At 58.3% G+C, this 57671-nt stretch carries 47 protein-coding genes, 1 other RNA gene and 2 pseudogenes (2 of these 50 cut by a window edge); 28 read left to right on the top strand and 22 right to left on the bottom strand.

Annotated features, from left to right (window positions below; all coding sequences use genetic code 11):
• Nucleotides 1–766, bottom strand: the start of a protein-coding gene (locus PSPTO_RS19090; protein WP_011104677.1) for a TonB-dependent siderophore receptor. The gene continues 1403 nt to the left of window position 1, outside the view; 766 of the gene's 2169 nt are visible here — the first part of the coding sequence; it begins with the start codon at nucleotides 764–766; the stop codon falls past the left edge of the window.
• Between the two features lie 462 nt (nucleotides 767–1228).
• Between PSPTO_RS19090 and PSPTO_RS19085 the strand changes: the two genes are divergently transcribed.
• From PSPTO_RS19085 to PSPTO_RS19055, 7 genes are all read left to right on the top strand, one after another.
• Nucleotides 1229–2770, top strand: coding sequence for an AAA family ATPase (locus tag PSPTO_RS19085; RefSeq protein ID WP_011104676.1), 1542 nt, complete (start codon nucleotides 1229–1231; stop codon nucleotides 2768–2770).
• Nucleotides 2767–3627 carry an HNH endonuclease gene (locus tag PSPTO_RS19080; RefSeq protein ID WP_005770800.1) on the top strand — a complete coding sequence of 287 codons (861 nt, stop codon included), beginning with the start codon at nucleotides 2767–2769 and terminating at the stop codon, nucleotides 3625–3627. Before PSPTO_RS19085 ends, PSPTO_RS19080 begins: the two co-directional genes overlap by 4 nt.
• 105 nt (nucleotides 3628–3732) lie before the next feature.
• Nucleotides 3733–5271: a cryptochrome/photolyase family protein gene (locus PSPTO_RS19075; RefSeq protein WP_011104675.1), complete on the top strand. Its 1539-nt coding sequence runs from the start codon at nucleotides 3733–3735 to the stop codon at nucleotides 5269–5271.
• The gene (locus tag PSPTO_RS19070; protein WP_003376191.1) at nucleotides 5268–5411 is read left to right on the top strand and encodes a DUF2256 domain-containing protein; all 144 of its coding nucleotides are present in this window, start codon (nucleotides 5268–5270) and stop codon (nucleotides 5409–5411) included. Before PSPTO_RS19075 ends, PSPTO_RS19070 begins: the two co-directional genes overlap by 4 nt.
• 146 nt (nucleotides 5412–5557) lie before the next feature.
• The gene (locus tag PSPTO_RS19065) at nucleotides 5558–5986 is read left to right on the top strand and encodes a DUF2231 domain-containing protein (protein WP_005765365.1); all 429 of its coding nucleotides are present in this window, start codon (nucleotides 5558–5560) and stop codon (nucleotides 5984–5986) included.
• On the top strand, nucleotides 5983–7275 hold the full coding sequence (locus PSPTO_RS19060; RefSeq protein ID WP_011104674.1) for a PQQ-dependent sugar dehydrogenase: 1293 nt from the start codon (nucleotides 5983–5985) through the stop codon (nucleotides 7273–7275). The genes PSPTO_RS19065 and PSPTO_RS19060 overlap by 4 nt, the downstream gene beginning before the upstream one ends.
• Before the next feature lie 264 nt (nucleotides 7276–7539).
• A complete protein-coding gene (locus PSPTO_RS19055; RefSeq protein WP_011104673.1) occupies nucleotides 7540–8739 on the top strand; it encodes an MFS transporter in 1200 nt (399 codons plus the stop codon).
• Nucleotides 8740–8752: 13 nt separating this feature from the next.
• Here PSPTO_RS19055 and PSPTO_RS19050 read toward each other — a convergent pair whose 3' ends face one another.
• Nucleotides 8753–10393, bottom strand: a complete 1641-nt coding sequence (locus PSPTO_RS19050) for a methyl-accepting chemotaxis protein (RefSeq protein ID WP_011104672.1) — start codon at nucleotides 10391–10393, stop codon at nucleotides 8753–8755.
• A gap of 169 nt (nucleotides 10394–10562) precedes the next feature.
• Between PSPTO_RS19050 and PSPTO_RS19045 the strand changes: the two are divergent.
• The 4 genes and pseudogenes from PSPTO_RS19045 to PSPTO_RS19030 all read left to right on the top strand — a co-directional run.
• Nucleotides 10563–11078 (top strand): annotated as a pseudogene (locus tag PSPTO_RS19045) (metallophosphoesterase); the annotation flags it as partial.
• Between the two features lie 388 nt (nucleotides 11079–11466).
• Nucleotides 11467–12594 carry a saccharopine dehydrogenase family protein gene (locus PSPTO_RS19040; protein WP_011104670.1) on the top strand — a complete coding sequence of 376 codons (1128 nt, stop codon included), beginning with the start codon at nucleotides 11467–11469 and terminating at the stop codon, nucleotides 12592–12594.
• 2 nt (nucleotides 12595–12596) lie between these two features.
• Nucleotides 12597–13082, top strand: a complete 486-nt coding sequence (locus PSPTO_RS19035) for a DUF2269 domain-containing protein (RefSeq protein WP_007245243.1) — start codon at nucleotides 12597–12599, stop codon at nucleotides 13080–13082.
• A gap of 251 nt (nucleotides 13083–13333) precedes the next feature.
• Nucleotides 13334–15262, top strand: coding sequence for a methyl-accepting chemotaxis protein (locus PSPTO_RS19030; RefSeq protein ID WP_044390209.1), 1929 nt, complete (start codon nucleotides 13334–13336; stop codon nucleotides 15260–15262).
• A 28-nt stretch (nucleotides 15263–15290) separates the two neighbouring features.
• Here PSPTO_RS19030 and PSPTO_RS19025 read toward each other — a convergent pair whose 3' ends face one another.
• Complete coding sequence (locus tag PSPTO_RS19025; protein WP_011104668.1) at nucleotides 15291–16223, bottom strand: DMT family transporter; 933 nt, start codon at nucleotides 16221–16223, stop codon at nucleotides 15291–15293.
• A 74-nt stretch (nucleotides 16224–16297) separates the two neighbouring features.
• Here PSPTO_RS19025 and PSPTO_RS19020 point away from each other — a divergent pair, with 74 nt between their 5' ends.
• Nucleotides 16298–17152: a LysR family transcriptional regulator gene (locus tag PSPTO_RS19020; RefSeq protein WP_011104667.1), complete on the top strand. Its 855-nt coding sequence runs from the start codon at nucleotides 16298–16300 to the stop codon at nucleotides 17150–17152.
• A gap of 35 nt (nucleotides 17153–17187) precedes the next feature.
• Here PSPTO_RS19020 and PSPTO_RS19015 read toward each other — a convergent pair whose 3' ends face one another.
• The 3 genes from PSPTO_RS19015 to PSPTO_RS19005 all read right to left on the bottom strand — a co-directional run bounded on the left by PSPTO_RS19015 (nucleotide 17188) and on the right by PSPTO_RS19005 (nucleotide 18886).
• A complete protein-coding gene (locus tag PSPTO_RS19015; RefSeq protein WP_011104666.1) occupies nucleotides 17188–17472 on the bottom strand; it encodes a type II toxin-antitoxin system RelE/ParE family toxin in 285 nt (94 codons plus the stop codon).
• Entirely contained in the window at nucleotides 17462–17701 is a 240-nt protein-coding gene (locus PSPTO_RS19010; RefSeq protein ID WP_005740683.1) for a type II toxin-antitoxin system RelB family antitoxin, read from the bottom strand. The genes PSPTO_RS19015 and PSPTO_RS19010 overlap by 11 nt, the downstream gene beginning before the upstream one ends.
• A 168-nt stretch (nucleotides 17702–17869) precedes the next feature.
• Nucleotides 17870–18886 carry a 1-aminocyclopropane-1-carboxylate deaminase gene (locus PSPTO_RS19005; protein WP_003376162.1) on the bottom strand — a complete coding sequence of 339 codons (1017 nt, stop codon included), beginning with the start codon at nucleotides 18884–18886 and terminating at the stop codon, nucleotides 17870–17872.
• 165 nt (nucleotides 18887–19051) lie between these two features.
• Here PSPTO_RS19005 and PSPTO_RS19000 point away from each other — a divergent pair, with 165 nt between their 5' ends.
• Together PSPTO_RS19000 and PSPTO_RS18995 are read left to right on the top strand one after the other, a co-directional pair.
• Nucleotides 19052–19558, top strand: coding sequence for an Lrp/AsnC family transcriptional regulator (locus PSPTO_RS19000; protein ID WP_046463288.1), 507 nt, complete (start codon nucleotides 19052–19054; stop codon nucleotides 19556–19558).
• 147 nt (nucleotides 19559–19705) lie between these two features.
• The gene (locus PSPTO_RS18995) at nucleotides 19706–20614 is read left to right on the top strand and encodes a DUF808 domain-containing protein (protein ID WP_011104663.1); all 909 of its coding nucleotides are present in this window, start codon (nucleotides 19706–19708) and stop codon (nucleotides 20612–20614) included.
• A 141-nt stretch (nucleotides 20615–20755) separates the two neighbouring features.
• On the opposite strand, the gene PSPTO_RS18990 is transcribed toward PSPTO_RS18995, so the two are convergent.
• From PSPTO_RS18990 to puuE, 6 genes are all read right to left on the bottom strand, one after another.
• Complete coding sequence (locus PSPTO_RS18990; RefSeq protein ID WP_005765329.1) at nucleotides 20756–21541, bottom strand: outer membrane protein OmpK; 786 nt, start codon at nucleotides 21539–21541, stop codon at nucleotides 20756–20758.
• A 366-nt stretch (nucleotides 21542–21907) separates the two neighbouring features.
• Entirely contained in the window at nucleotides 21908–23185 is a 1278-nt protein-coding gene (locus PSPTO_RS18985) for a urate hydroxylase PuuD (RefSeq protein ID WP_046463289.1), read from the bottom strand.
• A gap of 5 nt (nucleotides 23186–23190) precedes the next feature.
• Nucleotides 23191–23703 carry an ureidoglycolate lyase gene (locus PSPTO_RS18980; protein ID WP_005765323.1) on the bottom strand — a complete coding sequence of 171 codons (513 nt, stop codon included), beginning with the start codon at nucleotides 23701–23703 and terminating at the stop codon, nucleotides 23191–23193.
• 138 nt (nucleotides 23704–23841) lie between these two features.
• Complete coding sequence (gene alc / locus PSPTO_RS18975) at nucleotides 23842–24837, bottom strand: allantoicase (protein ID WP_011104661.1); 996 nt, start codon at nucleotides 24835–24837, stop codon at nucleotides 23842–23844.
• A 26-nt stretch (nucleotides 24838–24863) separates the two neighbouring features.
• Nucleotides 24864–25394 carry a 2-oxo-4-hydroxy-4-carboxy-5-ureidoimidazoline decarboxylase gene (uraD, locus tag PSPTO_RS18970; RefSeq protein ID WP_011104660.1) on the bottom strand — a complete coding sequence of 177 codons (531 nt, stop codon included), beginning with the start codon at nucleotides 25392–25394 and terminating at the stop codon, nucleotides 24864–24866.
• Nucleotides 25391–26320 carry an allantoinase PuuE gene (gene puuE, locus PSPTO_RS18965; protein ID WP_005765316.1) on the bottom strand — a complete coding sequence of 310 codons (930 nt, stop codon included), beginning with the start codon at nucleotides 26318–26320 and terminating at the stop codon, nucleotides 25391–25393. The genes uraD and puuE overlap by 4 nt, the downstream gene beginning before the upstream one ends.
• A gap of 369 nt (nucleotides 26321–26689) precedes the next feature.
• Between puuE and uraH the strand changes: the two genes are divergently transcribed.
• Together uraH and PSPTO_RS18955 are read left to right on the top strand one after the other, a co-directional pair.
• A complete protein-coding gene (uraH, locus tag PSPTO_RS18960) occupies nucleotides 26690–27043 on the top strand; it encodes a hydroxyisourate hydrolase (protein ID WP_005765312.1) in 354 nt (117 codons plus the stop codon).
• 121 nt (nucleotides 27044–27164) lie between these two features.
• Nucleotides 27165–27914: a GntR family transcriptional regulator gene (locus PSPTO_RS18955; protein ID WP_011104658.1), complete on the top strand. Its 750-nt coding sequence runs from the start codon at nucleotides 27165–27167 to the stop codon at nucleotides 27912–27914.
• Nucleotides 27915–28369: 455 nt separating this feature from the next.
• Here PSPTO_RS18955 and guaD read toward each other — a convergent pair whose 3' ends face one another.
• The 4 genes from guaD to xdhA are packed head-to-tail and all read right to left on the bottom strand — an operon-like array spanning nucleotide 28370 to nucleotide 34367.
• The gene (gene guaD / locus PSPTO_RS18940; protein ID WP_011104657.1) at nucleotides 28370–29683 is read right to left on the bottom strand and encodes a guanine deaminase; all 1314 of its coding nucleotides are present in this window, start codon (nucleotides 29681–29683) and stop codon (nucleotides 28370–28372) included.
• Entirely contained in the window at nucleotides 29680–30549 is an 870-nt protein-coding gene (gene xdhC, locus PSPTO_RS18935; protein WP_046463290.1) for a xanthine dehydrogenase accessory protein XdhC, read from the bottom strand. Before xdhC ends, guaD begins: the two co-directional genes overlap by 4 nt.
• Nucleotides 30542–32920, bottom strand: a complete 2379-nt coding sequence (gene xdhB / locus PSPTO_RS18930) for a xanthine dehydrogenase molybdopterin binding subunit (protein WP_011104655.1) — start codon at nucleotides 32918–32920, stop codon at nucleotides 30542–30544. Before xdhB ends, xdhC begins: the two co-directional genes overlap by 8 nt.
• On the bottom strand, nucleotides 32913–34367 hold the full coding sequence (gene xdhA, locus PSPTO_RS18925; protein ID WP_005765302.1) for a xanthine dehydrogenase small subunit: 1455 nt from the start codon (nucleotides 34365–34367) through the stop codon (nucleotides 32913–32915). The genes xdhB and xdhA overlap by 8 nt, the downstream gene beginning before the upstream one ends.
• A 274-nt stretch (nucleotides 34368–34641) precedes the next feature.
• On the opposite strand from xdhA, the gene PSPTO_RS18920 reads away from it, so the two are divergent.
• The 5 genes from PSPTO_RS18920 (at nucleotide 34642) to PSPTO_RS18900 (ending at nucleotide 44010) form a co-directional block, all read left to right on the top strand.
• A complete protein-coding gene (locus tag PSPTO_RS18920; RefSeq protein WP_005765300.1) occupies nucleotides 34642–35301 on the top strand; it encodes a GntR family transcriptional regulator in 660 nt (219 codons plus the stop codon).
• Between the two features lie 3 nt (nucleotides 35302–35304).
• A complete protein-coding gene (smc, locus tag PSPTO_RS18915) occupies nucleotides 35305–38793 on the top strand; it encodes a chromosome segregation protein SMC (RefSeq protein WP_011104654.1) in 3489 nt (1162 codons plus the stop codon).
• Between the two features lie 251 nt (nucleotides 38794–39044).
• Nucleotides 39045–39911, top strand: coding sequence for a cell division protein ZipA (gene zipA / locus PSPTO_RS18910; protein ID WP_003376124.1), 867 nt, complete (start codon nucleotides 39045–39047; stop codon nucleotides 39909–39911).
• A 127-nt stretch (nucleotides 39912–40038) separates the two neighbouring features.
• A complete protein-coding gene (gene ligA / locus PSPTO_RS18905) occupies nucleotides 40039–42402 on the top strand; it encodes an NAD-dependent DNA ligase LigA (protein ID WP_011104653.1) in 2364 nt (787 codons plus the stop codon).
• A 441-nt stretch (nucleotides 42403–42843) separates the two neighbouring features.
• Nucleotides 42844–44010: a zinc-binding metallopeptidase family protein gene (locus PSPTO_RS18900; protein WP_011104652.1), complete on the top strand. Its 1167-nt coding sequence runs from the start codon at nucleotides 42844–42846 to the stop codon at nucleotides 44008–44010.
• 52 nt (nucleotides 44011–44062) lie between these two features.
• On the opposite strand, the gene PSPTO_RS18895 is transcribed toward PSPTO_RS18900, so the two are convergent.
• Complete coding sequence (locus PSPTO_RS18895; protein ID WP_011104651.1) at nucleotides 44063–44551, bottom strand: GNAT family N-acetyltransferase; 489 nt, start codon at nucleotides 44549–44551, stop codon at nucleotides 44063–44065.
• Between the two features lie 225 nt (nucleotides 44552–44776).
• Here PSPTO_RS18895 and ffs point away from each other — a divergent pair.
• An RNA gene (gene ffs, locus PSPTO_RS18890) (signal recognition particle sRNA small type) lies at nucleotides 44777–44873 on the top strand.
• Nucleotides 44874–45317: 444 nt separating this feature from the next.
• The gene (locus PSPTO_RS18885) at nucleotides 45318–45956 is read left to right on the top strand and encodes a hypothetical protein (protein ID WP_149032137.1); all 639 of its coding nucleotides are present in this window, start codon (nucleotides 45318–45320) and stop codon (nucleotides 45954–45956) included.
• A gap of 134 nt (nucleotides 45957–46090) precedes the next feature.
• On the opposite strand, the pseudogene PSPTO_RS18880 reads toward PSPTO_RS18885, so the two are convergent.
• Nucleotides 46091–46276: pseudogene (locus PSPTO_RS18880) on the bottom strand (transposase); the annotation flags it as partial.
• An 83-nt stretch (nucleotides 46277–46359) separates the two neighbouring features.
• On the opposite strand from PSPTO_RS18880, the gene tnpB reads away from it, so the two are divergent.
• Nucleotides 46360–46719 (top strand): IS66 family insertion sequence element accessory protein TnpB, encoded by a 360-nt coding sequence (gene tnpB, locus PSPTO_RS18875; RefSeq protein ID WP_003409203.1) that lies wholly within the window; start codon nucleotides 46360–46362, stop codon nucleotides 46717–46719.
• A gap of 17 nt (nucleotides 46720–46736) precedes the next feature.
• Nucleotides 46737–48290, top strand: a complete 1554-nt coding sequence (locus tag PSPTO_RS18870; protein ID WP_003409202.1) for an IS66-like element ISPsy5 family transposase — start codon at nucleotides 46737–46739, stop codon at nucleotides 48288–48290.
• Here the strand turns inward: PSPTO_RS18870 and PSPTO_RS18865 are convergent.
• Nucleotides 48270–49550, bottom strand: a complete 1281-nt coding sequence (locus PSPTO_RS18865) for an ATP-dependent nuclease (protein WP_011104650.1) — start codon at nucleotides 49548–49550, stop codon at nucleotides 48270–48272. The two genes, PSPTO_RS18870 and PSPTO_RS18865, sit on opposite strands and share 21 nt — an antisense overlap.
• A gap of 313 nt (nucleotides 49551–49863) precedes the next feature.
• Here PSPTO_RS18865 and PSPTO_RS18860 point away from each other — a divergent pair, with 313 nt between their 5' ends.
• On the top strand, nucleotides 49864–50988 hold the full coding sequence (locus tag PSPTO_RS18860) for a mechanosensitive ion channel family protein (protein WP_011104649.1): 1125 nt from the start codon (nucleotides 49864–49866) through the stop codon (nucleotides 50986–50988).
• Nucleotides 50989–50997: 9 nt separating this feature from the next.
• Here the strand turns inward: PSPTO_RS18860 and PSPTO_RS18855 are convergent, their stop codons facing one another.
• Both PSPTO_RS18855 and PSPTO_RS18850 read right to left on the bottom strand, forming a co-directional pair.
• Nucleotides 50998–52680: an acid phosphatase gene (locus tag PSPTO_RS18855; RefSeq protein WP_011104648.1), complete on the bottom strand. Its 1683-nt coding sequence runs from the start codon at nucleotides 52678–52680 to the stop codon at nucleotides 50998–51000.
• 91 nt (nucleotides 52681–52771) lie between these two features.
• Complete coding sequence (locus tag PSPTO_RS18850; protein ID WP_005765281.1) at nucleotides 52772–53572, bottom strand: substrate-binding periplasmic protein; 801 nt, start codon at nucleotides 53570–53572, stop codon at nucleotides 52772–52774.
• Nucleotides 53573–53672: 100 nt separating this feature from the next.
• On the opposite strand from PSPTO_RS18850, the gene dnaX reads away from it, so the two are divergent.
• Nucleotides 53673–55904: a DNA polymerase III subunit gamma/tau gene (gene dnaX / locus PSPTO_RS18845; RefSeq protein ID WP_011104647.1), complete on the top strand. Its 2232-nt coding sequence runs from the start codon at nucleotides 53673–53675 to the stop codon at nucleotides 55902–55904.
• A 61-nt stretch (nucleotides 55905–55965) separates the two neighbouring features.
• Nucleotides 55966–56292 (top strand): YbaB/EbfC family nucleoid-associated protein, encoded by a 327-nt coding sequence (locus PSPTO_RS18840; protein ID WP_002552818.1) that lies wholly within the window; start codon nucleotides 55966–55968, stop codon nucleotides 56290–56292.
• Nucleotides 56293–56409: 117 nt separating this feature from the next.
• On the opposite strand, the gene PSPTO_RS18835 is transcribed toward PSPTO_RS18840, so the two are convergent.
• Nucleotides 56410–57671, bottom strand: the 3' portion of a protein-coding gene (locus PSPTO_RS18835; protein WP_011104646.1) for an aldehyde dehydrogenase family protein. The gene runs 214 nt beyond the window's last position; 1262 of the gene's 1476 nt are visible here — the last part of the coding sequence; its start codon lies off the right edge, out of view; it ends in the stop codon at nucleotides 56410–56412.

The following is a 57671-nucleotide window of genomic DNA, read 5'->3' as shown; positions in this document are numbered from 1 at the left end:
CTTCGATTACGCCATAGAACACGCCGTGATCGCTTTTTTCCTGGTCACGGAAGCTGTGTGCATCCTGGTAGGAGCCGACTATCCGGCCACGCACCGTGCGGCTGTCGTTCAGTGGGCCGGAGGCGTCGAATACGCCACGGTAATCGTCCCAACTGCCGGCAGCGCCGGTGAGGGAGACCTGCGGATCGGCGGTCGGGCGCTTGCGCACCATATTGATAGCTGCCGATGGATTGCCAGAGCCTGTCGTCAGGCCGGTAGCGCCTCTGATCACTTCAACATGGTCGAACATGGCCAGATTGGGCTGCACGCCTGCCGTATAGCCCGAGTAGGAGGCGGGCAGGCCGTCGTACATGATGTTGTCGATGTCGAAACCGCGGGACGTGTAGGTTTGACGGCCGGGCCCGCTGGACTGATCGAGGAACAGACCGGGCGTATACCTGACCACGTCGTTGATGCTGGTCATGGCCTGATCGTCCATGCGTTGCCGGGTGACGACGGTCACCGCCTGCGGCGTTTCACGCATGGTCAGCGGCAATTTGGTAGCCGTCTGCATGGCACCCGTGGTGTAGGAACCACTGCCCTCGGTGGTGGCGCCGAGTTGGTCACTGCTGATTTCGGTAGCACCCAGTTCCATGGTCGTCGCGGGCGGTGCTTCGGCGCCCTGCGTATCGGCAGCATAAGCCGCCTGAGTGGTTGCTATCCAGATGCCCATTGTCAGCAGGGCAGGAGTGAAACGAATACGGTGTTGCGATTGTTGCCCCGGCATGAACCTGACACTCCCTCAAGCCGTCCGTGGCTGGATGATAATGATGTTGATAACTGTTCTCATTATTGTGGCAGGTTGTTTCTGCCAGAAAAAGACGCTTCGGCCAAATAGATGACGAAATTTTCACATTTGGGCGCTGCGTCGGCGAGCGCCTGGATCGCTCAGGCAGGAAACCGAGGCCGGTCTCAGGCCCTGTACGAAAAGTGGCTGCATTTAATGAGACTGCATTAAAGCCGGGCTTCAACGTGACGACTCGGTAGACGCGTTCACTGAACCAATGTCTGATGCAGTCGCAGCGGTTTTGCATTTTAAATAACGGTATTTCATCAACTACCCGTTGCGACGGAGGCAGGTTAACGTCAGTGGCGCCGTAGACGCGTACAGTGTCATCGGCAGGGTTGCGGTGGGCATCGACTGGCGCTACAGTCCGTTATCAGGGAGCCAATAGTTCAAGGAATAGATTTGAAACTTTCAATGCAGATGCTAAAGAAATCGTCTTTAATACCGTCTGACTTAACAGATACCTTGCTGTTGGTTGGAAGTGGCTGGGACGACTACTCATTCAAAACCAGTTTCACAGTCATGCACTTCGGTCCGGACGCTAAAAAAACTGAGCTTGGCACCACCAAGATTGGATATAAGGACCAGCAGCACGGATGGACGTCCGAGAAGTTTTCAACAAAAAATATAAGCCTGAGTGATGATTTTTTTTCGCTGGGTCAGGATGTCGATTTTTATAGAAAACTTCAGGGTGGTTTGTCGGCCGACGCAGCGTTGGCTGTCTTGCAGGCGCTCAAAGATGTTATCGCCGACCCCCTGCGATTGGAGGACGTTAAGAATGAGCAGGTGTTTCGCGAGTCGCTGATGCGAAATGTCAGCTGGTCTGTCATCCGTGACCAGTTCAAGCGTGTGCTGGCCGGGAAGCCAGAGCTGACAAGTTTTCATTTTAGTTACCAGACAAATGGGGATGAGCAGCGCGCGGGCGTGGACGTGTCGTTTAAAGTAACGCCCCATTCCTTGCCCTCGACGAATGTTCATGTACTCATCGGGCGGAACGGTGTAGGCAAGACAACAATATTAAATGACATGGTCGAAACCATTCTCAGCGATACCACGGGCAGACCCCATTGCGGAAAATTTTTGATCTATGATTCGCTGGGCAGTGAACCCATGCCGACGGATTATTTTAGCAGTGTTGTTTCTGTGTCTTTTAGCGCGTTTGATCCATTCTTGTTTCCTGCCGATCAACCCGATAGAAGTAAAGGTGTCGCTTATTTTTACGTGGGCATGCAATCCCCGGGGGAAGGCCCTGGTAAGCGCCCCCCGAAGACGACTGAGGCATTGACGGAAGACTTTATAACAAGTCTGGAGTCTTGCTTTAGTCAGGAAAGCAAGCGGCAAAGATGGGTGGCTGCGATCAAGCGTCTCGAATCTGACAGCAATTTCGAAGACATGGACCTGGCTCATTTAAATGAGCTTCCCACGGACGAGGCTATTGTTAAAGCGCATCGTATTTTTAGCAGGATGAGTTCAGGGCACTCCATTGTATTGTTGACATTGACAAAGCTTGTAGAGGCCGTCGAGGAAAAAACGCTTGTGCTAATGGATGAGCCTGAAAGTCATTTGCACCCCCCTTTACTGTCCGCGTTCACCCGAGCTATTTCTGACCTGCTACAAGACCGGAACGGTGTTGCAATTATCGCAACTCACTCCCCCGTGGTTGTTCAAGAGGCGCCGGGTTCTTGTGTGTGGAAGCTCACCCGACTGCGAGCTGAAGGCAGAGCTGATCGACCTGAGAGGGAAACGTTCGGTGAGAATGCGGGTGTTCTTACCCGCGAAATATTTGGCTTGGAAGTCAATAAATCGGGTTACCACGAGGTGTTACAAGAGGCTGTCAATCGTGGAGGGACATTTGAAAGTATTTTAGCCGACTATCAAGAGCAGCTCGGGTTTGAGGCACAGGCAATCTTGCGAAAGATGGTCGCCAGCAGGAGGGAGTCTTGAAAAAGCTCACAGTCCCCGCTTTTGACGCAACCGACGTGTTCGATACGTGTGTCAGCGGTCTTGATAACCCTGATTTAGCAGAAAGGTTTAAAGCTGCGCGTGATTCGATTATCGAGCTTTTTCTCGGTTATACGGAAAAAGCCAGCACGAGCGAGTTGTACTGTCTGCCGTTGAGTGCGCATGCCAAGCCGGACCAAGAGGTGGTGGCGACACTGACCAAAAAAGAGTTTATGTCGCTGTACTCGAATCAACTGTTGAATAAAGGGAAGGCGGCGCGCACGTATTACGATAAGTTAATCATCTCTGCGCCCCTTGCAAAATGCCCACTCTGTGGATTTGGTCAGGCCACGACGCTTGATCATTTTTTATCCAAAGCCAGGTACCCGGCTTACTCTATATTGCCCATTAATCTGGTGCCGGCATGCACTGATTGTAATAAGGTCAAGGGCGCCTGCGCGGTGACTGAAGCCAATCAGCAGTCTCATCTTTATTTTGAATGTGTGAGGTTCGAAAAGGAGCCTTGGGTTTTTGCAGAGCTGGTCGAGACGACGCCTCCCACTATTCGATATTTTGCAGACCCCCCTGGAGAATGGCCTGACCCGCTGAAGTTACGCGCGAAAAATCACTTCAAGAATTTGGACCTCGCGCGCCGCTTTGGTATAGAGGCCGCTGCAGAACTTTCAGGAATGATTGAAGTGCTTGACGACCTGGAGACGTGTAAGGATAGAAAGGATCACCTTAAAAGATTTGCTTCTTCCGAAAGGAAGAATAGAGCCAACCATTGGAAGGCCCCGATGTATGAGGCCCTTTCAGAAAGTCAATGGTTTCAATCAGGCGGTTACAAAAGCTATATCTGATCTGCGGCGGGGTCTTCGGCCAGGAACCAGGCGCGTAAAAAAATCGCTAGGAAAAACTTGTACAAAAATTTACATTGGTACAACTTTATTGGCGCGGACGCCACCATGACCCAATCCCACCAACTCCATCTCGTTCTAGGCGATCAGCTCTCCTTCGAGCTGGCCTCCCTGCAGAACCTGAACCCCGAGCACGCAACGGTCCTGCTGGTCGAGGTGATGGAGGAGGCGAGTCATGTGCCGCATCATCCACAGAAAATCGCGTTGATCTTCAGCGCCATGCGTCATTTTGCCGAGGCGTTGCGCGAGCGTGGGGTTCGGGTGCAGTACGTGACGCTCGATGATGCGCAAAACACAGGCTCGGTGCCGGGCGAATTGCGTCGCTGGCAGGCCTTGTTGAACGCTGAGCAATTGCACATCACCGAGTGCGGCGACTGGCGGTTGGAGCAGTCGATCAAGGACGGTGGGCTGCCGATTCAGTGGTATGCCGATACGCGCTTTCTTTGTTCCCGTGATGAGTTCGCGGCAAGGGCGCACGGTAAAAAGCAGTTGCGCATGGAGTTTTTCTACCGGGAGATGCGGCGCAAAAGCAGGTTGCTATTGAACGGTGACGGTACGCCGGTCGGCGGTGCCTGGAACTTCGATGCCGAGAACCGCAAGGCGCTGCCCAAGGGCGTGGCCGCGCCGTACCCGATGCGCTTTTCGGCAGATGCGATCACTCGCGACGTGCTGACGCTGGTGGCGGAGCGTTTCGCCAGCCACTATGGCTCGCTGGATACCTTCGACTACCCCGTCACGCAGGCGGATGCTCAGGCGTTGTGGGAGTATTTTCTGGATTTTGGTCTGGCGGGTTTCGGCGATTATCAAGACGCGATGGCCACCGATGAGCCTTTTCTGTTTCATGCGCGCATCAGCGCGGCGCTGAACATCGGGCTGCTGGACTTGCGCCAGATTTGCAGCGATGTCGAGTCCGCGTATTGGTCGGGCAGGGTGGCGCTGAATGCCGCCGAAGGGTTTATCCGCCAATTGATTGGCTGGCGCGAATACGTGCGTGGCGTCTACTGGTTGAAGATGCCTGACTACGCCAGCGGCAACCTGTTTGGCAACAGCCGGCCGCTCCCGGAGTTTTACTGGACCGGTGAAACGAAGATGAACTGCATGAGCCAGGCGATCGGCCAGAGCCTGAAACATGCCTATGCCCATCATATTCAGCGCCTGATGGTGACCGGCAACTTTGCCTTGCTCGCCGGTATCGTGCCGGAGCAGATCTGCGAGTGGTACCTGGCAATCTACATGGACGCGTTCGACTGGGTCGAACTGCCCAACACGCTGGGCATGGTCATGCACGCCGATGGCGGCTATCTGGGCTCCAAGCCTTATTGTGCCAGTGGTCAGTACATCAAGCGCATGTCTGATTACTGCCGTGGCTGCGCCTATAAGGTAACTGAAAGCACGACCGACGATGCCTGTCCGTTCAACGCGCTCTACTGGCATTTCCTGATGCGTCACAGCGACCAGTTACGTCGTAACCAGCGCATGGGCATGATCTACAAGAACCTTGATCGCATGGCCGAGGCCAAGCAACAGGCGCTGTGGGAGCGCGGCGAGCACTTGCTGGCCAGGCTCGACGCAGGAGAGGCGCTTTGAAAAAGAGCGAGCTGCCGGTCAAAACGTGCGTGGTTTGCGGGTTGCCGTTCACCTGGCGCAAGAAGTGGGCGCGTTGCTGGGATGAGGTTCGTTACTGCTCGGAGCGCTGTCGTCGCAACAAGTCGTCAACGGGCGGATAAGGTTTTCAACATATTTCGAAATGAAACGCGCTGAACTATCGCTTCGCTAGCATGATCCTCTTCTATGCGCAGTCAGCGCGACCCCGACAGGCCAGTGCATGTGCACTGAGCACCGATCCAGGGGCGCCGAACGATAAGGAGCCGTTATGACCGTCACCACCCATCCCGTCTACCGCTGCACACCAGGGCCGCTGCACGCGACCCTGCTCGCAGGCACCGTCCCGCTGTTTCTCGGTGCATTGCTGAGTGATATCGCCTACTACCAGACTTTCCAGATCCAATGGAGCAATTTTGCCGCCTGGCTGATTGCCGCAGGCTTGCTGTTCTGCGGGCTGGCGCTGCTGTTTGCGCTGGTAAACCTGATCCGTGCCGATCACAAGGCGGGCCGTCCTGTAGCGTACTTCCTGCTGTTGCTGGTCACTTGGGTGCTGGGCCTGGTCAACGCATTCGAGCATGCAAAAGATGCCTGGGCGGTTATGCCTTCGGGTCTGGTGCTGTCGGTGGTGGTCACCGTATTGGCGTGTGTCGCAACATGGACAGGGCTGACCAGCCTGCGTTCGGGAGGTGCACAATGAGACAGGCCCACGCATTGACTGCATTGAGTATGGCGCTGTTGTTGAGCGCGTGTGGTGGCGAAGCGGACAGCACTCAGGCGCGGGGCCCGGCCCCGAAACTGCCCGAGCCGCAACGTGGCCTGTTGCCGAGCATGAAGATTGCCGAGCCTGTCGCATGGGGCGATCAAAAACCGACTGTGCCTGACGGGTTCAGCGTGACTGCGATTGCGACCGACCTGAGCATTCCTCGTCAATCGATCGTTCTGCCCAATGGCGATATTCTCATTGCAGAAGGTCGCGGCGGTAGTGCAGCCAAGCTCAAGCCGAAGGATGTCATCGCCAGCGTCATCAAGGCGCAGGGCAACACCAAGGTCAAAGGCGGCAACCGCCTGACGCTGCTGCGTGATGCGGATGGCGACGGCAAATACGAACTGAAGACAGTTTTTGCCGAGAACCTCAATGCGCCTTATGGTCTGGCGTTTGCAAATGGCAAGTTGTACGTAGCCAATCAGGATGCGCTGGTCAGCTTCGATTATCAGGACGGCCAGACCAAGGCCAGCGGCGAGCCGGCCAAGGTGACGGACCTGCCGTCGGCGATCAACCACCACTGGACCAAGGCGCTGACCGTCAGCCCGGACGGGCGTTTTCTGTACGTCGGCATCGGCTCGAACAGTAACGTGACCGAGCGCGGTATGGAGGTCGAGATCGATCGTGCCATGGTCTGGCAGATCGATGCTGTGACGGGTGCGCACAAGCCGTATGCGACCGGCTTGCGTAACCCGACCGCATTGGCCATTCAGCCGGGTACCGGGCAGTTGTGGACAGTGGTCAACGAGCGTGACGAACTGGGTCCTGACCTGGTCCCGGATTACCTGACGTCGGTGAAAGAGGGCGCCTTTTACGGCTGGCCTTACAGCTATTGGGGCCAGAACGTGGATTCACGTGCCCAGCCGCAAAATCCGGCCAAAGTCGCAGCCGCGATCAAGCCTGATTACAGCCTGGGCTCGCACGTTGCCGCGCTGGGCGTGTCGTTCTCCATGCCGGCCATGGGTGACAAGTTTGCCGACGGCGTCTTTGTCGGTGAGCACGGCAGCTGGAACCGCGACAACCCGGTCGGTTACAAGGTGATTTTCGTACCGTTCGCCAATGGACGCCCGGCCGGTGAGCCAGTGGACTTTGCCACGGGCTTCCGTGGTGCCGATGGCAAGACTCGCGGTCGGCCAGTGGGCGTCACGGTTGATCCGAAAGGCGCGCTCATCATCGCCGACGACCTGGCAAACACCGTCTGGAGGGTGACGCGTAACAAATAGCCGGGCCTACGCCTATCGTGCGACGCTCTGCGTCGCATGCCGTTCCGGACGCTCTGCGTCCTCTTTTGCGGACGCGGAGCGCCCTTTCGCGGACAAGTCCGCTCCCACGGCTCTGCGTCCTCTTTTTGCGACGCAAAGCGCCCCGAGCTGCATTCCATACGCCAGACAAGGTGGATTCAGCACACGCTTGCACGGTAGGGTTGTTCGCATCCATGCACTGGTCAAACCGGCCAGTTGCCGAAAAACCTGAATTCTGGAACCGCTGTGAGTCGCTTTGAAACCGCTGGAAACGTCGAAACAAAACCCGCTTCATGGTGGGCCGTCGGCAGCGTATCGCTCGGATCGTTCGCCACCGTCACCACTGAATTCCTGCCTGTAGGGCTGTTACCCGACATTGCCGCAGACCTCGGAACCCGTGTCAGCCACGCCGGCCTGATGATGGCTGTTCCCGGCATCCTTGCGGCCATTTCCGCGCCTTCCTGTATCGCCCTGTTTAGCCATGTCGACCGCAAGCGCCTGTTGCTGGGGTTGCTGTCGATACTGCTGGCGTCCAACCTGATCGTGGCATTGTCGAGTCAGTTCTGGCTGACCCTTACCGGCAGGGTATTGCTCGGCTTCGCGTTGGGAGGCTTCTGGACCATTGCCGGTTCGCTCGGGCCGCGTTTGAGGCCCGGCAAGGAGGGCGCGAAGGCAACCGCGTACATTCTCGCGGGGGTCTCGATTGGCACGGTCGCGGGTATTCCCGCTGGCACACTGATCGGCGAAGCTTTCGGCTGGCGAGCTGCGTTTGAAACGGCAGCGGTCGTTACCGTTGCCGTGGGCCTGTTGATCGCGGCGTTGCTGCCTGCGTTGCCGGGCGAGCGCTCTGCCGGTATCAGCCAGATGCTGTCGCTGGCCGGCGAGCAAAAGATCCGCCGCATGTTCGCCGCCGCGCTATTGATCTACGTCGGGCATTTTGCGGCCTACACCTACCTTGCCCCCTTCGTGCAGGACGCCGCAGACATCAGAGGCCAGACACTGGGATTGTTGCTGTTTGCCTTTGGCCTCGCAGCCGTCGCCGGCAACCTGGCTGGCGGGGCACTGGCTGCCCGAAACGCGCCGTCCTCGGTGCTGATCATGACCCTGCTGATGCTCGGGTCGCTGAGTGCGCTGCTGGTATTTGTCAGCAACCCGTGGCTGCTCTGGCCGGTCATTCTGGTCTGGGGATTTGCCTTCGGGATGATTCCGATCACCACGCAAATATGGTGTTTCGACGCCTCGAACGGACGTGTGGAGGGGGTTCAGGCGCTGCTGGTGTGTGTGGTGAATCTGTCGATTGGCGGCGGGGCGTTCATCGGCGGACTGGTGTCTGAAGGTGCAGGCTTTACCGCTGCCATTGTGACTGGCGCGGTGTGTGCCGCGCTGTCCATGTTAACGGTAGGGTTCTCGCTGCGCAGGTCAAGACAGGTCACCTGCACAGAGTGAGACAGGCCCACCGTCAGCCCGCTTTGAAGAACGCCACTTTTTGCGTCAGACGGTCTGCAAGCAACGCCAGGTCTTCGCTGGCCGTTGCTACCTGCTGAGAACCGCTGGCTGATTTGAGCGTCGAGTCATGAATACTGTTGATATTCATCGCGACCTCTTCGGCCACCGAGCTTTGCTGGATTGAAGCGCTGGCGATCTGCGCGTTCATGTGATTGATCGCGCCGACTTCCTTGCTGATTTTCGACAGCGCGTTCTGCGCATTGCGGGTCTGCGCCACAGCCTTGTTGACCAGCTCGCAGCTGTCACGCATGTTCTGCGCGGCGGTTCCGGTGCCGCCTTGCAGCGTGTTGATCATCGCCTGAATTTCCTGCGTCGACTGCTGGGTGCGGGTCGCCAGAGAGCGCACTTCATCGGCCACCACGGCAAAACCGCGACCGTGTTCACCCGCGCGCGCGGCTTCGATGGCGGCGTTGAGGGCCAGCAGGTTGGTCTGCGACGCGATCGAGTTGATCACCTCTATGACCGTCTCGATCTGCTCGCCGTGCCTGGACGCCTGTTCCACAGTGTTCGTTGTCTCGACCAGCGTGGCCGCCAGTTGCTCAATGGCAGCGGTCGTACCTTCCACCAGACTGTTGCCGGTTTCCACCTCGGTGTCGGCCAGGCGCGCTGCATCCGCTGCCTGTGCCGCGTAGCCGGACACTTCATTGACCGTGGCGGCCATCTGACTGATGGCGGTTGCAACCTGTTCGGCTTCGCGGGTCTGCACCATTACCTGAGCGTTATTGCTGGAAGAGGCCGCCAACAGAATCGTCGATGACTTGCTGACCTCCTGAGCGGCCATTCGCACTTGAGTGATCGTCTCCGAGAGGCGACCCAGCGCCGTTTTCAGCACGCCCATCACGCTGTCGGGATGCTCGGTGGAAATGTTCTGCTGCAAATCGCCATCGGCAAGTCGCTGAATGGCCTGCGCGACGTCGGCAGGCTCGGCCCCCAGGGTTCTTTTGACAAAACGGATGATGACCATTGACAGCACGATGCTCAGCAGAACGGCGAACGCAGTGGCCAGAAGCATCAAGCCACGGAACTGGCTGGCGGTTGCCTGCACGTCATCGAGTTGCGACCTGATTGAAGCCTCTTCGTGGTCAATGAGGGCGTTTACCCGTCTCAGCCACTCGCTGTAATCCCCTGAGACCTGACGCAGCAACAGCGCCTGAGCACCGGCAATGTCACCCGCCCGACGCAGCGCAATCACACGCTGAGTGGACGCAAGGGTCTGCTGTTCGATGTCTTTGATGCTGCGCAGCAACTGGCGTTCTTCGCTGGTCACGTTGGGCCGGGAATACAGCTGATCCATCGGCATGGCCGAGTCGACGTAGTCTTTTTCCAGACGGGTCATTTCTCCCAGGTGCAGCGCAAGGTCCTGATCGTTGTTGACCAGTACCGCATCGCGCAGAGCGATCGCCCGATTGTGCACTCTGCCGCGAAAGTTGATCGCGTAACGCTGAACCTTTGCCGCATTGGCTCCCACATCCTCAAGAGTCGAATCAATGAAGCCCACCCGCTGGATGCCGACGGCGGTGATCAATATCAACAGTGATACCACGGCGGCAAATCCCAGACCGATACGGGTTGCCAGAGAAACCGGTTTTTTCATCAAGGGTGCTCGCAAGGGAGGTACGGGGGTTGCCAGTGACATGACGTCAAACTACTGGCGAATAGCCGCACAGTATGCTTGAGTCGGGCAGCCACCAAATAGATATTTACAAGTGCCTGAATAGGCAGACGTTATTGCAGGATTTTGCGCTGCTTACAGTGGGGGATGGCATATCAGTCGCCTGTTTCAGAAAGAGTGGGTCGAAGGCGTTGTGTCGCGCACTAATACGCTCAACGCCGATGCAATTCTCATCTAAGGAGACCTTGTCGATGGCACCGTCGAAGCCCGGAAAAATGACGTGGCTCCGTTGAGCAGACTGACTGCTCCTTTGCGTGTCATCGCGATACCTGGAAACCACGAGTATTACTTCGACGCCGACCAGTGGATCCCCGAGTTCCAGCGCCTGGGCATGCGGGTGCTGGTCAATGAGCACGTTATTCTGCAGAAGGGGGCCGATCAGATCGTGGTAGCAGGTGTAACGAATGAGGCTGCTCCAGCGTTTGGTCATGAAGGCCCGAATCTGTCCCGAGCGCTCGTCGGTGCGCCGCTGAACACCCCCGTCATACTTCTCAAACACCGCCCGTCCGGTGCGCCTGACTCCGCTGCTGCAGGCGTGGGTTTGCAACTGTCCGGGCACACCCACGGCGGAATGATCAAAGGCCTGGACCTGGTGGTTCGCTCCGCCAAGGGCACGTACATGCGGAATCATGCGAAGGGCAACGCTTCACGCTCTTTCACGTCTGAAGTGAAGGCGTCCGGGTGAAGTGTGTAGGCTTCCAGCATCAGTAAGCGGTAGGCAATGGCGTCGGTTGGCGTCAGTCGTCGGTAGCTGATGGTCACCAAGTAGGATTCGTCTGGCTCAGGCTTGGGATATTGAACCCTGATTTGCAAGAAGTCGTAAGTGGATGCTGTTTTTTAAGCGGACGTTGCGTCTTTTCAATTGACTAGCATTGCCCTTTGAACGATCAGAAAAGCCACAGGGTTTTTTACCCGGCGTGCGTCCAATGATCAATAATGCGCGCCATTATTCGAGTATCAGATCCATCACTCTCTCAGTACATCAGGGACGATAAATGGCATTTCGTGTATTGGTCATCGGCGGCTACGGTAACTTCGGCAGCCTGATCTGCAACCATCTGGCGACGATGCCGGGCATCGAACTGGTTATTTCAGGCCGCGACAGTCGCAAGCTGACAGGCAAGCTCGCCGAGCTACAGGCCTTGGGCGGCAAGCCTTGCCAGAGCTGGTGTGTGGACATCATGCAGGACGGCAAAAGCGACGAGCTTCGCGCGTTGCGCATCGATCTGGTGATTCACACGGCCGGGCCTTTTCAGGGGCAGTCCTATGCAGTGGCGCGGCATTGCATCGACGCAGGGGTCAATTATTGCGACCTGTCGGACTGCCGCACTTTCGTCTCCGGCATTGCCACCCTTGATGCCGCCGCCCGTGATGCCGGTGTCAGCCTGCTGAGCGGATGCAGTTCGGTGCCGACGCTTTCGGCAGCCATCATCGACCAGCATCGTCAGCGTTTTTTGCGCATCGATTCGATAGAGCACGGCATCTCGTCTGCGGCGAAAATGCCGGGTGTGTCCACCGTGCTCGGCGTGCTGGCCTACGCAGGGCGGCCCATTCGCCAGCTCAAGGACGGCCAGGTGCACGAAGTGCCGGGCTGGATGGACCTGACCTTGCGTCGAATGCCCGGCATGGGCGTTCGCCTGCTGGCCAACGTCGATGCACCGGATATCGACGTCTTCGCCGAGCGCTACGCGGCGCAGAACCTCGGTTTCAAGGCCGGTTCCGGGCTCAAGGCGGGGGTTGTCGCTACCTGGTTGCTGGCATTGGCCGTACGCTGCGGGCTGGTGCGCGATCCTGCGCCGTGGGCCGTTCGTCTGCATCGCTGGGGCACGCGCTTCGAGCACCTGGGTGACCGCAAAAGCGCGATGTACATTGATGTCGATGGCGTGGATCCTGATGGCCGACCGTTGCGGATGCGCGCACAACTGACCGCGCTGAACGACAAGGGCCCGGAAATTCCCAGCTGCGCCGCGGTTGCCCTGAGCGCAAAAATGGCGGCGGGCTATCGTCCCCTTCCGGGGGCGCGGGCCTGCGTTGGCGAGATCACCGTGGATGAGTACCTGGCAGCGATCAACCAGCCGTCGAACATTCGTCTGGACGTGCATTTCCAAAGCGGGGAGGCCTGAAGGTGCTCTACCTGTACCTGAAGTACCTGCATGTCATCGCTGCGATCTTTCTGTTCGGCTTTGGCATGGGCTCTTACCTCTATCTGATTGCCGCCAGCCGCAGTGGCAATCCGGTGGTGATTGCCCACGTCGCCAGAATGGTGGTGCGTTTCGACACCTGGATCACCACGCCGGCCGGTTTTGTTCAGGTCATCACCGGTTACGCGATGGTCAGACTGTCGGGCATGGCGCTTCTGACTGACTGGATCATCAGCTCATTGATTATTTTTGCCTGCGTGGGCGCGCTGTGGTTGCCGGTGTTGATACTGCAAAAGCGTCTTGAACGGCTGGCCGATCATGCGGTGGCAACGGGCACGCTTATCGACGATCAGTTTCAGTCTGTCTATCGTCTCTGGTTCTGGCTGGGTGTCATCGGTTTTTCAGGCATGTTCCTCATTGTGCTGATGATGGTGACCAAGATGACGCCGATGCCATTTTTGCAGCCGTGATGTCATCGCTGTCTTGCGGTTTTTCTGTCCATTCTGATGCAGAAGCCTCTGTGCCTCAGGTCGCGAGTCATCGGAAACAGAGCCGCTGAGCAAAGCTAAATAAATCTTAATGAAGGCTCAAAGCCCTGAAAAGCCTTGGCTTCAAGGTTTTGGCTATTGTATTGCAAGCTAATTTTTATCACGCTAACTATCAAGTTAACCGAATCAGCGCCGATTTACGGACATTCCGGAAAATCAAAGGCACACACGTAATGAGCGCAAAATGGTTGGATAACTTGAACGTCAGCAAGAAGCTCGGGCTGGGCTTCGCCGCTATTTTGCTGGGCGTGCTGACCGTCACCGCTATCGGTTACTCCAGCACCAACCTGCTGATCGAGCGTCTGGGCAAGAGTGGCAAGGTCTCCGAGATCAAGGCTGACGTCCTGAACGCCCGCATCGCCGCTCAGGCATATGCCACGGGGCCGAGCGCTGCCGGCGTGCAAACCTACAGCGGCGCGCTGGACACCCTGGGCCGCAGTGTCGATCAGGGGCTTGAGGTGTTCGTCGTATCGAGCAACCTGGCCAGACTGCGCGACATCAAGGAGCGGGTGACCGGCCTCAAGCAGACGTTCGATCAACTGGTCGGTATCAACCAGAAGATCGATGACGCACTCAAGCCGATCATCAAGGTGTCCGACGAGGTCAGCGCGACCTTCGAGAACCTGCTGCAAAAGACCATCGACGATACGTTGCGTGCACCGGACGAAACCGGCATCAAGCAGGTGAAGATCGCGGGTGACCTGCGTAACGGCATGACCAACTTTCGTCTGGTGTTTCGCCGCTACCTGAGTGTGCCGTCCGCCGATAACCGTCAGGCGACCTACACCTCGGCCGATGCGCTGATTGCCCAGGTGGCAGCGGCTCGCAGCCAGTTGCCCGTCGAAGCCAACATCGCCGTAGATACCGCGCTCAATGCCTTGAAGCAGTATAAGATGCTGATGTCTTCGATCTCGGAAATGCTCCAGCAAGCCGATCAGGTTCGCGGCAACCTGCAACAGCAATCCATCGCAACAGCGGCCGTCGCCGATGACCTGGCGGCCCAGCAGATTGTCAGCGCCAAAAAGGAACAGAACACCGCTGTGGTGCAGTTGTTAAGTGTTGCGCTGGTGGTGCTACTGATTGGTATCTTTGCTGCGTTGCTGATCACTCGCCAGATCACCATTCCGTTGAACGATACAGTCATCGCCGCGCGCCGGATCGCCGACGGTGACCTGACTCAGGACTCCAGCACGACCCGTCAGGACGAGCTGGGCCTGTTGCAGAACACCATGCAGCACATGACCGTTTCCCTGCGCGGCCTGATCGGCGGCATCGGCAACGGTGTCACGCAGATCGCCACAGCCGCCGAGCAGTTGTCGGCTGTCAGCGAACAGACCAGCGCTGGCGTCACACTGCAGAAAAACGAAGTCGACCAGGTCGCCACGGCCATGAACGAAATGGCCTCTACCGTCCAGGAGGTGGCGCGCAACACCGAAGACGCTTCGCGGGCGGCCAAACAGGCCAGCGAACGTGCGGCGCACGGCAGCAGTGTGGTGCAGCACGCCACGCGGGAAATCGGCCAGTTGGCCGGTGAAGTGAAGCAACTGGGCGAAGCCATGCAGCGCCTGACCGAAGACAGCAGCAAGATCGGCAGCGTGATCGACGTGATCAAGGCAGTCGCCGAGCAGACAAACCTGCTGGCGCTCAACGCCGCCATCGAGGCCGCACGCGCCGGTGAGCAAGGTCGCGGTTTTGCCGTAGTGGCCGACGAAGTCCGCTCGCTGGCCCAGCGCACCCAGAACTCGACCACTGAAATCGAAGCACTGATCCTGACCTTGCAACAAGGCACCGGTGCCGCTTCGGGCCTGATGGACGCCAGCCTGCAACGCACCGAAGGCACCGTGGTACTGGCCCGCCAGGCCGAACAGGCGCTGGTGGATATCAATCAGTCCATCGGCACGATTGAACAGATGAGCCAGCAGATTTCCGCCGCGGCCGAGCAACAGAGCGCCGTGACCGACGAAATCAACCGCAGCGTGCTCAGCGTGCGCGACATTGCTGACCAGTCTGCATCGGCTACCGAGCAGAGCGCCGCCTCGACGGTAGAGCTGGCCCGCCTGGGCAGTGATCTGCAAAGCATGGTTGCGCGTTTCAAGATTTAAACGTCTGGCAAGGAGCCTCGTGAAACGTTCACGAGGCAACCTGCCGAGCTTCTGCCCTGATCACCATCCACACTCCCACCCCGGATACCACCATCCCCAACGCTATCTGCCATGACAGCGGTTCGTCGAACATCGCCCAGGCCCAGAGCATTGTCACGGGAGGGCTGAGGTACAAAACGCTGGCGACCCGGGTGGCCTTCGCGCGGCGCAGGCATACCCAGTAAAGCCCGTAGCCGCCCAGTGTCGCCAACCCCACCGTCCATGCCACGCTCAACGCAAATCCGCTGCTGGCGATTGGCGCCAGGCCGCCTTGTGTGCCTTGGATAATGGCGAACGCGAAGCTTGAGATAAAATATTGCAGCCACAGGTTGGGCAGCAGTTTCATGGGTTGCGACGTGGTGGAGTGTTTTTGCCACAGTGTCGCGATGGCCAGCGAAAACATGCCCAGCAGCGGCAGGCCGTACGCCCACAGCGGCGCGTTACCCCATTCCAGCGCGCTGTGCGTGACCAGCACCACGCCAATCAGCCCGACCACCAGCCCTGCCCAGATTTGCCAGACCAGCCTTTGCCCGAGCACTAAGGCGGCGAGTAGCGCCATGCCCATCGGTAGCAGATCGGCAAACAGTGCAGCCAGCCCCGCCGGCACGCCGAGCGCAATGCCTTGCGTCACCCCGGCCACGTAACCGGTCATTGCCAGCAGGCCAATACCGGTATTTTTCAGCAGCAGGGTAGGCGGGAGGGTCACCAGTTGCCTGGCAACGAAGGGCAGCAGGAGCAGCGTGACCACCACGCAACGCCAGAACACCACCAGCAGCGGCGGTGCGTAATCCAGCGAAAAGCGTGCGCCGATGAAGCCTGAACTCCAGGTCAGCACAAGTGCTGCTTCAAGCAAGAGAAGAGGAATGGCCTGATGCCAGACAGGCCGCGATACGCTCGGAGAAATCGATAGGTGCTGGTTCATCGACACAGGCTACGAAACCCGCGTAATCTAATAAATCAAAATTAAGTGCACGAGTTGTTCGGGATTAATGAACCATGACGGCAATTCTCGATATCGAGCTGGTACGTACTTTTCATGCAGTGGCGCGACTGGGCAAGTTTTCGGCGGCCGCCGAGCAGCTTCACAAGAGCCCGGCGGCCGTGAGCGTGCAAATCCAGCGACTTGAAGCGGTGGCAGGCGGGCGCTTGCTTAACCGGGACAACCAGGCGGTGTCCCTGACTGCGCTGGGCAAGCGCCTGTTGTCGTCGACTACAGAATTGCTTTGCACCCACGACCGGGTGCTGGCCGATTTGCATGGCACGCACCTGGCGGGACGCATTACGCTGGGCGTCCCGGACGAGTACGCTGTGCATGTTATCCGCGACATCCTGCCGGTGTTCGCGGCGGCCTGGCCCAACGTGGTGCTGGAGCTGAAAACCGCACCCAGCTTCACCCTGCGCGAGCAGGTACTGCGCGGCAAGCTGCAAGCAGCGGTCATCGCGCAGCCCAAAGGGCAGTTGAATGCTGAAGCGCAGTTTCTGGTATCCACCAAGCCGGTCTGGGTCGGGCCGGTAAACGCTACGCTGGCCTCGACAGACCCGTTGCCGCTGGCCGTTCACGCCGCGCAGTGCCCTTATCGCGAAGCTATGATGGCGTCACTCAGGCACAACGGCCGCAAAACCCGCGTGGTCCTGGAAAGCCCCTCCAATCAGGCGATCAAAGCCTGCGTAGAAGCGGGCCTGGCGGTCAGCCTCATTGATCGAAGCGGGGTTACAGAGGCCATGCAGATCCTCAATGATCTACCCGAGATAGCCGAGCACGAAATCGTCTTCCTGCGCTCGCCCGCGTCACAGACCGACGAGGCGGTGAGTCTGTTGGCGCAGGCGATGCAGAAGTATTTTCGGGTTTAATCAGCGAAGTCGGTTGTGCCAACGGTATTGGAGATTTACCACACCAACGGCGGCTGCCTTCTCGTGTGGAAAATCCGCAGAACCTGTAATCGGCCGTTACGGATGCGGTATGGAATCAGGTAAGGCCAGTCTGGCAAAGGCCATTCTCTGGTGCCAGCAATTCGTCCCTCTCGGCCTAGGGCCGGAAAGCTTGCGAGCTGCTTTACGCTTATTTGTAGTGCTTCTACGAAAGCAACCGCAGCAGCCGGATTTTCTAGCGAGATGTAGGCGGCTTCATCATCCAGGTTTTTTAATGCTGTTTTTAGCCATTCAACCTGCATTGTTCGCCCATTTATTCATCACTGCCTTTACATCTTCTTCACTTGCGAACTCGCCCGCGTCTGCTTCTTCAATTGCACGCTGAATTTCGGCAATCTGCCAGGCTTCGCGAGTCAAGTATTCACGTAATGCGTTCAAGGCCAAAAACGACTTGCTGCGGCCGGTCGCTTTGGCGAGGTGTGCAAGGGTATCTGCCATCTCGTCCGGCAGGCGTAGAGACATAACGGACATATGAACCTCATGTGTAGTGGTTTGTAGTGTTTCAAGCTGCAGTGTAGTGCAGATTGTGAGGTCTATGGCACTCGCTTTATTTCAGGTTCATTCGCTTTCTGAGCTTTCACAAAATGGCCCGCGAGTTTGCGGGCCATCGGGAGCTTTTCATTCAGTTCATTGGTCGCCTCAACCATCCTTGAACAAAAAGCTGTACGCGTTCAGCGCCGGTACGCCGCCCAGGTGCGCGTAGAGCACTTTCGAGCCTTCGGGGAATTCGCCGTTGCGGACCATGTCGATCATGCCGTGCATGGATTTGCCCTCGTAGACCGGGTCGGTCAGCACGCCTTCGAGGCGGGCGCAGAGGCGTATGGCTTCGAGGGTGCCGTCGTTGGGCAGGCCGTATTCGGGGTAGGCGTAGCGGGTGTCGAGCACCACGTCTTCGGCGGTGATTTCGCGGCCCAGGTCGACCAGTTTTGCGGTGTTCTGGGCGATACGCAGTACCTGCTCGCGGGTTTTGTCCGGTTTGGCCGAGGCGTCGATGCCGATTACCCGTTGCGCACGGCCATCGGCAGCGAAGCCGACCAGCATACCGGCGTGGGTGCTGCCGGTGACCGAGCAGACGACGATGTAGTCGAACTTGAAGCCCAGTTCTTCTTCTTGCTGGCGTACTTCATCGGCAAAGCGCACGAACCCAAGGCCGCCGTAGGGATGTTCCGAACATCCCGCAGGAATCGGGAACGGCTTGCCGCCGCTTTCGACTACATCGGCCATGGCCTTTTCCCAGCTCGGGCGAATGCCGATATCAAAACCGGCCGAGTCCAGGCGCACATCGGCGCCCATGATGCGCGACATTTCGATGTTGCCGACCCGGTCATACAGCGCATCGGAGTAGTTGACCCAGTTTTCCTGAACCAGCACGCACTTCATGCCCAGATGCGCCGCGACTGCCGCCACCTGGCGGGTCTGGTTGGACTGAATGCCGCCGATCGACACCAGCGTGTCGTAGCCGCCCTCGATGGCTTCCGGCACCAGGTATTCCAGCTTGCGGGTCTTGTTGCCGCCAAAGGCCAGGCCGCTATTGCAGTCTTCGCGCTTGGCGTACAGATCGACCTTGCCACCCAGGTGCTCGCTCAAGCGTTTCAGCGGGGTGATGGGCGAGGGGCCGAAGGTCAGAGGGTAGCGTTTGAACTTGCTGAGGTTCATATCGGGTCTCCGTTGATAGGCTGATCCAGGCATTGAACGGTGTGCCTGATGTGGCTCCTATCATAGAAAACAGGTCGATAATCGTGGTTGCAAAGAATTGTCTATTTGCAAAATCAGCGTTAGTGTCAGGGCATTACAGCAAACTTTTATTTTGTGAAATTACCCATGAAAGCAATAAATGAACGCGCTAAAAAGCCAGGCGCTGATACGCCGCCGCTGCTGGACAGGATCGACCGCGCGATCCTGAAGACGCTGCAGCGTGACGCCTCGATTTCCAATGTGGCCCTCGCCGAGAAGGTCAAACTGAGCCCGCCTGCCTGCCTGAGGCGTGTCGAGCGGCTGAAAGACTCGGGCGTCATCAAAGGAGTTGTTGCGCTGCTCAATGGCGATGTACTGGACGCAGGCATGGTGGTGTTGATCGGCGTGGTTCTGGACCGCTCGACACCCGACTCGTTTGCGCAATTTGAAGCGGCTGCGCAGAAGGTCTACGGGTGCATGGAGTTTCATGTGGTCACCGGCGAGTTTGATTACTTCATGCTGCTGCGCACCAAAGACAGTCAGAGTTTCAACCGCCTGCACGCCGAGCAACTGTTGTATTTACCCGGTGTCAGACAGATCCGCTCGTTCATGGGCTTGCGTCAGGTGTTGTCGACGACTCATTTGCCGATCTGACCGTTGCTCAACGTGCCTGACGTGTCCTGTGCGGCGTCAAACGTTCGCTGTGGATAACGGTCAGAGTTGTCTGGTGCAACACGAATGACTTTTGGCGTGAGATTCACTGAACGCCGTTTCTTTTTTACCTGCTCAAGGATTTTCATTTTGGCTGCTGGAAGCTTGCTTACCCTGCTCGACGATATCGCGACCCTGCTGGATGACGTGGCGCTGGCCACCAAGAAAACAGCGGGCGTGCTGGGTGATGACCTGGCGCTCAACGCCCAGCAGGTCACCGGTGTGTCAGCTGATCGTGAATTGCCTGTGGTCTGGGCGGTGGCCAAGGGTTCGCTGCTCAACAAGGCGATTCTGGTGCCTGCGGCGCTGCTGATCAGTGCGTTCGCGCCTTGGGCGATTCTGCCTCTGCTGATGATTGGCGGCGCGTTTCTGTGTTTTGAAGGCTTCGAGAAAATTGCCCATAAATGGCTGCACCCTGAAGCCGGCGAAGAGCACGACCAGCGCAAGCAGGCTGCTACGGATGCGTCAGTGGACATGGTTGCGTTCGAAAAAGAGCGCATCAAGGGCGCGATTCGCACCGACTTCATTCTTTCGGCGGAAATCATCGTGCTGGCATTGGGCGTAGTCTCGGCCCGTCCGTTCATGGATCAGGTCGGCGTTCTGGTCATTGTTGCCGTACTGATTACCGTGGGCGTTTATGGCCTTGTAGCCGGTATTGTCAAACTTGACGACCTGGGCCTGCACCTGAAAAGGACCGCAAGCTCGGTGGCACAAACTATCGGCAGCGCTTTGCTGTGGCTGGCGCCGGTACTGATGAAGGTATTGTCGATCGTCGGCACTGCGGCGATGTTCATGGTCGGCGGCGGGATTCTGGTCCACGGCCTGCCGTTCGCTCACCATTGGGCAGACGGCGTGACCGAGGCTGCATCTGCTGCTGTGGGTGGCCTTTCGATGATCGTTCCGACCCTGATCGATGCCATCGCCGGGATCATTGCGGGTGCTGTGCTGGTGCTGATCGTGACGCTGGTGGGCAAGGTCTGGAAAGCGGCGAGGGAGTAAGTAAGGCTGCTTTTTTATCGCGATGGTACTGACGACGCCGATTGCGACGTCACTATCGTGCGACGCTTTGCGTCGGCACGATAGTTATCCCAAGACCTGTGTATAGCGCGGAGTGCGGGAATGATCGTCATCATCAGGTGATCAGAAAAACACCTTCACCAACAAACTCGCGGTGTTCTGGTCGGTGTCAAACGAGCCGCTGTCCTTGATGCCGTATTTGTTGGTCCAGTAGTCGTATTCAATACCGACATAGAGCTGGCGTTCCGGGTAGTTCAGCGCTTTGCCCAGGTCGTATTTGATCTGCGGGTTGAAGTGCAGGTTAGAGTGGTAGGTACCACGTGAAGTCTTGTCGTTGTCTACAACCCAGTCCATGAAGCCGTCGATCAGCACGTCCGATTTGCCGACAGGAATGGTGTAGGACCAGACCGGCGTGATCTGCCAGACGCCGTCACCCGGGCGATTGCCTTCGGTCTGACGCTGATAGAAGTTCAGCTGGAAGTAATCGAACCCCGGAATCTTCAAATCGAATGCCGGACCGATCAGGTACGACTCGTTATCGCCTTCACCAAACTCGTAAGTGGCCGCGATCAACACATCGCTGATCGGACCGAACTCGAACTTCTGGCCAAATATCTTGCCCAGCGACAAGCGTGGGGAGAACTCACCGTAGTAGGTGTTATCGCCTGCGGTTGCGTCTTTCTTGCCGTTGTAGAAGATCTTGTCGACGAAGAAGAAGTTGTCACCGTATTTCCAGCTGTCCGCGTGCTCGAAGGTGAAGGTCTGCTGTATTTCCGGGTTGACAGCAAAGTCTCGTCCATTGAGGTAGGTCAGGCTATTACTCTGCCACTGGAAGATACCCTCTGCCATGGCGGGTGCAGCAGCCAGCAGACTGCTGGCCAGTAACACGCTGGAAAACGTACGGTTCATGCGGTGAGCCCCTTGGTATGGATCGTGATTTTTCAGACCGGCGTTCTATGGGTGACGCCTTGTCTGTGGTTGCAATAATTTTGTCTGTCTGGTCAGCTTTGTGTTGTTAGCAAGAGCTGCGCCAATCAGTAAAAAAAGTTTAAGTAATCCTCAAACCGGCACCAACGTGTCGGTTTCAAGTCATTTTCCGGGGCAATGGAGTCTTGACCGCGCAGTCAGCTAGTTAGCCGTGCGGTCAGATTCAACAATCAGGAAAGTTGCAGTACGGGTTGGCAGCGGCGGCGGAGGATACTGACCCGCAGCGCCGTACTCAAGTGCTCCAGAGCGGGGCGTCTGGAGCGAAAACAGGGCAGTTGCCCTTTTTGGCTAGTTGATGTGTGCGCCCTGGTCGATCCAGGCGCCCACCAGCTCGCGTTCCTGCGGGGTCATCTGGGTTATGTTGCCCAGTGGCATGATTGGCGACGTGATAGCTTGCGCCTTGATACGCGCTGCCTGTTGCTGGATCTGTTCAGGCGTATCGAACATCACGCCTGCCGGGGCAACGCTGAACAGCTGGCTGGTCGGTGTAGCCGAGTGGCAGACCGAGCAGCGCTGCGTGATCACCTCATGCACCTTGCTGAAATCCGCGCCTGCCGCTTTGGCGGGTTCGGCCTGTGCGGGCGGAGTCAGCGGCGCTGCAGGCTTCTCATCAGCCCGATGACCACCGACAGCGGTACCCGGCAGCGGCTGATAGACAATCTTCGGCGCAGGCTGGGCCGGGCCGGTGACGTACGCCAGGCACAGCATGCCCAGTGCGGCAACCGGCAGGGTCCAGGCGAAGCGATGGCTGTCATGCCGTGTATTGAAATAGTGGCGCACCAGCACCGCCAGCAGCGCGATACCCGCCAGGATCAGCCAGTTGTACTCGCTGCCGTAAGTGCTCGGAAAGTGGTTGCTGATCATGATGAACAGCACGGGCAGGGTGAAGTAGTTGTTGTGCCTGGAGCGCAGCAGGCCCTTGGCGGGCAGGCTTGGGTCTGGCGTGCGGTTTTCGGCGATGGCGGCGACCAGTGCGCGCTGGGCGGGCATGATGATGCGGAACACGTTGCCGACCATGATGGTGCCCATGATCGCGCCTACATGCAGGTACGCGCCGCGCCCGCTGAATACCTTGCTGAACCCGTAAGCCGCCGCAACCAGCAACAAAAACAGGACAACGCCCAGCAGCGCAGGGCGCTTGCCCAGCGGCGAGTCGCACAGAAAACTGTAGATGAACCAGCCGACGAACAACGAGCCCAAGCCTATGTGCACGCCCTCGGCACCGCTCAGGCTGCTGCCCGGTGCCAGCAGATACAGCGTCGGGTTGGCGTAAAACACCACGCACAGCAGCGCAACGCCCGACAACCAGGTCGAATAGGCTTCCCATTTGAACCAGTGCAGGTTCTCGGGCATGGTCGGTGGCGCGAGTTTGTATTTCTCCAGGTGATAAATGCCACCCCCGTGGATCGCCCACAAATCACCTGACAGCCCTTCTCGCGGGTTGCTGCGGTTGAGGTTGTTTTCCAGCCAGACAAAGTAGAACGATGCGCCGATCCAGGCGACGCCCACAATCATGTGAACCCAGCGTACGCCCAGATTCAGCCATTCCATCATGTGTGCCAGCACGGTTATTACCCTTCCTGTGGGTTGGGATCGAGAACCAGCCGCTGGTTCTCCTCGAAGTAATGCTCGTCGCAGTTGTTGCCGGAGCCACTGCGATCAACCACCAGGAAGTCATCCTGCTTTTCGATCGTCAGCACCGGGTGGTGCCAGACGCCGCGATGGTAATTGACGCCCTGCCTGCCGTTGGACACGAAGGCGCGGGTCAGCGCTGATTCAGGTGCATCGCCAACCGGCGCGACGACGATCAGAAAAGGGTTGCCGAGCAACGGTATGAACGCCTGACTGCCCTGCGGATGACGCTCCAGCATGCCGATGGTCAGGGGCATCGGTAGCGATTCGGCGCGAAAAATACTGATAATTGCCTTGTCATCCGGCTGCGCGGTGTCGACTTCGGCCAGACGATGAAAACGCATGGTCGAGCCGTTGTTGATCATGAAATGATCGCTGCCGTCGGTTTCGATGACATCACCGAACGGTGCGAAAGCGTCCTTGGTCAGTGGCTCGATAGTCAGTGTGCGCATGCGGATTCTTCTTTAAATGGTTTCAGGGTTTATCGCACTCGTCACTGCATGGAATGCGGTGCTCGCCTGCTTCTGCGGCCAGCATCAAAATCAGGCCTTTATATGATGCGGAGCGTGGTAACGAGAGTTCAGGTGTCGTTACCTGGACACCTTGCCCAACACCCGCAAGCGACTCACACCCCCGTCCGGGAACACGTTCAGGCGGATGTGGGTGATCGGGCCGATGGCTTTTACCTGCTCGGCGAACTCGTGTTCGGCGTGCATGGTGAGCTTCTGGCTGGGCAGCAGCTCGCGCCAGAACAGGCTCTGGGTTTCGATCTGGCTATCAGTGCCGCCTTTGACGAACGCGCCCTGAATCGAGCAGCTGTCCGGGTAGTTGCCCTTGAAGTGCAGCGTGTCGACGATGACTTTCTCGACTTCGCCCTTGTGCCCCAAGGCGACGATGACCCAGTCATTGCCCGGTGTGCGACGGCGCGCGGTTTCCCAGCCATCGCCCATGTTCACGCCGCGGCCGGGGTTAAGGATGTTGCTCATGCTGCCGTAATGCTCGTCCGAACAGGCAATCGAACGGCCGCCATTGAGTGCCGCGACCAGATCAATCTGCTCGCTTTCAGTGACTTTCGACCAGTCGCGATGTGGTACGCCGTACACCCGCAGGCGCGCCACACCGCCGTCCGGGTAGATATTGAAGCGCAAATGGCTGAACGCCTGGTCGTGGCTGATCTCGTGGTAGTGATGGCTGTTGCCTTTGAGTTCCACCGACGACAGCACTTCGGTCCACGCGGTGTTTTCGTCCGGCTCGCCAGAGGCCAGAAAGCAGGCTTCCAGAGAAGCGGAAGGCGGAAAGTTGCCGGTGAAGAACGACGTGTCGATGTCCACGCCCTTGAGGGTGCCTGCCACGCCGAGTTTAATCACTGCGCTGTCATAGCCTTCGAAACGCTTGCGCCGCGACTCCCAGCCGTCCATCCACTTGCCGTTGTCATCGAACACGCCTTCTTTCCAGACCGCAGGCGTTGGCTGGAACAGGCGGTTGGCATCGGCGAACCAGTCATCGGTGACCGAAAGGATTTTGGTCCCCAGGCGCGCGTCGGCCAGGTTGACGAACTTCTCGAACGGTGCGGCGTAAACTTTCATGCTTATTGTCTGCCTTCTGAATGCGGTTATGCCTGCGACGCGTGCAGCGCCTGCAAACGAAACAATGCGATTTTGTTGATCTCGGCCAGAGCGCAAGCGAACTCGGCCTCGGGCGAGTGATGGATGCGTTGCTCAAACGCTGCCAGAATTTTGTGCCTGTCGCTGCCCTTGACCGCCATGATGAACGGAAAGCCGAAGCGGGCCTTGTAAGCCCCGTTCAGCTCGGTAAAGCGCTGGAATTCGTCAGGCGTGCAGAGGTGGATACCGGCACCCGCCTGTTCATCGGTACTGGCCTGGGTCAGCTCACCTTTGACGGCAGCCTTGCCCGCCAGATCCGGGTGAGCATTGATCAGCGCCAGTTGCTGCGCGTGAGTGGCATTGAGCAGGATGTCGCTCAAGCGCGCATGCAGGGTGTCGAGCTGATCCAGCTCAGGGCCTGCGTCCTGGTTAAATGCCTGTTCTGCGACCCATGGCGAATGCTCGTAGATATCGGCATAGGTAGCGATAAACGCATCGCGGCTCAGGCTCGAGGGCTTTGGGTTCTGCAACTCGCTCATTGCGCGGCCTCGCCGGTAAAGGGATGTTCCGTGTGCCAGTGGCGGGCGATGTCCACACGGCGGGTGAACCACACCTGCTCATGGCTTTTGACGTATTCGATGAAGCGCTTGAGTGCGGCGAGCCGGGCAGGGCGGCCAATCAGACGGCAGTGCAAACCGATGGAGAGCATCTTCGGCGCGTCCTCGCCTTCGGCATACAGCACGTCGAACGCGTCCTTCAGGTACTGGAAAAACTGCTCGCCGTTGTTGAAACCCTGCACCTGTGTGAAGCGCATGTCGTTGGTGTCCAGCGTATACGGGATCACCAGATGCGGCTTGCCGGTCGGGTTGTTCGGCTCCCAGTAAGGCAGGTCATCGTCGTAGGTGTCGCAATCATAAAGAAAGCCGCCTTCCTCCATGACCAGCCGCCGTGTGTTGGCCCCGGTGCGGCCGGTGTACCAGCCCAATGGGCGTTCGCCGCTGATTTCGGTCAGAATCTGAATGGCCTGACGCATGTGCTCGCGCTCTTGGGCTTCGTCCATGTTCTGGTAGTCGATCCAGCGATAACCGTGGCTGCAGATTTCGTGACCGTCGGCGACCATTGCGCGAATAACGTCCGGGTGACGTTGCGCCGCCATGGCGACAGCGAAGATGGTCAGGGGAATGTCGAACTGTTTGAACAGCTTGAGAATGCGCCACACGCCGGCTCGACTGCCGTACTCGTACAGCGACTCCATGCTCATGTTGCGCTGGCCTTGCAGTGGCTGGGCCGCGACCATTTCGGACAGAAACGCTTCGGATTCCCTGTCGCCATGCAGAATATTGCGCTCGCCACCTTCCTCGTAATTCAGCACGAACGACAAGGCAATGCGCGCATCGCCCGGCCAGCGTGGATGAGGCGGGTTGCTGCCGTAACCGATCAGGTCGCGTGGGTAGTCAGCGCTCACTGCAAGCTTCCTTATGTGCGTGATATCAGGTGCAATGCGTAAGTCAGGCAAGCACCGCAAAGTGAAGATTGTATACAATTTGTTTTGCGGGTTGTAACCCTGAACTTTTCTTCATCGAAGGTCAGCATTGGCAAGATATGAAGCAAGAAACCTGCCTGACTGGTCAGTTAAAGCCAAAAAACCTGATATTTTTCCTTGGCTTCACTGAAATCAATCAGTTCTGGTGGTTTGAACAGGAGAACGAGCTGAAAACGCCATTTTATTGTGTACAGCTTTTTTCAAAACTGTCTTAATCGGTCGCAATCGTACGACGCAAGGCACCCCATTGGTGCACCGTTTCACACTCACTGGATGGCAAGGAGCGAAGTTTTGGGGAAATTGACCACACACGTACTGGACTCGGCCCACGGCTGCCCGGGCGCTGCCATTCGCGTTGATTTGTATCGGGTGCAAGATCAGCAATTGCTGCACATGGTCAGTGTCGTGACCAACAGCGATGGTCGCTGCGACGCGCCGTTGTTACAGGGCGACGATTATCAGTCCGGCGTGTACCAGTTGCACTTTCAGGCAGGCGATTACTACCGGTCGCGAGGCGTGGTGCTCAATGAGCCGGCGTTTCTGGATGAGGTGGTATTGCGCTTCGGCATTGATGCAGGTCAGGAACACTTTCATGTGCCGCTGTTAATCTCGCCTTACAGCTACTCGACCTACAGAGGCAGCTGATTCTCTTGCCCGCCCCACACTGCGGGCTTTTTTTCGTGCGGGTTTCTGAATCTGCCTTCTGCAGCACCCTGTGTACAATGCGCCAGCCCCGACGGCGTAAACCATTCGCGCAAGAGTATTCATGAACGATCAGTCCCTGCCCCTCAAGAAACAGCCGCGCAGCCCAGATAGCGGTCGCAGCGTGACTCAGGACGATATTGTTTATGAGCACATTTTCGACGCGATTCTGGAACAGCGTCTGGCACCGGGCACCAAATTGAGTGAAGAGGCGCTTGGCGAAATTTTCGGCGTCAGCCGCACCATCATTCGCCGTGCGCTGTCGCGGCTGGGTCATGAGGGGGTCGTGCTGTTGCGCCCCAACCGCGGTGCGGTGGTGGTCAGCCCCAGTGTTGAAGAGGCGCGTCAGGTGTTCTTTGCGCGGCGCATGGTCGAGCGGGCCATCACCGAATTGACCGTCGAGCATGCCAGTGCCGAGCAACTGGCCGAGCTGCGCCAGATGGTCAGCGACGAGCGCGACAGCTTTGCCCGCGGTGATCGGGGCGCTGGCATTCGTCTGTCCGGAGAGTTCCACCTGCAATTGGCCGTGGCCGCGAGAAATGCGCCACTGATCAGTTTCCAGCGCAGCCTGGTGTCGCAGACGTCACTGATCATCGCCCAATACGAAACCGGTAACCGCACGCACTGTTCATACGACGAGCACACCCAACTGATCGACGCCATCGCAGCTCGCGATGCGGCTCGGGCCGTCGAGCTGATGATGCATCACATGGACCACATCGACAGCAAGCTCAACCTCGACCAAGACAGCGCCTCCGACGACCTGCACGCTGTGTTCTCGCACGTGCTGGGCAGGAAAAAACCGGTGCGTTGAGACTGCTTACCCAGGCACTTCTCGTCACTATCGTGCGACGTTCTGCGTCGTCATGCCGATCTCAACTATCGTGCGACGCTCTGCGTCGTCATGCCGTTCCGGACGCTGCGCGTCCTCTTTGCGACGCAGAGCGTCGCGACCTGCATTTCCACGCTGGAGCGTAGGGAACGATAACCTGAACTACCTCAACTATCGTGCGACTCTCTGCGTCGCATGCCGTTCGGGACGCTCGGCGTCCTCTTTGCGACGCAGAGCGTCGCGACCTGCATTCCCACGCGGAGCGTAGGGAACGATAACCTGAACTACCTCAACTATCGTGCGACGCTCTGCGTCGCATGCCGTTCGGGACGCTCCGCGTCCTCTTTTACGACGCAGAGCGTCGCGACCTGCATTCCTACGCTGGAGCGTAGGGAACGATAAATCACTATCGTCCACTGCGTGTGAGAGACGAGAGTTCAACCCCGCTCATGCACCAACCGCCCACCCGACCACGTATGCTTCACTGTCCGGTCATCGCCAATCGTCATCAGCACGAACAGAATCTCTTCAATACTTTTCGCCTGTTTTAGCCGGTACGACAGCAGCGGTGTGGCGTTGTAATCGAGCACCAGAAAGTCGGCCTCGTTGCCCGGTTTGAGGCTGCCGACCTTGTCTTCCAGGCGCAGCGCCCGCGCGCCGCCCAGGGTCGCCAGGTAAAGTGATTTGAGCGGGCTGAGCCGTGCGCCCTGCATTTGCATGACTTTGTAGGCTTCGTTCAGCGTCTGCAGAATCGAGAAGCTGGTGCCGCCGCCCACATCGGTGCCCAGGCCGACATTGACTTTGTGCTTCTCGGCCATCGGCAGGTTGAACAGGCCGCTGCCCAGAAACAGGTTGGAGGTCGGGCAGAAGGCGATGGCCGAGCCGGTTTGCGCCAGCCGCGCGCATTGTTCGTCGCACAGGTGCACGCCGTGGGCAAACACCGAGCGTTCGCTCAACAGGTTGAAGTGGTCGTAGACGTCCAGGTAGTGCTTGCGCTCCGGAAACAGCGCCTTGACCCACTCGATTTCCTGAAGGTTTTCGCTGATGTGGGTCTGCAGGTACAAACCGGGGTATTCAGTCAACAACTGGCCTGCCAGGCTCAGCTGTTCCGGGCTGCTGGTCGGTGCGAAGCGCGGGGTCACGGCGTAGCTCAGGCGACCCTTGCCATGCCAGCGCTCGATCAGCGCCTTGCTGTCGGCGTAGCCGGATTCTGGCGTATCAACCAGATAATCCGGCGCGTTACGATCCATCATCACCTTGCCGGCGATCATGCGCAGATCAAGCGCCTGCGCCGCACTGAAAAATGCCTCCACCGACTCTTTGTGCACGCTGCCGAACACCAGCGCCGTGGTGGTGCCGTTGCGCAGCAATTCCTTGATGAAGATATCCGCCACCCCGGCAGAATGCTCGGGGTCGGCGAACTGGCTTTCGCAGGGGAAGGTGTAAGTGTTCAGCCAGTCCAGCAATTGCTCGCCATACGCGCCGATCATGCCGGTTTGCGGCAGGTGAATGTGCGTGTCGATGAAGCCCGGCGTGATCAGCGCGTCCTGATACTCGATCAGCTCCACGTCACTGCCCAGGCTGCCCAGCAGATCGGCGGCATGGCCCAGCGCAACTATCTTGCCATCCTCGACCAGCAGCAGGCCGTCGGCGAAATACGCATAAGACGCTTCAATTGCCACTTCAGCCGGGTCGGCAATGCTGTGAACGATGGCGGCGCGGTAGGCTTTACGGTTGGAAACTGAACTCATGGCACTCTCGTTGTGACTGGCTGCGGCCATTGCGACTGGCTGCGGCGTGACGCGGGCAGCAGCTTGGCGATAGGTTCGGCGTTGGCACTATGCTTGCCAAAGCTGACGTTATAGGTGGCGATGACTTCGGCGGCGATGGACACCGCAATCTCGATGGGCAGCTTGCCTTTGACCTCGGCCAGGCCCATCGGGCAGCGCATGCGTTGCAGCAGGCTGGCGTCGAAACCGCGTTCACGCAAGCGGTGCTCGAACTTGACCCGCTTGGTTTTCGAGCCGATCAGCCCGAAATAGCCGAAATCCCCGCGCTTGAGGATGGCAGCGGTCAGTTCCAGGTCGAGCTGATGGTTGTGGGTCATGACGATGCAGTAAGTGCCGACCGGCAACTGCGCGACCTCATCGACCGGCTCGTCATTGACGATTTTCAGCACGCTTTCTGGCATTGATTCGGGGAATTCGTGCTCACGGGCGTCGATCCAGCGTACCCGGCAGGGCAGGCTGGCCAGCAACGGCACCAATGCGCGGCCGACATGACCGGCGCCGAACACGGCAATCTGCGCAACGGGCTCACCCATCGGTTCAAACAGCAGCACATTGACGCCGCCGCAGCACTGACCAAGGCTCGCGCCAAGGTTGAAGCGTTCCAGCCGCGTCTGCCGGGTGCCGCTGGCGAGCATTTCGCGGGCGATTTTCATGGCCTTGTATTCCAGATGCCCGCCGCCGATGGTGTCGTAGATGCGCTCGGCACAGACCACCATTTTTGACCCGGCATTGCGCGGCGTCGAGCCCAGCTCTTCGATGATGGTCACCAGAATGCCCGGTTCGCTGCGGGCCTGAAGCTCGGCCAGGGCGCTGATCCAGTTATTCATACTCATGGGTCTCTGCTGTGTGCAACTGACGCATCTGCTCACACCCCCACAACACCTTTTCCGGCGTCGCCGGGGCGTCGATGTTCGGTTGATGGCGATAATCACCCAGGCTTGCCACGGCGTCCTTGATTGCGCACCACGCGGCTATGCCGAGCATGAACGGCGGTTCGCCCACGGCCTTGGAATGGAACACCGTGTCTTCCGGGTTCTTGCGGTTCTCCACCAGCTTGACCCGCAAATCCAGCGGCATGTCGGCCACCGCCGGGATCTTGTAAGACGCCGGGCCGCTGGTCATCAGTTTGCCTTTGTCGTTCCACACCAGCTCTTCGGTGGTCAGCCAGCCAGCGCCCTGAATGTAGCCGCCTTCGACCTGACCGATGTCGATGGCCGGGTTCAGCGACGCGCCGACGTCATGCAGGATGTCAGTGCGCAAAGTCTTGTATTCACCGGTCAGGGTGTCGACGATCACCTCGACGCAGGCCGCACCGAACGCGAAGTAATAGAACGGCCGGCCATGCGCCTGGCTGCGGTCGTAGAAGATCTTCGGCGTCTTGTAATAACCGGTACTGGACAGCGACACCTGACCCATCCATGCCTGTTGAGCCAACTCGGCAAAGGGCAGGACAATCTCACCGATCCGTATATGACCGTTACGAAACTCGACCTCGGTTTCTGCCACGTTGTAATGCCGCGCGGCAAATTCAACCAGACGTTGCTTGAGAATTTCAGCGGCGTTTTGCGCCGCCTTGCCATTCAGGTCAGTGCCGCTGGACGCCGCCGTCGGCGAGGTGTTCGGCACCTTGTCGGTGTTGGTCGCGGTGATCTGAATGCGGTCAATATCAACTTGAAACACTTCAGCCACGACTTGCGCGACCTTGGTGTTCAAACCCTGGCCCATCTCGGTGCCGCCGTGGTTCAGGTGGATGCTGCCGTCGGTGTAAATGTGGATCAGCGCCCCCGCCTGATTGAGAAAGCTGGCGGTGAACGAGATGCCGAATTTTACCGGCGTCAGCGCCAGGCCTTTTTTCAGGATCGGGCTGCTGGCGTTGAAACCCCGGATGGCCTCGCGGCGCTCGGCGTACTGGCTGCTCTGTTCCAGATCCGCCGTCATTTCTTCCAGCAGGTTGTGCTCGACGGTCTGGTAGTAATGGGTGACGTTACGTTCGGTCTTGCCGTAGTAGTTGGCCTTGCGGACCGCCAACGGGTCCTTGCCCAGAAAACGTGCGATACAGTCCATGACTTCTTCGATGGCCACCATGCCTTGCGGGCCGCCAAAGCCCCGGTACGCGGTGTTGGACGCCGTGTGGGTCTTGCAGCGATGGCCGTTGATGGTTGCTTCGCCCAGGTAATAGGCGTTGTCGGCATGGAACATTGCGCGGTCGACAATCGAGGCCGACAGGTCTGGCGAATAGCCGCAGTTGGCGGCCAGATCCAGTTGGATGCCTTGCAGGCGACCGTTATCGTCAAAGCCCACGTCGTATTCGATGTAGAACGGGTGGCGCTTGCCGGTCATCTGCATGTCTTCGAAGCGTTGCAGGCGCATCTTGGTCGGCTGACCGGTCAGCCGCGCAATCACTGCGCACAGGCACGCCGGGCTGGCGGCCTGAGTTTCCTTGCCGCCGAAGCCACCGCCCATGCGCCGCATATCGACCACAATGCGGTTCATCGGCACGTTCAGCACCTCAGCCACCAGCTTCTGGATTTCCGTGGGGTTCTGGGTCGAGCAATAGACAATCATGCCGCCGTCTTCAGTCGGCATGACCGAGGAGATCTGGGTTTCCAGGTAGAAATGTTCCTGGCCGCCAATGTGCAGGTTGCCCTGCAAACGGTGGGTTGCGCCTTGCAGAGCCGTCGCCGAATCGCCGCGCTTGTGGGTGTGGCTGTCGAGCACGAAATGCTTCTGACGCAAGGCCTGAACCACATCCAGCACCGGCTCCAGGTCTTCGTATTCGATGATTGCCGCCATAGCTGCCTGACGCGCGACGTCCAGATCCCGCGCGGCAACCGCAAGCACCGGCTGGCCGACGAATTCCACCTTGTCGATGGCCAGCAACGGGTCGCCGGGCAGCAGCGGGCCGATGTCTTTCAGGCCGGGAATGTCTTGGTGGGTAATCGCGATTCTTACGCCTTCAAACGCATGGCAGGGCGCGGTATCAATGCTGACGATGCGCGCATGGGCGCGGTCCGAGAGGCGCGCGTAAACGTGCAGTTGATTGGGAAACTCAAGGCGATCGTCGATGTACACCGCTTCGCCGGACACATGTTTGTCGGCGCTGTCGTGCTTCACGCTGCGGCCGACGCCAGTGCTCAGGTCCTGTTGAAACAGGGCCAGCATGTCGGCCTGGGTGAGGGGGGAGGAATGCTCAGACATAGTCGGTCACCCGCGTTGCGATGGCCGGGGTCTGCAATTCGATGAAATATTTGCGCAGCAGGTTCTGCGCGCTCAACAGGCGGTACTCCTTGCTGGCGCGAAAGTCCGACAGTGGGCTGAAATCTTCTTTCAGCGCAGCGCAGGCCTGTTCGACGGTTTCATTGTTCCATGGCTGGCCGACCAAGGCCTGCTCGCAGTTCGCTGCACGTTTCGGGATCGCCGCCATGCCGCCGTAGGCCACGCGGGCTTCGCGGATCACGCCGCCTTCTATATTCAGACGAAACGCCGCACACACCGCAGAAATATCGTCATCCAGGCGCTTGGAGACTTTATAGGCCCGGAAGACCTGCCGGGGGGTAGCGGTCGGCACGATGATCTTCTCGATGAACTCGCCTGGCTGGCGGGCGGTAACCTTGTAGTCGATGAAATAATCTTCCAGCGCCAGCGTGCGCCGGGTGTCGCCTTTACGCAGCACGATCTGTGCACCGAGGGCGATCAGCAGCGGCGGGGAGTCGCCGATGGGGGAGGCATTGCCGATGTTGCCGCCCAGCGTGCCTTGATTGCGGATCTGCAGCGAAGCAAAGCGCTGCAGCAGTTCGCCGAAGTCCGGGTATTGAGCCTTCAGCGCTGCGTAGCAATCGGTCAGTGGCGTGGCTGCACCGATCTCCAGACGGTCGTCGAAGCGTTCGACACGTTTCATTTCGGCGATATGTCCAACGTAGATCATCGCGGGCAGTGCTTTGTGGAATTGTGTGACTTCCAGCGCCAGATCGGTGCCGCCCGCCAATAGACGCGCTTGCGGGTTGGCCTGATACAGATCGGCGAGGTCGGCCACGGTCAGCGGAATCAGGCAGTGCTTTTCACCATCATTGAGTTCGCCGGTCTGACTTGGCGTGATCGCGCGCAGGCGCTCTATAGTCTGCGCCTGACGCTGATCGAACTGGTCTGGCACACGCTGACTGCAAGACTGCTCGGCAGCGGCCAGAATCGGTCGATAACCGGTACAGCGGCACAAGTTGCCGGCCAATGCTTCATGGGCCTGATGCGCGTTGGCGTCGCTGCTGTTTTTTTGCAGGGCAAACAGCGACATCACAAACCCAGGCGTGCAAAAGCCGCATTGCGAGCCGTGGCATTCGACCATCGCCTTTTGCACGCTGTGCAACTGGCCCTGGTGCCTGAGGTCTTCAACGCTGATCAACTGCTTGCCGTGCAGCGAGGCGACAAAGGTCAGGCATGAATTGACGCTGCGATAGCGCAGTTGCTGCTGGCCGTCTGCGTCGCTGTGCAGCTCGCCGACGACCACCGTACAGGCGCCACAGTCACCACTGGCGCAACCTTCCTTGGTACCGGGCTTGTGTGCCTGCTCTCGCAGGTAGGTCAGCACGGTCATGTTCGGATTCAGGCTGCGCTCGGTTTTTAGCTCTTGGTTCAAAAGGAACTGAATCACGGCGCAAAGCCCTCACATGTGTTGTCATCAGACATATCGATGAATCTATCAGCTCTGCCAATTGGGTCAATTTGTTTCTGACTCTTAAGTCAGGAAATCGGCTTTCCCTCGGCTTTCCGATTACGCTTGCACAGGCTCCCGTGTATCGAGCCAAGGATAATTCAAGGTTTTGCGTATTTCGTGCCAGTTTCCTCCTCTATGGCCCTGCGCCACCCGCATCGGTTGCGATACACTCCGCGACTTGCGTGCAGAACAGCTTTTTTGAAGGATAGTCATGACGTTCAAGGCCCCGGACAGCCTCGCTGAGCAAATTGCTCATCACCTTGCCGAGCGGATCATTCGCGGTGAGCTCAAGCCTGGAGAGCGCATTCAGGAGCAGAAAGTCACGCAGGCGTTGAACGTCAGTCGTGGCTCTGTGCGCGAAGCATTATTGATCCTCGAACGCCGCCATCTGGTGGTGATCCTGCCGCGTCGTGGCGCACAAGTGACCGTGCTCAATGCCCACAACGTCACCAGCCTGTGCAACCTGATGAGCGAGCTGTATATCCTGCTGGCCAATGCCGTCGCACAGCGCTGGCAGAGTGAAGACGAGCTCGCGCCGTTTCTGCAGAGCCAGCAGCGCCTGCAGGCCAGTTTCGAGCAGCAGGACGTCAGGATGTTCGTCGAAGAGAGCTTCAACGTGATGCGCGCGGCCTATCCGTTCGCCAACAACCTGTACCTTGAAGAAACCGTCGAGAACCTGCAGCCTTCGATGAGTCGCAGCTATTTTCTGGCGCTTGAGCAGCGCAAGGCTGAAATGAGCGAGTATCTGGCGCTGTTCGGTGACATGCTCGCCGCCGTCCTGGCGCGCGATCTGGCGCAGATTCGCGTGGTGCTGACCCGCTACTGTCAGCGCAGTTGCCAGCTCGTGCTGTCCGCTCTGGAAGCGAGCTGACGCATGCGCCTGAAGTGCATCAAACTGGCGGGGTTCAAATCTTTCGTCGACCCCACCACGGTGAACTTCCCCAGCAACATGGCGGCTGTCGTCGGCCCCAACGGGTGCGGCAAATCCAATATTATCGACGCCGTGCGCTGGGTCATGGGCGAAAGCTCGGCCAAGAACCTGCGCGGCGAGTCCATGACCGACGTCATTTTCAACGGCTCGACCAGCCGCAAGCCGGTCAGCCAGGCGAGCATCGAGCTGGTCTTCGACAACTCCGACGGCACGCTGGTCGGCGAGTACGCGGCCTACGCAGAAATCTCCATTCGCCGCAAAGTCACCCGCGACAGCCAGAACAGCTATTACCTGAACGGCACCAAGTGCCGTCGTCGCGACATCACCGACATCTTCCTCGGTACCGGCCTGGGACCGCGCAGCTACTCGATCATCGAGCAGGGCATGATCTCCAAGCTGATCGAAGCCAAGCCCGAGGACCTGCGCAACTTCATCGAAGAAGCCGCCGGCATCTCCAAGTACAAGGAGCGCCGTCGGGAAACCGAAAACCGTATCCGCCGTACCCACGAAAACCTCGCGCGCCTGACTGACCTTCGCGAAGAGCTCGAGCGCCAGCTGGAGCGCTTGCACCGCCAGGCTCAGGCTGCCGAGAAGTATCAGGAATACAAAGCCGAAGAGCGCCAGTTGAAGGCGCAACTGTCAGCCCTGCGCTGGCAGGCATTGAATGAGCAAGTAGGTCAGCGCGAGGCGGTGATCGGCAATCAGGAAGTCGGTTTCGAGGCACTGGTGGCCGATCAGCGCAGCGCCGATGCCAGCATCGAGCGCCTGCGCGACGGGCATCATGACCTGTCCGAGCGCTTCAATCTGGTGCAGGGACGCTTCTATTCGGTGGGTGGCGACATCGCCCGCGTCGAGCAGAGCATTCAGCACGGTCAGCAGCGCCTGCGCCAGTTGCAGGATGACCTGCGCGAAGCCGAGCGCGCCCGTCTGGAAACCGAATCGCACCTGGGACACGACAGCACCTTGCTCGCCACCCTGGGCGAAGAGCTGGAAATGCTTGAGCCCGAGCAGGAAATGACCAGCGCCGCCGCCGAGGAATCGGCCATTGCGCTGGAAGACGCCGAGTCGGCGATGCAGGGCTGGCAGGAGCAGTGGGACGTCTTCAACCAGCAGTCCGCCGAGCCACAGCGTCAGGCGCAGGTTCAGCAATCCCGTATTCAGCAACTGGAACAGAGCATCGAGCGTCTGGCCGAGCGCCAGCGACGTCTGGCCGAGGAACGTCAATTGCTGACGGCCGACCCGGAAGACGCGGCCATTCTCGAGTTGAGCGAAGACCTTGCGACCCGAGACATGACCCTCGAAGAACTGCACATGGGTGAAGAGCAAACGGTCGAGCGTCTGGAGCAATTGCGCGAGGCCCTGCAGAACGCCAGTCACGCACAGCAGCAGGCCCAGGGCGAGTTGCAACGCCTCAACGGCCGACTGGCATCACTGGAAGCCCTGCAACAGGCTGCGCTCGATCCGGATACCGGCACCGCCGAATGGCTGCGTGATCAGCAATTGGCCGAACGCCCGCGCCTGGCCGAGGGGCTGAGCGTCGAGGCGGGCTGGGAGTTGGCAGTCGAAACTGTATTGGGTGCCGATTTGCAGGCGGTGCTGGTCGATGACTTTGACGGGCTCGATCTGGCCAGCTTTCAGCAGGGCGATCTGCGCCTGCTCAGCGCCAGTGCCGACACGGTCCGGGTGCCGGGCAGCTTGCTGGAAAAGGTCGAAAGCACGGTCGATCTGTCGGCCTGGCTGGGTCAGGTGATGCCCGTCGAGAATCTGGACGAAGCACTGGCGCGCCGCACGCAACTGAGCGCCGGACAAAGCCTGATCAGCCGCGACGGTTACTGGGTCGGCCGGCACTTCTTGCGGGTACGACGTGCCAGCGAAGCGCAGAGTGGCGTGTTGGCGCGTGGTCAGGAATTGCAGCGGCTGGGGCTGGAACGCGACGAGCGCGAAGCGACCCTGGCATCCCTTGAAGAGCAATTACTGAGCCTGCGCGAGCAACAATCGCAGCAGGAAGACGCCCGCGAGCAACTGCGTCGTCGGGTGCAGGACGAAACCCGTCAGCAAAGCGAACTCAAGGCGCAGCTGTCGGCCGCCAGGGTCAAAGTCGAGCAGTTGACTCTGCGCCGCACGCGTCTGGACGAAGAGCTGGCCGAGCTGGGCGAGCAGCGCTCTGTGGAACATGAGCATCTGGGGGAATCGCGCCTGCAACTGCAGGATGCGCTGGATTCGATGGCGCTGGATACCGAACAGCGAGAAGTGCTCCAGGCCCAGCGTGATGCGCTGCGCGAGCGTCTGGACCGAATACGTCAGGACGCGCGACAACACAAGGATCACAGCCACCAGTTGGCCGTGCGTCTGGGCTCGATCAAGGCGCAATACGATTCGACGCGTCAGGCGCTGGAGCGCCTGCGCATGCAGTCCGAAAGGCTGACGGAAAAACGCGAACAACTGAGCCTGAACCTGGAGGAGGGCGAGGCGCCGCTTGAAGAGCTGCGTCTCAAGCTTGAAGAGCTGCTGGAGCGGCGCATGGTGGTCGATGACGAAATGCGCATCGCCAAAAACGCACTCGAAGACGCCGATCGTGAGTTGCGTGAAGCAGAGAAACGCCGTACTCAGGCCGAGCAGCAATCGCAACTGCTGCGTGGTCAGCTCGAGCAGCAACGCCTGGAGTGGCAGGCGCTGAGCGTGCGCCGCACCGCGTTGCAGGACCAGTTGCACGAAGACGGCTACGACCTGCACGGCGTGCTCGCCACCCTGACATCGGAAGCCAGCGAGCAGGCCGCCGAGCAGCAGCTGGAAAGCATCGCCGGGCGCATTCAGCGCCTGGGCGCGATCAACCTCGCCGCCATCGACGAGTATCAGCAGCAATCCGGGCGCAAGCGTTATCTGGATGCGCAGGACGCCGATCTGGTGGAGGCGCTCGACACGCTGGAAAACGTCATTCGCAAGATCGACAAGGAAACCCGAAACCGCTTCAAAGATACCTTCGATCAGATAAATAGCGGAATTCAGGCACTTTTCCCGAAAGTTTTCGGTGGTGGCTCCGCTTATTTGGAACTGACAGGCGAAGATTTACTCGATACAGGGGTGACAATCATGGCGCGTCCTCCTGGCAAGAAGAACAGCACCATCCATTTGCTGTCGGGTGGGGAAAAAGCACTGACGGCGCTTGCACTGGTTTTTGCCATCTTCAAGCTCAATCCTGCACCGTTCTGCATGCTTGACGAGGTCGATGCACCACTGGATGACGCCAACGTGGGACGGTATGCGCGTTTGGTGAAAGAAATGTCACAAACTGTGCAGTTCATCTACATCACCCACAACAAGATCGCCATGGAAATGGCCGATCAACTGATGGGGGTAACGATGCACGAGCCCGGCTGTTCAAGGCTTGTAGCGGTGGACGTCGAGCAGGCCATGGCGTTGGTGGATGCTTGAATCGGGCTCGTTACGGCGGCGAAAACGCAGAATTGCGGTATGAAAATGTGACGTTTGTACGATAGATGGCAATATGCACAGCGAAGAGAGGTAACAGACGGTGTAAAGTTACCTTTGGTCGTGCTAGTTTAGTGGCCACTTTTTTTATTTTCATGTGGGCAAAATGCCAGTCAGAACATAGACTTGGCACCACGTATTAAAGGGGTTTAGGCCCTTATTTTCAGATTTCTTCATTAGAGGCACTGGATTACATGGAAATCGGTCTGCGCGAGTGGCTGATCGTCATCGGCATAATAGTCATTGCCGGTATTCTCTTTGATGGCTGGCGCCGTATGCGCGGCGGCAAGGGCAAATTGAAATTCAGGCTGGATCGGAGCTTCTCCAACCTTCCGGATGAAGAAGAAACCACGTCTGCCGAAGTGCTGGGTCCGCCGCGTGTGCTGGACACGCACAAGGAGCCGCAGCTTGACGAGCATGATTTGCCGTCGATGAGCGCCAACCCGCGTGACAACAAACGCGGTGCCGGCAGCGAAAAACGTGGTGACAAGAAGCGTAAGGACGAGCCGCAGCAGGGCGATCTTAATCTAGATCTGGACGGCCCGAGCCTGTTCACGGCGCGCGACGACGATTTCCCGGATGATAAACCGGCCCAGCGCATCACCGAAGACAAGGACCTGCCACCAGTAGAAGAAGTACTGGTCATCAGCGTGATCTCGCGTAATGAAGGCGGCTTCAAGGGCCCGGCGTTGCTGCAGAACATTCTGGAAAGCGGTCTGCGTTTTGGCGAGATGGACATTTTCCATCGTCACGAAAGCATGGCCGGCAACGGCGAAGTGCTGTTCTCGATGGCCAATGCGGTCAAGCCCGGCGTATTCGATCTGGACGACATCGACCATTTCAGCACCCGCGCAGTGAGCTTCTTCCTTGGCTTGCCAGGCCCTCGTCGTCCCAAGCAGGCTTTTGATGTGATGGTTGCCGCTGCTCGCAAGCTGGCTCACGAGCTGGATGGCGAATTGAAAGATGACCAGCGCAGTGTCATGACCGCGCAGACCATCGAGCATTATCGCCAGCGTATCGTCGAGTTCGAGCGTCGTGCGCTAACCCAGCGTCGCGGGTAAGCGTCATTGCACCGGTCCCGTGCCAGGCGTGTGCTTGGGCATGCCTTGCGCGGAACCGGACTGAAAAAGAACAGAACCAACAGATGAGCAGCCTCGGCTGCTTTTTTGCTTTTTGAGAGAACACCGTATGAAGGCCGCCGAAACCCGAATCCTGGAACTGCGTGCAGAGCTGGATCAGCACAACTACCGCTATCACGTTCTGGACGAGCCGAGCATCCCGGATGCCGAATACGACCGCCTGTTCCACGAGCTCAAGGCCCTTGAGGCAGAAAACCCGCATCTGGTCACGCCCGATTCGCCGACCCAGCGGGTGGGCAGTGCCGCCTTGTCGGCTTTCACCCAGGTGCGTCACGAAATGGCCATGCTCAGCCTGGGCAACGCCTTTGAAGAAAACGACCTGCGCGAGTTCGACCGCCGTGTAACCGAAGGGCTGGACCTGCCTGCCGGGGATCTGTTTGGCGAAGGCGGCAAGGTGCAATACAGCTGCGAGCCCAAGCTGGACGGTCTGGCGGTCAGCCTGCTGTACCGCGACGGCGCACTGGTACGCGGTGCCACGCGCGGCGACGGGACCACGGGCGAAGACATCAGCGTCAATGTGCGCACCGTGCGCAATATCCCGCTCAAGCTGCAAGGCAAGGGCTGGCCAGAGCTGCTGGAAGTACGCGGCGAAGTGTTCATGTCCAAGGCCGGTTTCGAGCGGCTCAACGCCAGCCAGCTGGAAGTTGGCGGCAAGACCTTCGCCAACCCGCGCAACGCCGCTGCTGGCAGCCTGCGCCAGCTGGATTCGAAGATCACCGCCAACCGTCCGCTGGAATTCTGTTGTTATGGCCTGGGGCAGACCTCGGCAGAAATTGCCGACACGCACATCGGCGTGCTTGAAACGTTGAAAAAATGGGGTATGCCGGTCAGTCGCGAACTGAAACTGGCGGACGGCGTCGAGGAATGTCTGGCTTACTACCGCGACATCGGTGAGCGACGTCTTTCGCTGACCTACGAGATCGACGGTGTGGTGTTCAAGGTCAACAACCTGGCGGCGCAGCGCGAACTGGGCTTTCGTGCCCGCGAGCCACGCTGGGCGATTGCCCACAAGTTTCCGGCCATGGAAGAGCTGACCGAACTGCTGGACGTTGAATTTCAGGTCGGCCGCACCGGCGCGGTCACGCCGGTCGCGCGCCTCAAGCCGGTCAAGGTTGCCGGTGTCATGGTCGCCAACGCCACGTTGCACAACATGGATGAAGTGGCGCGGCTGGGGCTGATGATTGGCGACACGGTGATTATCCGTCGCGCCGGTGACGTGATTCCGCAGGTAGTGCAGGTCGTCGTCGAGCGCCGCCCCGAAACCGCCAAACCGGTCGAAGTCCCGCAAAGCTGCCCGGTGTGCGGCTCGCATGTCGAGCGCACGCAGTTGATCAAACGCAGCAAGGGCAAGGAAACCGTTACCGAAGGCGCGGTGTATCGCTGCGTCGGACGGCTGGCCTGTGGTGCGCAACTCAAGCAGGCGATCATTCACTATGTGTCGCGTCGGGCAATGGACATCGAAGGCCTGGGCGACAAGACCATCGAGCAACTGGTCGATGAAAAGCTCATTGGTTCGCCTGCCGACCTGTACAAACTGAAATACGAACAGATCATCGACCTGGAGGGTTTTGCTGAAATCTCCAGCAACAAGCTGCTCAAGGCGATTGCCGACAGCCGACAGCCGACCCTGGCGCGCTTCATCTATGCCCTGGGTATTCCCGATGTAGGGGAGGAGACGGCCAAGGTACTGGCGCGCTCACTGGCGTCGTTGGACCGCGTCAAACAGGCACTGCCGGAGGTGCTGACGTATCTGCCGGATGTCGGTCTGGAAGTCGCTTACGAAATTCACAGCTTCTTCGAGGATGAGCACAACCGCAACGTCATCGACGCGCTGCTGGGCGAGTGCGGTCTGCAATTGCAGGATCAGGGTGAGCTGGGTGCAGAGTTTGCCGCCAGCACCACGCTGGAAGGCCTGATCGACAAGCTGCACATTCCATCGGTAGGGCCGGGTGCTGCACAGAAACTGGCTGACCGGTTCGGCACGCTGGAGGCGGTCATCAGCGCTGACTGGCTGGACATGCGCCAGACGCTGCCGGAGAAACAGGCCAAATCGGTCCGCGACTTCTTCGACGACAACGCCAACGCCGAACGCGCCCGCGCCATCGAAGCCCAGCTCAAGGACTTCGGCATGCATTGGCGCAGCGAGAAAAAAACCGTCGAAGGCTTGCCGCTGGCAGGCCAGACCTGGGTGCTGACCGGTTCGCTGGAACGCATGAGTCGCGACGTGGCCAAGGAAAAACTCGAAAGCCTGGGGGCCAAGGTGTCCGGCTCGGTATCGGCCAAGACCCACACCGTGGTCGCCGGGCCAGGTGCGGGTTCCAAACTGACCAAAGCCAATGAGCTGGGCCTGACCGTGCTGGACGAAGAGGCACTGCTCAAGCGCCTGACCGAACTGGGCGTAGCGGTTGATTGAGCAAGGCCGGTGATGCATGCCTACGCACTTGTCCGCTGTGGAGGCGGACCGGGCGAAGCTCCGCTTGTCCGCGAACTGTCGTGAGCCGACAGTAAAACCGGTGCGCCCGGCACCTCAAAAGCCCTGTTTTGCGCGGTCATCAGGACTTGTGTGTAACGCTGAGCGCTGTAGCGTTGGAACGATAATCTCGACTATCGTGCGATGCACTGCGCGTAAGCATGCAGTTTCCGGCCTTTGATTATCGTGCCGACGCTCCGCGTCGGTGCGCCGTGCTGGACGCTCTGCGTCCGATCTTGCATGGGTAGTGCCAGACCCCACCGACGCACCGTTTTCGCCCACAAAAAACGCCGCCAACACTGTCCGTCTCCGCCGCTCGATAATATTTTGAACCCCTGCAGCGTCGGCATGATCTAGTCCATGCAAGGCCAACGGGAGATCGCCATGTATCGCTTTTTCGAGCAATTGAGTTCACGCATTACCGCCCCATTTGTCGGCGAATCCAAACGTAACAGCAAGGTCTGGCAGTGCACCTGCGGCCAGTCGGTGTTTTTCCCCAATTCTCAATGCCTGGCCTGTTCGGCGGCGCTGGGTTATCTGCCAGAACAGAGCCGGGTGGCTGTACTAGAAGCGGGTCCTGATGCCGCGACCTGGCGCTTGAGTGACGAACCGGGCGCAGGCCTGTATCGGCGTTGCGCCAACCTCGACACGCCAGCGGCGTGCAACTGGTTGTTTCCGGCGCACAACGCCGGTGAATTCTGCGTGGCATGCAGCCTCAATCGGACCATTCCCGACCTGTCCATCGTCGAAAACGGCGAGCGCTGGCGCAAGGTCGAGACCGCCAAGCGCCGCCTGGTCGCGCAATTGATTTCACTGGGGCTGCAAGTCATCCCCAAGACCGTCGATGAAGAAACCGGCCTGGCCTTTGACTTTGTCGGCGTCGATCTGGAAGGCAAGCTGCCGACCACCGGCCACGCCAATGGCCTGATCACGCTGAACATCGAAGAAGCCGACGATGCACACCGCGAAGCCATGCGCGTGCAGATGCACGAACCGTATCGCACCTTGCTCGGCCACTTCCGCCACGAAGTCGGTCACTACTATTGGGATCGGCTGATTGCCGATACCCGCTGGCAGGACGGTTGCCGCAACCTGTTCGGCGACGAGCGCGCCAGCTACGCCGATGCGCTCGATCACCACTATAAGAACGGCGCGCCCGACAACTGGCAGGAAAGCTTCGTCAGTGCCTACGCCACCATGCACCCGTGGGAAGACTGGGCCGAAACCTGGGCTCATTACCTGCACATGATGGATGCGGTCGATACCGCGTTGGGCTTTGGCATGAGCGCCCGCGACATGGAGCTCGACTACCAGCCATTTCCGCTGGAAGTTCTCTACGATCCACAGCACCCCGGCGGCCCGGCGTTCCTGTCGTTCGTCAACGCCTGGATCGAGCTGGCAAGCATGCTCAACGAGCTGTCACGCAGCATGGGGCAGCCGGATTTCTATCCGTTCGTGCTGCCGCCGGCGGTGATTGCCAAGCTGCACTTCATCCACTTGGTCATTCAGGATGCAGGCGGCAAGGCCGATGAGGTCTTGTTGGCTCAATAACCCAAGCAGCGCCTGACATCCCGGGATGTCAGGCGCGCGCTCAAACTCCGTATCAAAGCTTCAATACCAGCCTGCGCTCGAAACCGATCCTTCCGCGATACGCCTCTCCGGTGTCAATCCAGCCCTGACCCACATAAAGCCCGATGGCAGCGCTGTTGTCGGCGTCCACCGAGAGCATCAACTGTGTGATGTCCGGCCATTTCAGACTCAGTGCGGCAGGCAACGCCTGCAGGCATGCCTTGCCCAACCCTTTGCCCTGTTCACGGCGGTCGATCTGCAAGGCATGCAGCGTCGCAGCCAGTTCTTCCTGAGCCCAGTGCGGCAGGCAGTCACCACGCTTGAGCAGAAAAAAGCCCACAGGCCTCTCATCGGCCAGAAGCACGAAGCCGCAAACGTTCGGATTGGGATTGACCAGAAGCGTATTGAGCGCCGTGTAGATGTCGCCGGAGAACTGCGTCTGTTCCGGCGTGACTTCCAGTTGTTCCAGCTGCTGGCGCTGGTGTGGATCGAGATCGTGGTAGCCGACCAATCGAGTCTGCATGAGCAACCTGCTGGCTGATTATTATTGAGGCGGGCAGGGTACAGGATCGTGCGGGGCTATTTCGAGGATTTGCAGCACTGCCGGTGAAGGCGGATTTGCGTTTCGGCCCCGGTACACAAGTGCTTGAGCGCTATCGAAATTTTTATCCAGGGCAACGGTTGTAAACTCGCGCAAGACCGGTACAATGGCGCGGCTCGCCACTGGCGAGCGTCGTTATGGTGACCCCATCGGTCCCCCCGCAACGATTACCCGTGAACCTGGTCAGATCCGGAAGGAAGCAGCCACAGCGGGAACATTGTGTGCCGGGGTGTGGCTGGTGGGGGCACCACCTATCTCTAAATCCTTGGTTTTATAAGGATTTATCAGTCAAATATCTCGAAGTGTGACGGCGTTTAGGTACACCAAAGTGGTGCATCTGTATCGCAATTATAAAGAGTCAGTTCGATTTTCTCTACAGTTCGCAATTTCCGCCCCGATGATTTTTCGTGGTCGGTTCAGACAAAGCCAACAGCTATCCTGTCGTGATCCCCATTCACAACTTCTGCCTATTGTCATGAGCCTAAACAGACGATTTGTGCAAGCGATCAGCAATCGAACTCTCTCTCAGCGAGTCGAGTGCTCAGCGCCTTCTAGTAATGTATAGTGGCATCATGATGTCGGCGGCACGAGCTGCTGCGCAAATGATCAAGACTCCTGCGGAGATACCCACGGGAATTTGGCAGTCGGAAGCCACCAGTACTAGCGGTGCTAAGACAGGGAAGGTCGCGTGTATACATTCAAAAATACCGAACGAAATAATAATAAGGCGTCTCAATACGAGACTAAGTCTCTTCTATATATGATCGGGTTGCGTCCTGACAAAAAACAAATTTCTATACTAGCTATTGATTGTTTTAACGATGTGACCGGGCTCAGCGCTGGTGGGAAACTCTGGGATTTGCAGTCTAAGGGTGAAGCAAATCTGACACCTCATAAAATTGGCAAGTATTTGTATACGTTGTACTGTAATTGTCATTCAGTATTTAAGTTCCATACTTTCATTTTTTTTATGCCAGTACTAAAAGACTCTTATTTGCTAAGAGATGCTGGATATTTCTATGGTATGGAAAATTTCAAGGTTGCAGAACAGGACAAGATTATTCTTGGACTCTCTAAGGAACTGATTAGGGTGCACGGCGTAGCCCATCGTCCGGAAATTGAGAGTTTTCTTGAGCGCGTTCTATTTGTTGAAGATAGAGAGCTGTCTCACAATTACGTAAAAAACGTAATGGCTTTTAAGGGAAGAGATAAGAAGCCAGATATTTTTTACGATGAAATATTCAAGGAAATAAGGGATCGTCAAATAGTGAAAAAAGCGTCATGCATCGAAGGAATGACCATCGCGCGTCCCTTAGGGAGACGCTGAAAAATTAACCCGTTCGCACCGTCTTCATTTCCAAGCCGGTTTTTTTCAACCTGCCGGCCTTGCTTTGCGTTTCTCGGGCAGATTTCTGCCCTCCTTTTGCTGATTGGCGGGCCAGTCCCGCCTTTCAGACGGATTTATCCTGCCGCCTGTTGCAAATACCGCTTGGCCAGCATCAGATTGGCCAACCCAAACAAACTGAACAACTGCGCTGTATTCTTTTCCAGCCCACGGTAGCGAACCTTGCGATGATTGAAGCGCACCTTGATTACCTGGAAGGGGTGCTCGACCTTGGCGCGCAGTTGCGCCTTGGCATATTCAATGTATCCGATCCACGAACCCCACATTTCAAGCCACTGGCTGACGCCTGATGCTGTGCTCCCGTTTTCTTTCAGGAGCCAGCACCATGATGCGACCCGACGCCAAAGTCGAGAAAGTCTACCTCTATCCCAAACCCGTGGATTTCAGAAAATCCATCGATGGCTTAGCTGCTTTGGTCGAGTTGGATATTAAAGTGGCGGTCTTTGATCCGGTGCTCTTTGTCTTTCTCAACAAATCCCGGAATCGAGTGAAGATTTTGTATTGGGAGCGTAACGGCTTCTGCCTTTGGCTCAAGCGTCTCGAGTCCGAGCGTTTCAAAATCTCGCCAGATGATGTCGACGAAGCCATTGTGCTGACGGTTCAGGAATTGAATTGGCTGCTGGATGGATTTGATCTGTGGCGCAACCGTCCTCATAAGATTTTGACTCCAAGGTTTGTTGCCTGACGGGTATAATCCAGGGCATGCGACCATTGCCCGACAACCTTCCTGACGATCCCGTATTGCTCAAACAGATGCTGCTTGAGAGCTACGAAGCACGCTCGCGCGAACAGGAAGTTAAAGACGCCTACGCCACTCACATCGTTGATCTCAAAGAGCAGATCAAGCTGCTGCGTGACCGTATTTTTGGTCGAAAGTCCGAACAAACCGTCGAGCCTAATACCCCTCAACTTGCCTTGTTCAATGAACCTGAAAGCGAGCCTATGCTCCCGGTCGGCGATGCTGATGAGGAAGTAGTTGCTCCTGCGCCACGCCGTGGCAAGCGCAAGCCACTGTCGGCTGATCTGCCGCGCATTGAAGTCATCCACGAGCTGCCCGAACACGAACTGACCTGTGCCTGCGGTTGCCGCAAGCATGTCGTCAGCGAGGAAACCAGCGAGCAACTGGATATCGTGCCGATGCAGATTCGGGTGATCAAACACATCCGCAAAGTCTACGGCTGTCGTGGCTGTGAGTCGGCACCGGTCACAGCCGGCAAGCCTGCGCAGTTGATTGAAAAGAGCATGGCCAGCCCCAGCGTGTTGGCCATGCTGCTGACCACCAAGTATGTCGACGGCTTGCCGCTGCATCGTTTTGAAACGGTGCTAAGCCGACATGGCATAGAAATCCCGCGTCAAACGTTGGCCCGCTGGATTATCCAGTGCGGCGAACATTTGCAGCCGCTGTTAAATCTGATGCGTGATCGATTGCTGGAAAGCCCGGTCATCCACTGTGACGAAACCCGCGTTCAGGTACTGAAAGAACCAGATCGAGACCCGACCAGCCAATCCTGGATGTGGGTACAGGCCAGCGGGCCTCCAGATCATAAAGTCGTATTGTTCGACTACACTTCCAGCCGCGCGCAGGACGTACCGTTACGGCTGCTGGAAAGTTATCGCGGCTATGTGATGACTGATGATTACGCGGGCTATAACGCGCTGGCGTTACAACCGGGCGTGGAGCGCTTGGCGTGTATGGCCCATGCGCGGCGCAAATTTGTCGAAGCACAAAAAGTGCAACCTAAGGGCAAGACCGGGCGTGCCGATATCGCGCTGACGATGATCAATAAGCTGTACGGTATCGAGCGCGAATTGAAAGACGGCAGCGACGAACAGCGCTTTACCGGTCGGCAGGAGAAAAGCCTGCCAATCTTGGCTCAGTTGAAAAGCTGGCTGGATAAAACTCAGTCCCACGTGACGCCGCAAAGCGTGCTGGGCAAGGCAGTTGGTTATCTGGCGAATAACTGGAGTCGGCTGAAGCGTTACGTGGAAGCCGGCTTTTTACCGATCGACAACAACCCGGCAGAGCGCGCAATAAAGCCGTTTGTTATTGGGCGCAAAGCCTGGCTGTTCAGCGACACGCCTAAAGGCGCCACCGCCAGTGCACAGATCTATAGCTTGGTCGAGACCGCCAAGGTCAACGGCCAGGAGCCCTATACGTGGCTGCGCCACGTACTGGAGAGGTTGCCACTTGCGCAGTCGGTGGCCGACTATGAGGCGTTGCTGCCGTGGAACTGCTCACCGGAAATGCCAAGATAAACGGAAGCCGCATCTGATGGTAGGTGTGGTTGGTGGATCGCTTACGACACAAATAACAGCTTTATCGACATGAAGAGATTGAGAGTGAAGTTTATTGAGTTCTTCTAGCATCTCAGCACGGTCATTGGCCGCTCTGTGTAGATAGGGCTCGATAAATGGCATTAAGCCTAACCCTGCATCCAAGCTTTGCGTGGTTGCCGAATTTTGAAAGCTCGTGCTGCCAGCAGCTCTTACCGCATACCAAGCGCTAGCTAGAGCTTGAGATTTAGTAACGCTATAAAAAGCTGGAGAGTGGGTGGTGAGTAAGACCTGTATCGAGTTTGAACTGCGATAAAACTCATCGGCTTCCTCAATTTGCTTAGAAAGCTCCAAGTTATTTTCTGGTTCCTCATACCCAAATATTGTCTCCGGAGATGGCTTGCCGCGAGCAAAATTAATTTTGCGTTGTTCAGCGAGAAATCTGAGTATTACCGGAATATGTCGGCCCTGAATGCCATCTCCCCGGTTTTGGAGCGGTGTTGCTGCATGCTTGTCCGCTGTCTTTAGGTCTAGAATTTCAAAAAGACTGCCTAAGTCGCTGGGTAGTGAAAATTCAGTTTGAAGATCAAATAGTCTACGAGCCTCCTGTTCAATCGAAACAACTTCTTTTCGAATGCTGCTAAGAAAGCGGCCCGATGCAGTAGCCAATTTAGGTGCAATGGTTTCAGCTAATGTGTTATGGAGTCTTCTTTTCAAGGTCGCAAAAAACTCATTTCCCCGAATGGCAGGTACATATTCGTATGCAATTTGTCGAATCCAGTATTCTGTTCTTGATCTTGGGCTGAATGCCTCTCCATTGATCATGTTAATTTGTTCGTGATAGGGCAGAATAGAGCCTTCGCGCCAAAATTTTCTCCATACTACGGGTTGGTTATCCGTGTAGTTGCTAGGTGGGCTGAACTCAAGTTCCACTAAAATCTCTTTCGCTTTATTTGCTCTAATAACAGCTTGTTGTGCGTAGTCTTGACTGAATACTAAGTTTTTACCTATATCCGTCTGGCCGTTGAAAAACAGATTTAATGCTCGGAGTACATTGCTTTTTCCTGAGTCATTTGCACCAGCAAAAACTGTATAATTTTTTGGAAATATTTCTACGTCTACCAAAGAGCGAAAGTTTTTGATTTTTATCCGAGTTATATACATTGTTCGTCCCTGTAAATAGTTTTTAGCATTAAGGTTTTTGGTGTTCTTAGTGATATTATCATTGCATGGTAACAACATGCCACTACGTTCGTCTAGTCTGGATTCCGGCTTTATATTTTTTAGTTTATTAATGCCTCTTTCTATAAAAATTTGTCCTTTTTTAGTGGATATTAGCCTTTGTAAATTATTTTTTTGGGGCGTCCGTAGTAAATCTCATCTGATCGTCCTTTCGGTTGAATGCACCCAATCAAACTGAACCCTCACCCCCACACATCACCTAACCCCCTTACGCGTCGCTTGAAACCGTTTTACGGCAAGGGGCAATTCAGGTCGCTGCGGGTGTCACGGGCTTTTCGGTCAGGCTTCTCGCAGCATCGGAGCCGGGGGCCGGATGGAACAGGACATCATCAGATTTTTCACAGACTCAGAATTTCTGGGTATTTCGCTCGCTAACTGGATAGTTGCGGTTTTTGTCTCGACCATGAGCTTTTTGCTGGTCAGGGGTGTTATCGGCTTCGTGCTGCGAAAGATGCGCGCGCAGCCAGTCACGCCCAATCGGCATATGAGCTACATCGTTGTGCAGGTGCTGTCTGGCACCAGTAATACGCTGTTGCTGCTGGCGTCGATTCTGGTCGGCATCGGTATGCTTGATCTGCCGGAGCGTTGGCTTGGGCGAGTGAGCAGTTTGTGGTTCGTGGTCGCGGCGTTGCAGGTCGGGCTGTGGGCGAACCGGGCAATCGCCCTGGCGTTGCACCGCTATTTCGTTCGCCATAACACCGATGAAACCTTTCAGGGCAGTGCCTTGACGACCTTGAGTCTATGGGGCGCGAAGGTGTTGTTGTGGGCAACGGTGGTGATGGCGATGCTGTCGAACGTCGGGGTCAATATCACCGCGTTTGTGGCCAGTCTCGGGGTTGGCGGTATTGCAGTGGCGCTGGCGGTGCAGAACATCCTCGGTGACGTCTTTGCCTCGCTGTCGATTGCAGTGGACAAGCCGTTCGAGATCGGCGATTTCATCGTCGTCGGGGCGCTAGCGGGTACGGTCGAGCACGTCGGCCTGAAGACCACGCGCATTCGCAGCCTGGGTGGCGAACAGATCGTGATGGCTAACGCAGACATGATCAACAGCACCATTCAGAACTACAAACGCTTGCAGGAACGACGCATCGTCTTTGACTTCAGGCTCACCTATGACTGCTCTGCCGATCAGGTGCGCGAAGTGCCGAAGAAGGTCGAGAAGATCATCAACGCGCAGAAGCTGGCGCGCTTCGACCGCTCGCATTTCCGTGGCTTTGGCGAGACGTCGCTGGAGTTCGAGACTGTCTTTATCGTTCTCGACCCCAGCTATAACGTCTATATGGATGTGCAGCAGGCGATCAATCTCGAGATCATGGAAGCCTTTGCCGAGATGGATGTGCGTTTCGCATTCCCGTCCCGCACGGTGTACGTGGCGTCCTTGCCACCTGTGAAAACCTCACGGCACACCGCGCTGGAAGCTGCCGACGCTAACGCGTAAGCAGTTTTATCAGGCGGGAAAGTGCAAGGCGTTGGTCAGGTCGCCCATGGGCGCCTGGCCGCGCGCGATCATCGCTTCGTCGCGGCGTTTCAGGCCGTCGAGTTTTTCCAGACCGTGAACGCGGGTGATCAGGCGCAGGATCGAGGCCGTGTCGTAAACCGTGTGGTCCACTTTGCCTTTGCGCGCGAACGGTGAAATCACCAGTGCCGGAATACGCGTGCCGGGGCCGAAGCGGTCGCCTTTGGGCGGTGCGACGTGGTCCCACCAGCCGCCGTTCTCGTCGACCGTGACGACGATGACCATGTTGTCCCACTGCGGGCTGTTGCGCAGCACCTTGATCACCCGGTCGATGTGCCGGTCACCCGACGCCACGTCGGCATAACCGGCGTGCATGTTCAGGTTGCCCTGAGGTTTGTAGAAGGCCACGGCAGGCAACTTGCCCGCTTCTGCGTCCGCGAGGAAGCGATTGGTGCTCGATTCGTCGCCCAGGCCGCCATCGCGCAGGCGCTTTTTGCGTTCTTCAGGGTTCTGCGGGCCTTGCTGTTTGAAGTAGTTGAACGGCTGGTGATGGTATTGAAAATTGGGGATTTTCGGGATGCCGGTGGAGTCCTTGAATTCATCCAGCGTCACTTGCCAGGCCCCGGCGTACCAGGCCCAGTCGACATTCCTTTTCGACAGCTTGTCACCGATGTGCTCGTGGCTTTGCGGCACCAGCACGTTGGCCAGGTCCGGTTTGGAGTAATCCGGGTTCTGCGGGTCGCGCAGCCAGGTTGGCCAGTACGGCGGGGCCAGGGTGTTGACGGCGTAGTTGTCCGGGGTGATGGCGCTGGGGCCGAACTGTGGAGGCCCTTCCATGGCGCTGGCGGGTGACTTGTCCAGTGGTTTGAGGCGCGAGTCCAGCGGATTCATGCTCTGCAACGAGGCGATCTGCGACTTTGCAGGCGAGTCGGCGGCGTTCGGGTAGATCGGCGCAGTGGCCGAGATCAGGTATTGATGGTTGAGGAACGAACCGCCGAATGCGCCCTGAAAGAAGTTATCGCACAGCACGAATTCCTTGGCGACGTCCCACAGACGCAACGAGTACTGCGTCTGCGCGTAGTTGCCCATGGTCAGCCCGCCGGCATCGGCCCAGGCGACGAACCGGTCGTTCTTGCCGTCGTTGATCTGCATCTGGTTCTGATAGAAAACGTGCCACAGGTCGCGGGTGACCAGGCTCAGCGGCAGGTCCTCGGCGTTGGGTCCCTTGAGCGGGAAGGGCGCGTTAGGCAGGTTTTCCTGAAACTGCACGCCCACCGGGTAGGTCACGCCGTCGACGGTCTGCGGCCCGACTTGCAGGACACCGCCCCAGGCCGGCGGCAGTTTGTCCAGCAGGGTGCCATTGCGGTCGCGCTGCACATAATCGGCAGGCCTGACGGAAGACAGGGGTTTCTGCACGCCCGGGAAATTCCCGAACAGGTTATTGAAGCTGCGGTTTTCGGCGTAGATGACCACCACGGTCTTGACGTTTTCACGCAGTGCGCGGTCCAGCGCCGGTCCGACCAGATGATGTTTTTCAGCCTCTGCGGGCGGTCTTTCATGAGCCGAGACGTAACCACTGAGCGTCACACCTGCGCCCAAGGCTGCCATACCACCGAGAAAACGACGGCGGCCGGGGTTCTCGTTGGTGTTTTCGTCTTCTGGTTTGTCGCTCATGCCGAATACCCGCGCTGGTTAGTTTGTTACCAAAGATTTCAGGCGAGCGTAGCGATGAAATATGACGGTATTGCTACACGTTGCCGGGGTATCAAGGCGCAAGTGGCGCGGTGTAGCGATCGATGATTCGCTGGATTTCTCCCGACATACGCATTCGTACCAGTGTGCGCAGAATCCTGTTCACCGGCAGGTCCGGGTTGTTACGAATCAGGCAGGCTGCGGGCTGGTCAGCAACCAGGGCAATAGGCTTGAGTTTTTTGCCGGTGGGCAGGCTTCGATTGGTCCAGTCGAGGATCAACTGATTGGTCACGGCGTAGTTGTAGCGTCCTGCCATCAACTTGCCCAGCGTCTGGCTTTGAGTGCGTGCGTCTTCACGATTCAACTGGTGGCTGTCGAACAGGTGCTGCAGGGCAGGGTAGTTGTAGCCCAGCACGGTGCCGACGGTCTCGGTATCGAACTGCTCGGGGTAAGGCCCGGCAGCGGTCTCGGCCGAGGCCACCAGCCAGTCGCGCTGGTAGAGAATCGGCAGGCTCCATAAATAGTCGCCTGACAGGTCGGGATACCATGCCTGGGCGCTGTAGCAATGGATGTCCACTTCGTCGCGCTCAAGCGCCCCTTGAATGCGCAGGCGCGGCATGACGTGGTACTCAGCTTCTCTGCCCACCTGATGCGCAAGGCTTTGCATGATATCGAACAGAATGCCGGATTCGGGCTGGTAGTCGGTGATGTGCATCATCGGCATGCTCCAGCCCTCGTTTACCGCAAAGCGCAGCGATGCCTGCCCCGCCTGGCTGGTTTGCACGAATGAGAGCAACAGGCCCGTCGCGATCACGATCGCACGGGCAGTTTGAGGCCGTGCAAGAGCCCGGATACAGCGCTTCAATTCATCCATTTAGCTAGCGTAGACACAATAGAGACGGACACCGGATGCAATTTTGCCCCTGCTCGGCTAGCATTGGCGGTCTTCCGCTTACCAGTTGCGACGGTTTTCAATGAGTTATCAGGTTCTTGCACGTAAATGGCGTCCGCGCTCGTTCCGCGAAATGGTCGGCCAGGCCCATGTGCTCAAGGCCCTGATCAACGCGCTGGACAGCCAGCGCCTGCACCACGCCTATCTGTTTACAGGTACGCGAGGCGTCGGCAAGACCACCATTGCGCGGATCATCGCCAAGTGCCTGAACTGCGAAACCGGCATCACCTCGACGCCCTGCGGCACCTGTTCGGTGTGCAAGGAGATCGACGAAGGCCGTTTTGTCGACCTGATCGAGATCGACGCCGCCAGCCGCACCAAGGTCGAAGACACCCGCGAGCTGCTGGACAACGTGCAGTACGCGCCCAGTCGCGGACGCTTCAAGGTCTACCTGATCGACGAAGTGCACATGCTCTCCAGCCACTCGTTCAATGCCTTGCTCAAGACGCTTGAAGAGCCGCCGCCCTACGTCAAGTTCATTCTGGCCACCACTGATCCGCAAAAGTTGCCGGCGACCATTCTGTCGCGCTGCCTGCAGTTTTCCCTGAAAAACATGACGCCCGAGCGCGTTGTCGAGCATCTGACCCACGTGCTGGGCGTCGAAAACGTGCCGTTTGAAGATGACGCGCTGTGGTTGCTCGGGCGCGCTGCCGACGGTTCGATGCGCGATGCCATGAGCCTCACCGATCAGGCGATTGCCTTTGGTGAAGGCAAGGTCATGGCGGCCGACGTGCGCGCCATGCTCGGCACGCTGGATCACGGCCAGGTTTTCGATGTGCTGACCGCGCTGCTGGAAGGTGACGCCCGTGGTGTGCTGGAAGCCGTGCGCCATCTGGCCGAGCAGGGGCCTGACTGGAATGGCGTACTCTCGGAAATTCTCAACGTGCTGCACCGCGTGGCAATTGCCCAGGCGTTGCCCGAAGGCGTCGACAACGGCCATGGCGACCGCGACCGGGTGCTGGCCCTGGCGCAGGCACTGCCCGCCGAAGACGTGCAGTTTTATTACCAGATGGGCCTGATCGGCCGTCGTGACCTGCCGCTGGCACCGGACCCGCGTGGCGGTTTCGAGATGGTCCTGCTGCGCATGCTGGCGTTTCGTCCGGCTGACAGCGAAGACGCTCCCAGGCAACCGCTAAAGCCAGTGGGGATCAGCCAGGCCACGGCTGATTCCCGCAAAACGGTGGCTGATGCGACACCTGTTGCATCGCCCGCTTCGACGCCGCCGGTCGTGGCTGCGCCTGACCCTGCCTTCGAAGCGCAGCCGCCTGCGTATGCGCCGGCGCCGGCTGCTGTTCAGCCAGAGGCAAAAGCCGAGCCTGCGCCGCAAATCAAACCCGAGCCTGAGCCGCAGCCTGAACCCAAGCCTGCGCCGGTCGAAGAAATCGATCTGCCGTGGAACGAGTCGAAAGCGCCGGTGGCCGAAAAGCCTGCCGAGCCCGAGCCCGAGCCCGAGCCCGAGCCCGATCCTGTGGCAGAAGTTGAAGCAGAGCCCCAGCCTGAGCCGGTAGCCGAACCGGTTCTGGAAACGGTTTCCGAGCAGCCGGACCTCACGCCGATGCCAGCCCCTGCGCCCGCCAGCCCCGTGCCGGATGCGCCGCAGGCCCAGCCGTCGCCGCCGGTTGAGGAACAGCAGGTCACGCCTGCGATGCTCGAAGCGATTCCTGACTCAGCCTATCTGTCCGCCCCGATGGACCGCGATGACGAACCGCCAGCGGACGACGATTACGTCGAGCCGGACATCGACATCGACCCGGCGTCGTATAGCTATCTGGATGAACTGGCCCACGAGAGCGTCGTCGAGCTCGAGGCCGTTGAGCCCGAGCCTGCTCCGGCCGCCATGCCGGCCACCGGTCTTGCTGCCGATTGGCTTGAAGTGTTTCCCAAACTGCCAATCTCCGGCATGACCGGCAGCATCGCCGCCAACTGCACATTGATGGCGGTCGATGGCGACAACTGGCTGCTGCACCTGGACCCGGCGCACAGCGCGCTGTTCAACTCCACGCAACAGCGCCGCTTGAACGATGCGTTGAACCAGTACCATGGGCGCACGATCAACCTGAGTATCGAGCTGATCAAGCCCGAGCAGGAAACCCCTGCCCAGGCCGCTTCACGCTTGCGCACCGAACGCCAGCGTCAGGCCGAAGCCTCGATTCAGGCTGACCCGTACATCCAGCAGATGCTCCAGCAGTTTGGCGCTGTGATCCGCGAAGATACGATCAAGCCCGTGGACGCGCCGGTGGTGCAGACTCAATAATTGAAGACAGGGCGCCTTCGGCGCCGCGCAAACAAACCATGCATTTTCGAGGAGATATCCCATGATGAAAGGTGGCATGGCTGGCCTGATGAAGCAGGCGCAGCAAATGCAGGAAAAAATGGCCAAGATGCAGGAAGAACTGGCCAACGCGGAAGTTACCGGTCAATCGGGCGCAGGCCTGGTGAGTGTGGTGATGACCGGTCGTCACGACGTCAAGCGCATCAATCTGGATGACAGCCTGATGCAAGAAGACAAGGAAGTGCTGGAAGACCTGATCGCCGCCGCCGTCAACGACGCCGTGCGCAAGATCGAACAGGCCAGTCAGGACAAGACCGCCTCCATGACCGCCGGCATGCAACTGCCACCGGGCATGAAACTGCCGTTCTGATGGCAACTGCGCAATGATTGATGCCAGGCCAGGTGCCTGGCATTTTTCTGTCTGCATGCGACGCGGAGCGTCGCACGATATGTGCATGACGCTGGGCGCTCTGCATTGGCACGACCGTTACATCAAGTCAGCCGGAGCAAACCCCACAATCGCCTTGGTCTCCAGATACTCCTCGAACCCATGCACGCCATATTCACGCCCATTACCCGAACGCTTATAGCCGCCGAACGGCGCCATCGGGTTCCAGGAAGGATAGTTCAGGTGCACCTGGCCGGCGCGAATGCGCGAAGCCACCGAGCGGGCCAGCTCAAGGTCCTGGCCCTGAACGTGCGCGCCCAGCCCATAAACCGTATCGTTGGCAATCGCCACCGCTTCATCGATCGTATCGTAGGCAATCAGGCACAGCACCGGACCAAAAATCTCCTCACGGGCGATGCGCATCGACGAATCCACCTCGGAAAACACCGTCGGCCGCGTATAAAAGCCCTGCTCGTGACCTTGCACACGGCCCGGCCCGCCACAGACCAGTTTTGCACCCTCACAGATACCCGCATTGATCATCGCCTGCACGCGATGAAACTGGGCTTCGTTGGCAATCGGCCCCAGCACGGTGTGTTCCAGTTGCGGATCACCGACGACGATCGTCCCGGCCGTCTGGGCAGCCAGCGCTTCGACTTCTGCCAGGCGGTTTCTCGGCACGATCATGCGCGTCGGTGCGCTGCATGACTGGCCGACGTTACGAAACGCAGCCATCACCCCAGGCGGCACAGCGTTGGCGAAGTCGGCGTCAGGCAGCAGAATGTTCGGCGATTTGCCGCCCAGTTCCTGGGTGACGCGCTTGACGGTCGGCGCAGCTGCCTGCGCGACCAAAGCGCCCGCACGGTTCGAACCGGTGATCGAAATCATGTCGATGTCAGGATGCGCAGCCATCGCGCCGCCCACTTCAGGGCCGCTGCCATTGACCAGATTGAACACCCCAGGCGGCAGCCCGGCATCGTGCACCAGTTGCGCGAACAGCAATGCGCTCAATGGCGACAGTTCGCTGGGCTTGAGGACCACCGTGCAACCGGCAGCGATGGCCGGGGCAACTTTGGCGGTTATTTGATAGAGCGGCCAGTTCCACGGCGTGATCAGCGCGCACACACCGATCGGTTCACGTTCGATGGCCGTGCCGCCTTCGACCGTCTGGAAGCGATAGGTTGCCAGCAGATCGCGCGCAACCCGCACGTGCTCGGCGGCGAGCGGCACCTGCATGGCACGCGCAGAACTGATGGCTGCGCCCATTTCCAGCGAGATCGCCTGCGCAAGCTCTTCCTTGCGCTCGATGATCAGCTCATGAATCCGGCCGATGACCTGCGCGCGAACCTCAGGCGAGGTGC

Origin of the sequence: Pseudomonas syringae pv. tomato str. DC3000 (assembly GCF_000007805.1) — a bacterium.
Classification (GTDB): Bacteria; Pseudomonadota; Gammaproteobacteria; order Pseudomonadales; family Pseudomonadaceae; genus Aquipseudomonas; species Aquipseudomonas avellanae.
Note: the sequence above shows the minus strand (reverse complement) of the source record. Positions and strands in the feature narration are given on the sequence as shown.

What these genes read in the sequence shown, in the direction of transcription:
- PSPTO_RS19075 (WP_011104675.1), top strand. Translation starts at nt 3,733, where the DNA reads ATGACCCAATCCCACCAACTCCATCTCGTTCTAGGCGATCAGCTCTCC.
- PSPTO_RS19065 (WP_005765365.1), top strand. Translation starts at nt 5,558, where the DNA reads ATGACCGTCACCACCCATCCCGTCTACCGCTGCACACCAGGGCCGCTG.
- PSPTO_RS19060 (WP_011104674.1), top strand. Translation starts at nt 5,983, where the DNA reads ATGAGACAGGCCCACGCATTGACTGCATTGAGTATGGCGCTGTTGTTG.
- PSPTO_RS19050 (WP_011104672.1), bottom strand. Translation starts at nt 10,393, where the DNA reads ATGAAAAAACCGGTTTCTCTGGCAACCCGTATCGGTCTGGGATTTGCC.
- PSPTO_RS19040 (WP_011104670.1), top strand. Translation starts at nt 11,467, where the DNA reads ATGGCATTTCGTGTATTGGTCATCGGCGGCTACGGTAACTTCGGCAGC.
- PSPTO_RS19030 (WP_044390209.1), top strand. Translation starts at nt 13,334, where the DNA reads ATGAGCGCAAAATGGTTGGATAACTTGAACGTCAGCAAGAAGCTCGGG.
- PSPTO_RS19025 (WP_011104668.1), bottom strand. Translation starts at nt 16,223, where the DNA reads ATGAACCAGCACCTATCGATTTCTCCGAGCGTATCGCGGCCTGTCTGG.
- PSPTO_RS19020 (WP_011104667.1), top strand. Translation starts at nt 16,298, where the DNA reads ATGACGGCAATTCTCGATATCGAGCTGGTACGTACTTTTCATGCAGTG.
- PSPTO_RS19015 (WP_011104666.1), bottom strand. Translation starts at nt 17,472, where the DNA reads ATGCAGGTTGAATGGCTAAAAACAGCATTAAAAAACCTGGATGATGAA.
- PSPTO_RS19010 (WP_005740683.1), bottom strand. Translation starts at nt 17,701, where the DNA reads ATGTCCGTTATGTCTCTACGCCTGCCGGACGAGATGGCAGATACCCTT.
- PSPTO_RS19005 (WP_003376162.1), bottom strand. Translation starts at nt 18,886, where the DNA reads ATGAACCTCAGCAAGTTCAAACGCTACCCTCTGACCTTCGGCCCCTCG.
- PSPTO_RS19000 (WP_046463288.1), top strand. Translation starts at nt 19,052, where the DNA reads ATGAAAGCAATAAATGAACGCGCTAAAAAGCCAGGCGCTGATACGCCG.
- PSPTO_RS18990 (WP_005765329.1), bottom strand. Translation starts at nt 21,541, where the DNA reads ATGAACCGTACGTTTTCCAGCGTGTTACTGGCCAGCAGTCTGCTGGCT.
- PSPTO_RS18980 (WP_005765323.1), bottom strand. Translation starts at nt 23,703, where the DNA reads ATGCGCACACTGACTATCGAGCCACTGACCAAGGACGCTTTCGCACCG.
- alc (WP_011104661.1), bottom strand. Translation starts at nt 24,837, where the DNA reads ATGAAAGTTTACGCCGCACCGTTCGAGAAGTTCGTCAACCTGGCCGAC.
- uraD (WP_011104660.1), bottom strand. Translation starts at nt 25,394, where the DNA reads ATGAGCGAGTTGCAGAACCCAAAGCCCTCGAGCCTGAGCCGCGATGCG.
- PSPTO_RS18955 (WP_011104658.1), top strand. Translation starts at nt 27,165, where the DNA reads ATGAACGATCAGTCCCTGCCCCTCAAGAAACAGCCGCGCAGCCCAGAT.
- guaD (WP_011104657.1), bottom strand. Translation starts at nt 29,683, where the DNA reads ATGAGTTCAGTTTCCAACCGTAAAGCCTACCGCGCCGCCATCGTTCAC.
- xdhC (WP_046463290.1), bottom strand. Translation starts at nt 30,549, where the DNA reads ATGAATAACTGGATCAGCGCCCTGGCCGAGCTTCAGGCCCGCAGCGAA.
- xdhB (WP_011104655.1), bottom strand. Translation starts at nt 32,920, where the DNA reads ATGTCTGAGCATTCCTCCCCCCTCACCCAGGCCGACATGCTGGCCCTG.
- PSPTO_RS18920 (WP_005765300.1), top strand. Translation starts at nt 34,642, where the DNA reads ATGACGTTCAAGGCCCCGGACAGCCTCGCTGAGCAAATTGCTCATCAC.
- smc (WP_011104654.1), top strand. Translation starts at nt 35,305, where the DNA reads ATGCGCCTGAAGTGCATCAAACTGGCGGGGTTCAAATCTTTCGTCGAC.
- zipA (WP_003376124.1), top strand. Translation starts at nt 39,045, where the DNA reads ATGGAAATCGGTCTGCGCGAGTGGCTGATCGTCATCGGCATAATAGTC.
- ligA (WP_011104653.1), top strand. Translation starts at nt 40,039, where the DNA reads ATGAAGGCCGCCGAAACCCGAATCCTGGAACTGCGTGCAGAGCTGGAT.
- PSPTO_RS18900 (WP_011104652.1), top strand. Translation starts at nt 42,844, where the DNA reads ATGTATCGCTTTTTCGAGCAATTGAGTTCACGCATTACCGCCCCATTT.
- PSPTO_RS18895 (WP_011104651.1), bottom strand. Translation starts at nt 44,551, where the DNA reads ATGCAGACTCGATTGGTCGGCTACCACGATCTCGATCCACACCAGCGC.
- tnpB (WP_003409203.1), top strand. Translation starts at nt 46,360, where the DNA reads ATGATGCGACCCGACGCCAAAGTCGAGAAAGTCTACCTCTATCCCAAA.
- PSPTO_RS18870 (WP_003409202.1), top strand. Translation starts at nt 46,737, where the DNA reads ATGCGACCATTGCCCGACAACCTTCCTGACGATCCCGTATTGCTCAAA.
- PSPTO_RS18865 (WP_011104650.1), bottom strand. Translation starts at nt 49,550, where the DNA reads ATGTTGTTACCATGCAATGATAATATCACTAAGAACACCAAAAACCTT.
- PSPTO_RS18860 (WP_011104649.1), top strand. Translation starts at nt 49,864, where the DNA reads ATGGAACAGGACATCATCAGATTTTTCACAGACTCAGAATTTCTGGGT.
- PSPTO_RS18855 (WP_011104648.1), bottom strand. Translation starts at nt 52,680, where the DNA reads ATGAGCGACAAACCAGAAGACGAAAACACCAACGAGAACCCCGGCCGC.
- PSPTO_RS18850 (WP_005765281.1), bottom strand. Translation starts at nt 53,572, where the DNA reads ATGGATGAATTGAAGCGCTGTATCCGGGCTCTTGCACGGCCTCAAACT.
- dnaX (WP_011104647.1), top strand. Translation starts at nt 53,673, where the DNA reads ATGAGTTATCAGGTTCTTGCACGTAAATGGCGTCCGCGCTCGTTCCGC.
- PSPTO_RS18840 (WP_002552818.1), top strand. Translation starts at nt 55,966, where the DNA reads ATGATGAAAGGTGGCATGGCTGGCCTGATGAAGCAGGCGCAGCAAATG.